Below are 57,671 nucleotides of genomic sequence, written 5' to 3'. Positions count from 1 at the left end.
TGCCCATATCGATGAGCTGGCGGTGGACGAGTCGGCCCGGCGTTGCGGGGTTGCCCGGTCATTGCTGGATGTGGCGCAGTTCTGGAGCCGTCAGCGCAATCTGCCGGGCATCATGCTCGAAACCCAGAACAACAACCTTGCGGCCTGCCGACTCTACGAGCGTTGCGGGTATGTCGTGAGCGGTTTTGACCATATGCGCTATCGCGCCATAGACCCGACGACCCGTGAAACAGCGATTTTCTGGTACCTGATCTTTCCTGAAACGTAGATGCCGTCTTGTCCTGTTCGGGCTTTTCGCGAATAAATTCGCTCCCACGGATATGTGTGCGGCAGGAGATCACCCGCCGCCTCGGCACCGCGCTGTCGCGCAGCAAACAGGAGCAGGTGTTTCCAGATTCATGGTTCGGCCCCGCCTTGGGGTCGAACCGGAGCGGAGGGTTTTCCCCTTTTGCCAAAACAAAAGGGGGCCGCCGTAAAGGCGGAACCAGTAGGACCAGCACATGCCGATAATGGATATGTACGCCGGATAACGTTTTTACCCTACATAAAATACGTTCTAATTCATGGTCTTGCGTCTTGTTTGATGAGAGCGGATTCATTCGCTAGGCGTCATTGAATACGATGGATTTTCAGGGAATCCGGGTCATCTTCACGCCTGACTGGATCACCTCAAAATCATCTCCACCCAAATGGTTGACCCTGTCGCCGATAGCCAGGCGATACGTTTTGACAGGCTCCTTGCCGTCAGCCTCATCTGGCTGTGATTCCTGGAATTCATGCACCGGGTAGATACGGCCTGCCGCATCTCTTGCATGAAACTGTCCGACGAGAACTGAAGCCATCTGCTTTGTAACCTCTGAAAAACCACTGATTTTGCATGCCATTCACATGGCCGGTGCAGGTGTTCTGCATCCGTCATGTAGCGTTGTAGACCTTCGTTTGGAGAGTGAGTTTGCCGTTCACGAAAAAATAGTCATGGGCCATTTTTTCAATATCACCGGGATGGCACAGGCGTTTTTTTGAATTGCCATATGTACAGCAGTCGCTGATCAGCCTCTCTATAAGCTCGTTTTCCTTTATTCCCGTTGCAAACCCTTTGAAGCGGGGAAACGCGAACAAGGAGAATGGCTTATGCCTCCATCAACAGCTCCGTATTTCTATAGCGATTCACTCAAAAGCCGATTTACCCAGAGCCTGACTGAGGCCGTCAGTGACAGTCGGATCACTAGTGGCGAATGCCAGTGGCTCAAGCGTCTGGTCGAGATATCCAACAACATTCTGGAGACTTCACCTTACCCTCGGGTCGACAGGTTGATCATGGAAGACGGTGCGCCGATTCATGCGGAGCTGGCATCTGCGTTATTGATCAGTGATCCGACCCGCACCGATGCACCAGTATTTCTGAGCACCCTGCTTTTTGGGGTCGAGCGTTTCGAGAGCCGACGGGCACTGCTCAACCTGCTGAACGAACGTTATGCCCACAGTGCGAGCCAACCGCTTCGTCTGGATGCCGAACTGATCGAAGGCCCCGTGTTCGAGTGCCAGATGGAACTGATTCTTCAGCAGCAGATGGAGCATCTGAATACCTTGTCCGATTGTCTGCATCAGTTGCCTTCCTTGCAGACGGTACTGGCGCAGGCACTCCAGGAGAACCTGAGCGAGCAACTGCCCGAATCGTCCATCAACGTGTTTCGCGACATGTCACAGACCCTCAGTGACTCTGTTCCAGCTACTCAGGGTTCTGCGGCTCCCACTGTCCTTTATGCGCAGTATCTATCCAGCACCGTACTGGATGAGTACGACGCCCAGTCCGGTTCTTCAAAGCCGGTGCAGCGTTTTCTCGGAGCCGATGGTCAGGTGCTTTCTGCCGATCAGGCACTTCCCTACGTTCAGTCCATTACCCGAAGCGTGCAAGAGCTCCCCGCCAGCTATGAAAGGTCCCTTGTCGATTATTGGGGGCAGGAGCTTGAGGGCGGGCTGACGATGACGGCCTTTGCGGGGTATGCATTGGCCGAGTCATTTCGTCAGAAACTTTTGTCGTCCAGGGAGGCGGGGGTTCTGACCTCGTTCGAGTTCCGTCGTTTACGGGCTCTCCTGCCATCGCCCAGCGCTACTCCCGGCAGTGATTGGGTTCATGTGTACAGGATTGCGGCCAGTGTTGAAGGGCAGGGGCCGGTCAAGATTCTGGGCGTGCTGCTGATCCAGTTCACGACCGGCTCGTTAACGGGTTTTTACATGTTTTCGATGATGGAGGGCTTTCGCCGTTTTGCTGATGAACAGGCGGTAGCCACGCATTTCGGAACCGAGGCAGGGCGTCTCGAACTGTTACGTTACTCCTCTTTGAACGACCATGGGTTGCTGAGTGCTTCTGGTCGTGTACAGATACAACTGAGCCTGATCGAGCACTCATTGTTCAGCGAGCACGCCAGATCTGTCATCGCCCTGCAGAAGCGAAATCTGGACTATGTACTGGGGTTGCCTTCTGTTTCCCATCGTCTGGCGACTGTTCAGATCGACGATGCGCTGGATATTCGGGGGCTGCTGGATAGTCGTCTGTACGGTCTTCATGACTCCGGACGATGGCGCTCCGGTGTTTTTCTCCCTGAGCATTCGTTGAATCTGGAGCAGATTCCGAAAAGCCTGTTCACGGAAAAGAAACTTGAAAGTGACTTTCTGGCTTCCTGGGGCGAGCAATTGCATGAGATGGATGATCTTGTCCGGCTTTTGGGGCAGTTGTACGCCGGGGTTGCCAGTTGCATGCGCCACGCTTTGAACCGGTATCTGGCAGTCATCGGTCATCAGGTTCTCGATGCGCGCAGGCTTTGGGGGCATATTCCAGGCAAAGGTGCCAGAAGCCTTGTTTCTCTGGCGTTTGAAGAGGTCGTCAGAGAAGGCTCGGGTATCTGGTCTGAAAGCTGGAAACTGAGCGATTCATCGGACCCGGCTCTGGCCAGTTCCATGAATCTGTTACCGCCCCGATTGACAGGGAAAATCGTTTCTCTGGTGCAGCGCGATTTTGCCCGCAGGTATGAGTTACAGCTCAAGAGTCTTTACCACAAACCGGTGCGGCTGCTCGATACCCGGATTTATCCAGACAGGCTGTCGGAGCTTGTTCGTGAGCAAACGCTACGCCTTGAACTGGAGATCGAGCGACGTCGCGGCACGATCGACGCGGATGCGCTGGACATGCTCCAGCAGGTTCTGGACAGGCCTTTGCGTAGTTTGAGAGCCGTTTTTGGCAGCCAGCGTGTCGAGGCTTTTGCGCTGGCCCTCAAGCTTGATGGCATAGCGCACCACATTCCCCTGACCAATACCTTCGTGTTGTTTGATTCGACGCGCGATGCTCAATACCTCATGTGGTCCTTGCACATGGGGTTCAAGGTGCTTGAGCCCGGTCAGGATATCGATAGCCTGGTCAGTTCCTGGCTCGTTCGTCTTGATCATCGCAGCTATGTGCTGGACCTCTTGAATGAGTCGGACAAGCCCGTGGTACGGCAGTATTGCGAGGCGAATGAACTGCCGACTGTCAGTCTGGAACTGACACGTATCGAGGAGCATTTCATTCGGTTTCTGGAGGATGCCGAAAACGGGCGTAAGCGGCAGGGGATCCTGCATCAGTATGAGCGGGCACGCACGTGGAAACTCAAGCCCGAGCTGTTTTGCAATGCACTGGATCTGGCTGAGCATGATGACAGCAAGCGTCGTATAGTCGGGCGTCTTGGCATCAGGTTGCAAATGATGCAAGGCGATGCACTGCTTTCCAGGTGGATCAAGGAGGCCTCCATCGATGACCAGATAATGCTATTGGGGATATGGCAGCGCTTTTATGCAACCCACGATCTTAAAAAGGATTTTCTGTTCGCGATTCCTGATATTCACGAGTATGCACAGCGCAAGTTGTCCGAAAGGCTGGAGGCAGATTTTCCCGATCATGACCTCACTCCTGAACAACTGAGCGTTACCCTGACGCATTACATTCCTGCACCGGTAGCACCGGGAGAGATTCCACCGTCATTACCTGTCGCCACCACACGGGTCAGTGAAAGCCTGACCAACTTCGCCATTGACCGGTTCTTTTCAGCCCAGGATGGCGTCATGTCCATCTCGTTGAAGGAGGGCGTTCAGCCGGTTTCCTCGCTGACGGTGGGGTACATTCGCCAGATGGTTCGCTCGCTGGATATCGCAGCAAACTACCGATTGATGGTGGCGCAGAAGCTCGATGAAAAGTCCGCGGATTATGCCGTTCGGGAAAACAACTACATCGATCAGGTGCCGTCCTATGAATTGCTGAAGGCTTTTCAGCTCAAGCTCATGGGGCTTATGACTCTGGAAGGCTATGACGCCATCGAAAGTGTCATGACCATGCCTGACGGTATTGCGCGGGTGCCCTTCAAGGAGCGCGATATCACCATCAGTCCCTTGCAACTGTTACGTGCCGATGCCGGTTGGGCACCCGATGACGTCATGGGTATCTATGTGATTGCACCCAGTACCCCCCAGAAAGGTCCATGGGTGCTGTATTCGGTACTCGGCCGTGAATTCTCGATCAAGGAGTATGCCGACAGGAATGCGCTGCTGGCCGATATCCGGACTTCCAGCAATTTGCAGGATTTCATCCTGAGCCGCCTTGATCCGGCAGCTAGGCATGTTTATGCCCATGGCGGTTTTCAGGAGCCGCATCTTCCGTTCAGTGTCGAGTCTTCCATGGATGTCCCCTGGAAACGTCCGGCGCCGGTGGATATCAGAACGACACCTTACAAGGGGAATGCCCTGCAATTACTGTTCAAGGGGACTCTGGAAACCTTCAAGCAGCTTATTCAGGATGACAGCGTTACCAATACAGAAAATGATCAGGCCGCTTCCAACTATCTATGGGGTCTGCTGGGTGAGCAGATATTGTCGTTCATGCCGGGCAGGCTGGGCGCGCTTGTGGGTGTCTGGCAAAGCCGGACTCTGTTTCAGGCTTCTGCTCGCGCTGTTGCAGACAAGCACTGGGGCGAGGCCGCTTCGGAATTCACGGCGGCGCTGAGCATGGCGATATCTTCCCGGAAAAAGTCCCGGGAGGAGTTTGCCGAACAGCTTGAAGAGCCTGAAGAAGTGCTGGCACCTGACGATACGTCTTCCCGATTTCGCTGGGGCAACAATGTTCTCTCGTCGCAGGTGCAAGGGCGTTTGCGCCAGCTTGAAGTCCGGGGGGTGGCCTTGAACGAATTGCATAAGGACAACCTGTTCAATACCTACCGCGATGAGCATACCCACAAAGAGTATGTCGCGATTCAAGGAAAGGTCTATCAGGTCGAGTTGAGTGAAAAAAACTGGCGCATTGTCGGCAAGGACCAGTCGGGACCCAGGATCAAGCTCAATATAAGACAGCAATGGGAGCTGGACCTTGCAGGGCTCAAGGGCGGCGGCCCGGTCGTGAGCCGCTTTCAAAATACAATGGTCAATCTGGATGTCGACAGATATATGGTGATCGAGGCCAGGGGGACGACTGAAATTCGTCAGGTATTCCGCGACCGGACGGAGTTGATAGCCGAGGCGCACAATCAGGCACGGAAATATCTGGAGAACGCCTTGGATAATCTCAAGGAGCCCTCTGCGGAAAACCTCGATCCTCGATGCATACATATCCTCTCGGAGTTTTTCAGTTATTCAGATCCCGATGCGCGCCTGATCGGTTCTGTCAGGGATTCTCTCACCACGTTATACGGTGCCTTGATGGACCCTTCGCTTTCGCCTCATGACTCTGAGCGTTATGTCGTCGGGATCAACAGGCCTGCCCACCATGACTCCACGGCATTTGTATTCGTTTACGATCCGATGAGGCGGATTTTCCTTACCGACAAGTTCTTTCGCCTGCCTTACTATCGCCTCAAGGTTTCAGCGGTTCGTACAGGCGAGTTCAATATGGGGTCGCATCATCGTGGCACTATCCTGCTTCATGAACTTTCCCATCTGTGCCTGAATACGGAAGATATTGCTTATGTCGACTCGAATGCACCGTTCTTTGATCTTATGGAGGACACGGCTGAGTTCAGGAAACGTCTCAAGGACGAGGTGGTGGCTGCGCAGTATGGCACGTTGTCCTATCACACTGACCGCAGCAAACTGTTTGCACAACTGACTGACGGGGCATTCAAGGATCTGAAACATCGCGAGGGGGGCGCAAAGGCTGCGGTTTTACGTATCACCGGCAAGAACAACCTGTCGCAAGCGAGAGATGTCTTTTATGCCGATGCTCACGTGCGCAGTGAGGTCATGTTGAATAATGCCGATTCACTGGCCTTGTTGGTGTCCTTGCTCGGGCGGGTGAGTTTCTCGCATGTATCTTGAACGCCCGGTCGCTATGCGGTCATCTGTGTGCTGCTACGGCGCATGTCTCTTCAGTAGCCAGGTAATGTGGCATTACGGTAGCCAGCACTTGCCCTGATCGTGACTTGGGCTATACCTGATGGTTCCTTGAATCAGATGACGGATATCTCCATGAGCCAGGTTCACTCCATCGCTGTATTGGTCGGCAGTCTGAGAAAAGACTCCATCAACCGTAAGATCGCGCTCGCATTGGCTGATCTGGCCCCTGACACACTGAAGCTGAACATCGTCGAGATCGGTGACCTGCCGCTGTACAACGAAGACATTGATGGCACTTCGGCCCCGCAGGCCTACACGAGATTTCGCGAACAGCTTGCAGCCGCAGACGGCCTGTTGTTCGTTACCCCGGAATACAACCGTTCAGTGCCAGGCGCCCTGAAGAATGCCATTGACGTGGGCTCGCGGCCCTATGGCAAAAGTGCTTTCAGTGGCAAGCCGGGCGCGGTGATCAGTGCTTCACCCGGCGCGATCGGTGGTTTTGGTGCCAATCACCATTTGCGCCAGTCACTGGTATTTCTGGACGTTCCTTGCCTGCAACAGCCCGAAGCCTATCTGGGCAATGCAGGTACCTTTTTCGACGAAGCCGGTGCGTTGTCGGAGAAGACCCGGCCGTTCCTGCAAACCTTCATCAATGCCTACGCCACCTGGGTAGAGAAAAACAGCAAAGTCACCGCCGACTGACATTGCCCGAGGCTTCATTTCAATATCCGGCAATCAATTGCTTTATGTAACGCAGCCATTTCGATGCCCTCCATAAGCTGTTTCTTTTCCTTGCCTGCGCCGGTCATCCGGCGTGTGGCGAGGTTCCATGAAAAGGAAATGGCACATGTCATCACCCCCGTATTTTTTCAGCGAGTCGCTCAAAGTGCGATTCGAGCAGAGTATCAAGGCGGCAATCGACACATCCCGTATCAGGATCGACGAGGGCAGATGGCTACAGCGACTGGTGGGCGAAACCGGCAAGTCGGACGTGCCTCCTCCCCGTGTCGACAGGCTGGTCATGGATGATGGCTCCACGCCCAACGCTGAGCTGGCCGGCGCATTATTGATAAGCGATACGCAGGACAGCAAAGCTCCGGTGTTCCTGAGTACCTTGTTGTTCGGTATCGAGCGTTTCAAGAGCAGGGCTGCGTTGCTCGTCAGCCTCAAGAAAAGGTTCGACGAGATCCGGGAAATGTCGCTGGAGGTCGATGCGCGCTTGATCGATGGCCCGCTGTTCGAGGTTCAGATGCAGTCTGTTGTCCAGCAACAGGTGCAGCATCTTGACCGGTTGTCCGAACGACTGCACGGCATGCCGTCCCTGCAGACTGCGCTCGGTAAAGCCTTGCAGCAAAGGCTTGCACAGCTTCTGCCCGGCAATGATATCGATGTCTTCCACCATCCCGTGCAAATCGTCGAGGAACGCTCATCCGAAAGCGTCATGACGACCAGTCTGGTGGCATGCACCCAGACACTGGTCGAGGTCGCGACCCATAAATATGCGGGTGAAGAGCCTGGAAAAGGGCTTGTCCTGAGATTTCTGGATGCTCAAGGCCGGATTCTGACCCCGGTCCAGGCGCAGCCATACGTCCAGGCGCTCGATGAGTTGAGGTCTATCGTCACCGATACGTACGAGCAGTTGCTGGATGAGTACTGGAGTCAGGTTACGAATGATGGCCGCACGCTACGAGATGTTGTCGCCCATGCCCTGGCCGAGTCCTTGCGCCAGACCTTGTTGACCGGTACAGAACAAGGGGCGCTGACGGGACACGAATGCCGTCATCTGAGTTCACTGCTGCCGTATCCCGGTGCGCCTGAGGATTTGAAATCGGTCACGGTCAGCAGGCTGGCTGTCAGTATCGGTGATCAGGAGCCGGTCAAGCTGGTCGGTGTATTCCTGATCGAGTTTCGGGTCGAGCAGTTACCGGTGCTGTATCTGTTTTCATCGTTGTACGGGTTCAGGCATTACGTTGACAGGAAGCAGATCAGCGAGCATTTCTCCAGTGTTCAGGGGCGAGCCGAACTGCTGAGTTTTTCCTCGCTGGACGATCACCCCCTGATCGACATGCAAGGCCCGCTCAAGCTGCGTGTGGATGCACTGACTGTTCCATGGTTCCCCGAATTCATCAGGTCGATCATCGGCTTGCAGAAGCGCAATGTTCGTTATGTGCTGGGCCTGCCGGCAATCGTTTATCAAAAGGCATCGGTCCGGGTCGACGATGCGCTCGATGTGCGTGGCCTGCTGGACGCCCGGCTGTTGCGCCTGCGCGATTCTGGACGCTGGCAGGCCGGGCAGATTGAATTCGAGCCGCTCTGGGATCACTTGCCTTCGGTCCCGACGGTCGATCAAGGGGATCACGATTACCCCGTACTGCAAGCCTGGGCTGACAGAATGATCAGCCTCGATGCGCGAATGGAGCGTCTGGCCACGCTGCATTCGGGAGTGGAGACGTGCATGCGTCATGCACTTGATCGCTATCTGGCACTGATCGGCGGTGAACCTCTGGATGCGCGTGAACTCTGGGTCGTGAGGGCCAGCTCCGGCGAGCCCGCGATTCGACTGGTTTCGCTGGCTCTTCAACGGTTCAGTCAACCAGGCCTTGTACCGCTCCTGGACGGGACGGTGGTGAAAGGGCAGGCCGCTGCGCTTCAGAATCAACCCGAGATCCGTTTGCCGCTGACGTTATTCGAGTCGATGCTCAAATGGATACTGCCCGATTTTGCAGAGCGTTATGACCGCCAGCAGCGAGACTTCTATTCTCTGCCGACTCGTCGACTCGATACGCAAATACACCCTGGCGTATGGGCGACTCATTCCCGTGAAGACGCTCTACGTCTGGAACTCTCTCTGGAACGGCATCTGGAAGTATTCGATACGAAGGTCCTGGATATGCTCCAGCAAGTGCTGGACAGACCGCTGCCGCACCTGCGCGAGGTACTGGGCGATGAGCGGGTCGAGGTCTGCATGCTGTCATTGCATTACGAGCCGGATCTGCCACCGATTCCACTGGCGAATGCTTTCGTGCTCTACAACCCCCGGCAACCCGGCTCCAATGTTCTGTGGACAATGTTGAACGGTCTGACGAAATTCGATTCTCGCCAGGCACTGGCAGACAATTTGCTGGCCTGCCTGAGACGTGTGGACAGGATCGATAATGTGCTTGAACTCTTGTCCGGGGCGGACAGGCATGCATTGCTCAAGTACCTTGAGCGACCTGGCGAATTGGGTATCCGTGTCATGTTCCAGGTGATTGAGGGGCATCTGGTTCACGCGCTACAGGAGGCTGAAAACCAGCGACAGCGGATGACCGTGAATTTTATCTACAACCGGGCGCAGACCTGGGGCCTGACCCCCGATCTGTTTGGCAAAGCGCTCGCGGTTACCGAGCGCGACGATGGAACCCGTCAGGCAGTGAATGATCTGGGCGCGGCTCTTCAGGTGTTGATCTATAAAGCCATTGCGCCGACCTGGGTGACCGAATCTTCGTTTGATGACCTGATTACGCTTACCAATCTGGTGCAGCGTTTTTATATCTCCAGCAGTACGCACGAAGATTTCCTGTTTGATATTCCCGATATTCGTGACCATGCAAAGGAAAAGCTGAGCGAGAGGCTTTCGGTCGATTTTCCGGGCGCGAATCTGGACTCCGATCAACTGATCGTGACCCTGACGCACTATGTACCCGCGATTGTTGCGACCGGCCAGACACCCCAAGGCATACCCGCAGCAACCCAGAAAATAAGCGAAACGCTCACCGATTTTTCCATCAACCGCTTTTCATCCATACAGGATGGCGTCATTTCCATTGCGCACAAGGACGGCAGCCCTTTGAGCGCGTCGTTGACCCCCGAATACATTCGAGACTTGTTGCAGTCGCTGGATGTCGCTACCGACTATCGGCAACTGGTCGATTCGGCGCTCGATAACCGTAGCCCTTCCCATCTTGTGCGCAAGAGTAACTTTGCCGAGCAGATTCCGGTTACAGAGGTCTTGAAGGCATTTGTACTCAAACTCAGGAACAAGCTGTCGGCTGAGGCATATGACTTTATCGAGTCTGTATTCAATATGCCTGACGGTATTGCCCGCTTGCCGGTCCGTGGGTGGGACGTGGTGCTGAGTCCCTTGCTGATCCTGCCCGCTCCCAAAGGCTGGGAGCCGACTCCGGTTCTTGGCGTTTACGTGATTACTCCTAAAGCTTCGCAGCAGCCGGGGCCCTGGGTGATCTATGCGCCGCTGTGCGAGCAGTGGACATTCAGAGAGTATGCCGACCAGGCAGCTCTGGTGACCGACCTGTGTACTTCCGGCAGTCTCCAGACGTATGTCCTTGACCGCATTGACCCGACCATGCGCCACATCTATGACCATGGTGGCTTTCACGAGCCACATCTGCCTTTCAGCATTGAAGACTCGATGGGCCTTCCCTTTGAGCGCCCGCTGCCGGTGACTTTCATGCTGGAGCCCTGCGAGGGGAATGCGCTGGAGTATCTGTTACCGGGGGTTCTTGAGGCTTTCAAGTTCGATATACGTCAGCAAAGCGTTACCAATGACGAGAACCGGCGCACCTCGTCAAAGTACTTGTTCGGCCTTGCGGTTGAACAAGTACTGGCATTCGTGCCGGGGCGTCTCGGTGCGTTGGTCGGTGTATGGCAGAGCCGCGATCTGTTTCACTCTTCGGCTGTTTCCATTGGCGAGCAGAGGTGGGGCAAGGCCGTATCGGAACTTGCAGCAGGTTTGAGCGTGCTGATTTCATCCCGGCAAGAACCACATAAAGGTCTTTTATCCGAAGAGGAGGTGACAGTCGGGTCTGCAGAGTCCACGTCCTTCCCTGAGTTTTCCTGGAGCACCAATGCGCTTACCGAGGAATTACGCAGCCGCCTGAGTGCGTTCGAGGTACATGACGTCGCTCTGAACGCGCTCCGCAAGGATGAAGTGCTCAACGTTTCCAGGGATGAGAATACGGGCAGGCAGTACGCCGCCGTCAATGGCAAGGTCTATCAGGTCCAGTCCAGCAAGGACGGTTGGTTTATCGTCATGCAGGACAAGGTCGGGCCTGCCATCAAGCTTGATACGAACCAGCACTGGGCACTGCAATTGCAAGGTGGCCTCAAGGGCGGCGGTGGCGTTGTTACCCGCATGAAAAACAACCTGGTGGAAATGGAAGTCAGTGAGAGTCTGGTCGTCGATGCCCGCGGCATACACGAGATTCGTCAGATCTACCGTGACAGGGCGCAATGTATCGAGCAGGGGCATACTCAGGCTCGTCGTTACCTGGAAAACTGCCTTGATAATCTTAACCAGGACACACTCGATCCTCGTGTCGAACATATTGTCGCCAGCTTCTTTGATGCAAGGCATCCGGACACGCGCCTGTACGATGCCGTCAAGAAAGTCGTGACATCCATCTACGAAGAGCTGATTTCCCCGTCGTTGTCGCCCATCAATTCGCAGCGTTATATCGTCGGATTCAATAAAAGAGGGAATGAGACATCCAGTGCCTTTGTCTTTTCCAAAGACCCTTTGAAAAGGATTTTTCTGACCGAGCAGTTTTTTCGTTTGCCTCGCTATCGCTTCAAGGTCAAGGTCATCAGGTCGGGCAGTTTCAACTATGGCGATCATTACCGTGCGACGATTCTGATTCATGAATTGTCCCATCTGGTTGCAGGCACCGAAGATATTGCCTACGTGGATTCCTATGCCCCTTTTATCGACTTGCTGGAAGATGCTCCGGGCTATCGATTACGCATCAAGAACGAACAGATCATCCAGCAACAGAAATCCCTGTCCTACCAGACGGATCGCAGCCAGTTGTTCAAGCAGGTTGAAAATGATGAGTGGAAGGATCTGAGGCGAGGGGATGCAAAGAGCACGATCCTGCGTATAACCGGCAAGCGAACCCTGGAGGAGGCCAGGGAAGTGTTCTATACCGATATCCAGAAACGCACCGATGTCATGTTGAGTAATGCCGACTCGGTGACCTTGCTGATCTCTTTGCTTGGGCGACAGCGGTTCACCTGAGCGCCAGGCCTACACCAGGTAATGGCGCAGCTCCCTGGCAATCAACAGGCGCTGAATCTCACTTGAACCTTCATAGATCTGGGTAATGCGGGCATCCCGGTAATAGCGCTCCACGGGATAGTCCTCCAGATAGCCATAGCCACCATGAACCTGTATCGCCTTGGAGCAGACCCACTCGGCCATTTCCGAGGCGAACAGCTTGGCCTGCGAGGCTTCTGACAGACAGGCCAGGCCTGCGCTACGCAAACGTGCCGCATGCAGAACCAGCAGTCGTGCGGCATTGATGTGCATATGCATGTCGGCGAGCAGGTTGGAAACACTCTGGTGCTCGATGATCGGCTTGTCGAACTGCACACGTTCCCGTGCATAGCCCAGTGCAGCCTCGAAAGCTGCGCGGGCGATGCCCAGTGCCTGGGCGGCAATCCCGATGCGACCGCCTTCCAGATTCGAGAGGGCAATTGCCAGCCCCTTGCCGCGTTCGCCCAGCAGGTTGGCAGCTGGAATGCGGCATTCATTGAGGGTCACGGCGCAGGTGTCGGAAGCGCGAATCCCCATCTTGTGTTCGCTGCGATCCACCACGAAACCGGGGTTGTCAGTGGGCACCAGAAAGGCTGACAGGCCTTTCTTGCCCAGTTCGGGATCGGTCACGGCAAACACGATGGCCAGTTGCGCACGCTTGCCGTTGCTGACGAACTGCTTGGCACCGTTGATGACCCAGTGATCACCCAGCAACTCGGCACGGGTGCGCAGGTTATGCGCTTCGGAGCCTGCATGGGGTTCGGTCAGGCAGAAACAGCCGATGGCCTTGCCGCTGGCCAGTTTCGCCAGCCAGGTCTGCTTCTGTTCTTCATTGCCGTAATTGAGGATCGGGCCGCAGCCCACCGAACTGTGGACGCTCATCAGCGTGCCGGTGGCGGCATCGGCGGCGGAGATTTCTTCGACCGCAAGGGCATAAGCCACGTAATCGATATAAGTCCCGCCCCATTGTTCAGGCACGATCATACCCAGCAAACCCAGCTCTCCAAGCTTGTAGACCAGTGCATCGTCTATCCAGCCGGCCTTTTCCCAAGCCTGTGCGTGGGGGGCGATTTCATTGCGGGCGAAATCCCGCGCCATGTCGCGGATCATCACCTGCTCTTCAGTGAGTTCGATATCGTGCATGACTCACACCTCCAGGCTGCTGAAGAAACGCTGCACATGCCCGGCGTTCAACGCTTTTACGCTGGGAGGGTTCCACTGCGGCAGGCGGTCCTTGTCGATGATCAGGGCGCGTACGCCTTCGATCAGGTCGCCATGCTCGAACCACAGACGATCCAGATGCAGCTCCATGTCAAAGCAGGCCTGCAAGGACATGTGCCGACCGCGCCGGATCATTTCCAGCGTCACCGCCATGGCCAGGGGCGAATGTCTGTGCATCAGGTCGGCGGTGTTCAAGGCCCATTGATGGGTGTCGGCAATTGTCACTTGCTGCAACTGTTCGATGATGCCCGGCAAGTCTGACAAACCGAAGAAGTGGTCGATGGCCGGTCGCAGGGCTTCCAGCGGGGGAGAAGGCAGGCGCTGGGTACCCAGTCTGGCCATGGCGCCCTGCAGATCCTTGAGGGGCGTGGATTTCCATTTCAGGTGATCGAGCATGTGATCCAGTCGAGGCAGCATATTGCTGTTCATGGACCAGTCGGCAAGGCCGCAATACAAGGCATCGGCTGCCTCGATCTGCACGCCGGTGATGCCCAGGTAAGTCCCCAGTTCGCCGGGTATACGGGGCAGGAAATAACTGCCGCCTACATCCGGGAAATAACCGATGGCCACTTCCGGCATGCCCAACCGGCTGCGCTCGGTCACCACTCGCAGATCAGCACCCTGCACGAGTCCCATGCCACCGCCCAGCACCAGGCCATCCATCAGGGCCAGCACCGGTTTGCGGTAGCCGTGGATCGTCAGATCCAGTGCATACTCTTCGATGAAGAATGTCTGGTGCTGGCTCTGGCCGCTCTTGTAGGTTTCATACAGGGAGCGGATATCACCGCCGGCACAGAACGCCTTGTCGCCTGCACCGCGCAATACCACGGCATACACCTTGGGATCTTCGGCCCAGGCATCGAGCTGGCGCTGCAGGGTACGGATCATGTCCAGATCGATGGCGTTCAGGCTGGCGGGGCGATTCAGGGTGAGATGGCCGATATGATTGCGGACCTCAACCAGAATCGGCTTCTGGCCGGGTTTGCGAACCGAGAGAGCGGGTGACACCTGTGAACTCATTCTGAACTCCTTGTTCGTTTGCTCTTCTTCTACTTATTATTTTTAGCGTGAACAGATCCTAACAGCGCCAATGAGCAAAACAAAATTGCGCTTAAGCATAGTCTGAAGCAGCAATTTGCCAGCTGTTGTTTGGACCTTTCGCGAATAAATTCGCTCCTACAGTGCTTGAACGGGCGCGAATTCATTCGCGAAAACCCAGAAAGGAATCCATGAACGACAAATATGCTCCCCGCCAGTGGCAACCCCACGAGCGGCCCACCATGCCGGGCTCGCCTTCCACGCCCCTGCACTCCACGCGCAGGCGCTGGGCCTTTGCGTTGGTGGGCGTCATCGTTGCCCTGACCGGCGGCCTGGGCAATGCGCTGGTGGTGGCCAATCTGCCTTACCTGCAAGGCGCACTGGGCGCGACTTCGGCGGACATCGCCTGGTTGCCGGCGGCCTACGTCATGACCAACGTGTCGATGAACCTACTGCTGGTGAAGTTTCGCCAGCAGTATGGCTTGCGTGCTTTCACCGAATTGTTTCTGGTGCTCTATTCCTTGGTGACACTGGCCCACTTGTTCGTCAATGACATCGATTCGGCGATTGCCGTGCGTGCAGCCCACGGCATGGTGGGCGCTGCGCTCAGCACCCTCGGGCTGTATTACATGATTCAGGCCTTCCCCCAGAAGTGGCGGCTCAAGGCACTGGTGCTCGGGCTCGGTACAGCGCAACTGGCGACGCCGCTGGCGCGACTGGTGTCCGAAGACCTGTTACAGATTGCCGAATGGAGAGGCCTGTACCTGTTCGAGCTGGGCATGGCGCTGTTGTCGCTGGGTTGCGTGCTGATGCTCAAGCTGCCGCCCGGTGATCGCTTCAAGGCATTTGAAAAGCTCGACTTCCTGACCTTCAGCCTGCTGGCCAGCGGTTTTGCCCTGTTGTGCGCGGTGCTGTCGCTGGGACGTATCGAGTGGTGGCTGGAGGCGCCCTGGATAGGCATTGCCTCTGCTGCTTCCATCGCCTTGATCTGTGCGGGACTGGCCATCGAGCATAACCGCAGCAACCCTTTGCTGATTACCCGCTGGCTGGGCAGTGGCGCGATTCTGCGCCTGGGGTTGGCGGTGATCCTGTTTCGCATTGTGCTGTCGGAACAGTCAACGGGGGCCGTAGGTTTTCTGCAGACCCTGAACATGGGCAGCGAGCAGTTGCATACCCTTTATCTGGTCATGCTGCTGGGCAGTATTGCCGGTCTGGCGGTCAGCGCCCTGACCATCAACCCTGCACACCTGATCAAGCCGCTGCTGATTTCCCTGGCCATGATGGCGGTGGGAGCCTGGATGGACAGCGGCTCGACCAGCCTGACCCGGCAATCGAACATGTACCTCAGCCAGTTTCTGCTGGCGTTCGGCGGGACGTTTTTCCTGGGGCCGACCCTGGTGCTGGGCATCAGTGGCGTCATCGCCAACCCGCGCAACATGGTGAGTTTTTCCGTCCTGTTCGGGATCACCCAGAACATTGGCGGGCTGATCGGGGCTGCTGTGCTGGGCACTTTCCAGATCGTGCGCGAGAAATTCCATTCCAGCCATCTGGTCGAACACCTGACCCTGATCGATCCTATGGTGCAATCGCGTTTGCAAAGCGCTGCTGCCGGTTACGCCTCGAGCATTGCCGACCCCGCGTTGCGCACGACCCAGGGGATTCGCTCGCTGTCGACCCTGGCAACACGCGAAGCCAATGTCCTGGCCTATAACGATGTCTTCATGTTGATTGCCGTGATCGCCGTACTGACGATGATCTGGATTTCAGCCCGCATGATCTGGCTGAAGATGACCACACGCCCGCTTTCAGCCGTTAATCCACCTTCCGTCCCCAGCAGTGGCGCTACCTCTTCATGAACGAACCGAACCCGCCTGACAAAGCGTCATCCCGAACTGAAAACAACGATGAGTCCATTCAGGCCCCCGACACGCTACCGCCACCACCGGTGACCACGCCGCCCACCAGCGAGCCACGCTCAAGGCGCAAACGCATCATCTCGTCGGCGATCTTTGCCGGTATTGCCCTGGCGGGTGTGCTGATCGTGCTGTATGCGTGGGAACTGCCACCGTTCACCAGCCCGATCCAGAGCACCGAAAATGCCCAGGTGCGTGGCCAGACAACCATCATCGGCCCGCAGTTGAGCGGCTATGTGCATGAAGTGCCGGTGCAGGATTTTCAGTTCGTGAAGGCGGGCGACCTGCTGGTGCGTCTGGATGACCGCATCTATCGGCGTAATCTGGAACAGGCCATGGCGCAACTGGCGGTGCAGAAAGCCGCACTGGCCAATAACCTGCAACAACGGCGCAGTGCCGAAGCGACCATTGGCCAGCGTCAGGCGGCCTTGCAGAGCAGCATCGCCCAAGGCAGCAAGAGCGCGGCGGACCTGCGCCGCAATCAGGCTTTGGTGACTGACGGCTCTGTATCCCGTAGCGAGCTGGACGTGACCCGCGCCGCCGATGCCCAGGCCATTGCCGCAGTGGCTGAGGCCAAGGCCGCGTTGCAGATCGCCCGTGAAGACCTGCAGACCGTGATCATCAATCGCGACTCGCTGCAGGCCTCGGTGGAAAACGCTCAGGCTGCCATCGAACTGGCACGCATCGACCTGGACAATACCCGCATCCTGGCGCCCCGCGACGGGCAACTGGGGCAGATAGGCGTGCGCCTGGGGGCTTACGTGAACTCGGGTGCCCAATTGATGGCGCTGGTGCCGAACCGGTTGTGGATCATCGCCAACATGAAGGAAACCCAGATGGCCAATGTACGCCTCGGCCAGTCGGTGAGCTTTACCGTCGATGCCCTGGACAACGCTCGGCTCACGGGGCGTGTTCAGCGTATTTCGCCTGCCGCCGGCTCGGAGTTCAGCCTGCTGCCCGCCGATAACGCCACAGGCAACTTCGTGAAAATTTCCCAGCGGATACCGGTACGTATCATTGTCGATCCCGACCAGCCAGCGGCCGAACGCCTGAGGCCGGGGATGTCAGTGGTGGTCAGAATCGATACCCAATCGCAAGGTGAGGTGCCGCCTGATCCTCAGTAATCCCCGCGCTTGCGAAACGCCCAGCGACCGGCAATCAGGGTAAAGGTCGCAACCAGTGCCACCAGTATCCAGAAGCCTTCGGGGTCCGAGGCCAGCGGGATACCGCCGACGTTCATGCCGAAGAAACCGGCGACGATGTTGATGGGCAAGGCCAGCACCGTGACCACGGTCAGGGTGAAGAGGGTGCGGCTGCTTTGCTCGTTGAGGTTGGCGGCGATTTCCTCTTGCAACAGCTTGATGCGCTCGCCCAGCGCCATCAGGTCGCTGATGACCAGTGCCGACTCTTCCGTGGATTGACGCAACGCCTGCATGTCCTCTTCGCGCAGCCAGTGCGGCGGGCGGTGCAGCAGGCGCATCAGCGAACCGGGCTCCAGCGCCAGCAGCCGTTGCAGGCGCACCAGCACTCGGCGCATGGCTCCGAGTTCCGAGCGGTTGTTGCTCAGGCGCTGGGACAGCAACTGGTCTTCGATCCTGTCGACGCTGATACTGGTCTTGCGCAGGAACTGGGTCAGCACCTCGCCCTGATCGCTCAGCAGATGGGCCAGCAACTCCAGTGGTGAGTGAAATTGCTCGCCACGCTTGACGGCCGAGCGCAGCTTGTCGACCGAGCGCAAGGGTTGCAGGCGCGCCGTGATCATCATGTGACTGCGGGTGCAGACCCAAAGGGTCGAGATATCGGTCGACAGCATATTGAAGTCGAACACCACATCGTTGACCACGGCTAGCAGGGCCGAGTCGATGTGTTCGATCCGTGTCGAGCGCGAGCCTTCGTTAAGCGCTTCAAAAAACTCTTCCGGCAGTTCCAGATGAGTCTTCATCCAGCGCTCGCAGGCCGCGTGGGACAGGTTCAGGTGCAGCCAGATGAAATCGTCGTTGTCCGGGGTGTTGTGCAGGTAATCCATGACTGCGGCAGAGTCGATTTCCCGACCCCGCTCACCCGGACAGAAGCGAAATCCATACAGCAGGCCGAAAAGGTCTGAATCCTGATGCCGCGCAATGCTGTGGTTCATGGCTTTCCACGTGCAAGCCTGCCCGGAGCGGGGAGGTCAAGCGCGCATCATGACAAGCCGTCATTACATATTTGTGACGAATATTGCGGGTTGTTTCCAGGCCCGACGCCTAGACCATTGCCAGTGGCCGCTTGCGGGTCGGAACTGGCCAGGCACGGTCCAGATCGGCCAGATCCTGGGCCGTCAGGACGATTTTTTCGGCCTCTGCATTGAGGCGTATGTGCTCCGGATTGGTCGCCTTGGGAATAGCGATCATGTTCGGCTGGCGCAGCACCCAGGCCAGGCTGATCTGTGCCGGTGTGGCGCTGTGACGATTGGCGACTTCGTTCAGGGCCGGGTGGTAGAGCAGGTCGCCTGCCTGGCCGATCGGGCAGTACGCCATGATCGGCAAGTGCCGGTCATTGGCCCAGGGCAAAAGGTCGAACTCAATACCACGTTGCTCGGGGTTGTAGAGCACCTGATTGGTGGTGCAGCGTGGGTTGTCCAGCTCCATCATGTCCGACACATCGAAATTGGAGACGCCCCAACTGCCGATCTTGCCAGCCTCGCGCAGCCGCTCGAAAGCCTCGACGGTTTCCCCCAGCGGGTATTCACCTGGCCAATGCAGCAGGTAGAGGTCGATGTAATCGGTATTCATTCGCCTGAGGCTGGCTTCGCAAGCCTTGGGAATGCCTTGGCGGCTGGCATTGAACGGGTAGACCTTGCTGACCACGAACACCTTGTCTCGCTGCCCGGCAATGGCTTGCCTGACCACTTCTTCGGCGCCGCCGTCGGCATACATCTCGGCGGTGTCGATCAAGGTCATGCCCTGCTCGATGCCCATGCACAGCGCAGCGATTTCAGCCGAGCGCTGATGGCTGACTTCACCCATGTGCCAAGTGCCCTGACCCAGCACCGGGACGCTTTGACCTGCCAGTTCCAGCGTGCGCATACGACCCCCTGCAATAAATGGACAGGCCTCAGGCAACAAAGGCTGCACGAGGTTCCGTGCAGCCTGTCGAACATCGCGATGTTAAACGCGGAATTGTTTCAGCAAGCCATTCAACTGTTCGCTCAATCCTCGCAGATGCTGGCTGGCAGCGGTGGACTGCTCGGCGGCAAGGGCCGTACCCTGAGAGAGCTGCGCGGCCTGGGTGACGTTCTGGTTGATGTCATCGACCACATGGGATTGCTGCAGGGTGGCGCTGGCGATCGAAGCGTTGAGGCTGTTGAGGTTGCGCAAGGCCTGGCTGATGGACGTCAGGCTCTGGCCTGCCTGATTGGCCTGCTCGATGGTCAGTTGCGAGGAGCGGCTGCTGTCGCCGATCACCTTGACCGCTGCGTCGGAGTGACGTTGCAGGCGCTCGATCATGCCCTGAATCTCGGCCGTGGACTTCTGGGTCCTTTGTGCCAGCAGTCGAACTTCGTCGGCGACCACGGCAAAGCCACGGCCCTGTTCCCCGGCCCGTGCGGCTTCAATGGCAGCGTTGAGTGCCAGCAGGTTGGTCTGCTCGGCAATCGAGCTGATGACCTCCAGTACGCCACCAATCTGCGTGCTTTCGCTGGCCAGGGTCTGCATCACTTCCACGGCCTGACCGATGGTGCCGGACAGGTGATCGATCTGGCGCAGGCTGTTATCGATGTTGATCTGACCCTGTTGCGCCTGCGACTCGGCATCGCGCATTTCACTGGCTGCATGCTCGGCGTTCTTGGCCACGTCCTGTACGCCATAAGTCACCTCATTGACGGCGGTGGCCACCAGATCCATTTGCTGGGATTGCTGCTGGCTGCGCGCCTGAGCCTGCTCGGCGCTGTTGCCCAGATCGGTGGAGGCCTGACCCAAGTCTACTGCCGAGGACTGCAATTCCATGACCACGCTGCGCAGCTTGGCGGTAAACGCATTGAAGTGCTTGCCCAGTTGAGTGATTTCATCGTCGCCCTGGGTTTCCAGAGTGCGGGTCAGGTCGCTTTCCCCGCTGGCGATATTGGCCATGGCGCTGACAGTCAGGCGCAAGGGCAGGACGATGCTGCGCAGAATCAGGGTCACCAGCAGGGCCAGTATCAGCACAATGCCGATACTGAACATGATGGCCTGCCACATCTGTTGCTTGAACTCGGCAGCCACATCATCGACATATACGCCAGAGCCGATGATCCAGCCCCAGGGCTGGAACAGCTGTACATAAGACGTTTTCTTCACCGGCTCGCTGGCGCCCGGTTTTGGCCAGCGGTAGTGGATCAGCCCGGCACCCTTGCTCTTGGCCACGGCGACCATTTCATTGAACAGTGCAAAACCGTCCGGGTCCTTCACGCCCGAGAGATCCTGGCCATCGAGCTTGGGGTTGGCAGGGTGCATGACCATTACCGGGCGCAGATCGTTGATCCAGAAGTAGTCGTTCTGGCCGTAACGCAGGGCTTTGATGGTATTGAGAGCCTGCTGTTGCGCGGCTTCGCGGGTGAGGGTGCCAGCGGCTTCCAGGCCCTGGTAGTAATTCAGAATACCGCTGGCTGTCTGGACCACATGGGTGGTTTTCTCGGCCTTGGCCAGATAAAGGTCATCATGAATCTGCTTGAGCATGACGGCCGCGAGCACAAAGAGCATCAGCACAGAAACAATGAGAATCAGCCATAGACGGCGGCTGATAGATAAGCTGCGCATATTCATGATGTTCACCCTAATTCGTTGTTTTTTCTTTTTTTATGAGTCATCAGGCAGGTCCTTGCACTGACTCTCAACGCTATCTTCATGATGTCGGCTTAACATGACTAAATCTGAGACAACAGTCACGCTTTTTTAGACGTCGGCTGCATATAGCCAAAGGCTTACACGAACAGGCGCGATTGGCTCTATGCCAGTCATCATGGCAAAGGTAGGATCCAATTCAACAACTGCAGCGAAGGATCGATGCAGCGATAAGGGAAGATCGGCCATTGCCAGGAGGCTACTGACAGGATGTCGGGATGGTGTTGTGTGCAAAACGACCCGCTTCGGCGGGTTTCTTGCTTTCTGGAGAACGGTATTTATTCAAACAGGTAGCAAGTTCATTCGCGAAAAAGCCGCAAACATCAATCCGGCTCACACCCCTTGAGCACCAGCCTCAGAATGGTCTGGGTCGCCGCTTCATAGTCCGCATCCTCAAGCTTGTCCTTGCCGGTGACCGTCGAGATCTGCCAGTCAAAGTCGGCATAGGTCTGGGTCGCGGCCCAGATGGTGAACATCAGGTGATGAGGGTCCAGGGGCGCAATCTGGCCGCTGTCGATCCATGCCTGGATGCACTCGATATTGTGTCGGGCCTGGCCATTTAGCTGTTCGATCTGTTCGGGCGTCAGATGGGGGGCGCCGTGCATGATCTCGCTGGCGAACACTTTCGAGGCGAAGGGCAGGTCACGGGAAATCTGGATTTTCGAGCGGATGTAACGGCTGAGCACTTCCTTGGGAACGCCTTGGGGATTGAACGGCGTCGAGGCGCGCAGAATCGGCTCGATGATGCTTTCCAGCACCTCGCGATAGAGGTTTTCCTTGGACTTGAAGTAGTAATAGACGTTGGGCTTGGGCAGCCCGGCCTTGGCGGCGATGTCGCCGGTCTTGGTCGCGGCAAAACCCTTGTCGGCGAATTCTTCACTGGCGGCGCGCAGGATCAGTTCTTTGTTGCGCTCGCGAATACTGCTCATGACCCAGATTCCTGCACGGCGGGTGCGCATGGTAGCACCGTGCTCGCGCAAGGCTCAATGATGAGCCTTGCGCAGTCAAGAGGACGGCGTAGGAGCGATCAACCATCCTTGAACAGGAAGCTGTAGGCATTGAGTGCCGGTACGCCGCCCAAATGGGCGTAAAGCACTTTCGAGCCCTCGGGGAATTCGCCGTTGCGGACCATGTCGATCATGCCGTGCATGGATTTGCCTTCGTAGACCGGGTCTGTCAGCACGCCTTCCAGACGGGCGCAGGTGCGGATTGCATCCAGAGTGCCTTCGTTGGGCAGGCCGTATTCCGGGTAGGCGTAACGGGTATCGAGCACCACGTCATCGGCGGTGATCTCACGCCCCAGTTCCACCAGCTTGGCGGTGTTCTGTGCAATACGCAGCACTTGCTCGCGAGTCTGCTCCGGTTTGGCCGAGGCATCGATACCGATCACCCGTTGCGCACGGCCATCGGCTGCGAAACCGACCACCATCCCGGCATGAGTACTGCCGGTCACCGAACAAACAACGATGTAATCGAACTTGAAGCCCAGTTCTTCTTCCTGCTGGCGCACTTCATCGGCAAAGCGCACGAAGCCCAGGCCGCCGTAAGGGTGTTCCGAACAGCCTGCCGGAATCGGGAACGGCTTGCCGCCACTCTCGACCACATCGGCCATGGCTTTTTCCCAGCTCGGGCGGATACCGATATCGAAGCCTGCCGAATCCAGACGCACGTCAGCGCCCATGATCCGGGACATCTCGATATTGCCCACACGGTCGTATACCGCATCGGAGTAGTTCACCCAGTTTTCCTGGACCAGCACGCACTTCATGCCCAGGTGAGCGGCGACGGCGGCTACCTGACGGGTCTGGTTCGACTGGATACCGCCGATGGACACCAGGGTGTCATAACCGCCTTCGATGGCTTCCGGGATGAGGTATTCAAGCTTGCGCGTCTTGTTCCCGCCAAATGCCAGGCCGCTGTTGCAGTCTTCACGCTTGGCATACAGCTCGACCTTGCCGCCCAGATGCTCGCTGAGACGCTTGAGCGGAGTGATGGGTGAAGGGCCGAAGGTCAGGGGATAGCGCTTGAATTTGGTCAGGTTCATATCGAGTCTCCGTGGGAAGAAATATCCAGCGCGTTATCAACGTGCTTGCGATGGGACCTATCATAGAAAATCGATCAATAATCGTGGTTGCAAATAATTGTCTATTTAGGAAATGAAAGTTAGTCTCTGGAAATTGAAAATTAATTTTATTTCTTGAAAAGCACTATGAAAGCAATAAATGAACGAAGCAAAAAGCCGGACGCCGGTATTGCGCCGCTGCTCGACAGGATCGACCGGGCCATCCTCAAGATCCTGCAGCGCGATGCGTCCATTTCCAACGTGGCGCTGGCCGAAAAGGTCAAATTGAGCGCGCCGGCCTGCCTGAGGCGTGTCGAACGGCTCAAGGAAGCGGGCGTCATAAAAGGCGTGGTTGCGCTGCTCAACAGCGAAGCGTTGGACGCTGGGATGGTGGTCTTGATCGGCGTGGTGCTGGATCGCTCGACCCCTGAGTCATTTGCCCAGTTCGAGGCGGCAGCGCAGAAGGTGTCCGGCTGCATGGAGTTTCATGTGGTGACCGGGGAGTTCGACTATTTCATGTTGCTGCGCACCAAAGACAGCCAGAGCTTCAACCGGCTGCACGCCGAGCAACTGCTTTATCTGCCGGGCGTCAGGCAGATCCGCTCCTTCATGGGCTTGCGTCAGGTGCTTTCAACCACCCAGATCCCCATGTAGGCACGGTCAGGAGGGCGACATGAAATGATCCTGCAGGTAGTTCTTCACCAGATGCCGGGTCGCCGCCAGTATTTCTTCTACCTGTGAGTCCATCGAGGCCTTGGACGGGGTCTGTTCTTCCAGCTTCTCCAGCTCGAAAAAGTGCAGCTTGTGCCCGCACACCGAACCCAGCCAGGACAGATGCGCCCGATGGCTGGCTTCCACATCCAGCAGATGGCAGGTCTTGGGGATTGAACTCAGCAAGCCATTGGCTTCGCAGCTCGAAGGTTTTTGCGCACTGAAGGCCCGGTTTTCAGCATCGAGCCATTCCTCTTCCAGTTGGGTCGATTGCTTGATGACCAGATAAGCCACCTGTTCCCAGTCACTGATTTCGGTATTGAGTGTGTCGATGATGTATTGAGGCAGGTTTGCATTGGAAACGATGATGACGCCCGTCTCTTGAGAGGTTGGCTTCAGCCATTGTGCTCGTTGCGAATCGATATGCATGACAGCCCCTTATTGTAGGTACAGCGATCAAAAGCCCGGTTTCGCGATGCAACACTTGCGCCACACGCTCTGGTCAGGTCATTGATTGCTTGAGCGACTGCATAAAACGTTAGCGCATTGTGCCGGTCAGACACTGATATCGACGTACACACGCCATGTCTTGCGGTTATTGCTGTGATTCAATAGGCGCCGTTTTTGTTTCCCATTTTGTTCAAGGATATTGATTGTGGCTGCTGGAAGCTTGCTGACCCTGCTCGATGACATCGCAACCCTGCTCGACGATGTGGCACTGGCCACTAAAAAGACGGCAGGTGTGCTGGGTGATGACCTGGCCCTCAATGCGCAACAGGTCACGGGTGTCTCTGCCGATCGTGAGTTGCCGGTGGTGTGGGCGGTGGCCAAGGGGTCTTTGCTCAACAAGGCGATTCTGGTGCCGGCGGCCTTGTTGATCAGCGCCTTTGCGCCCTGGGCGATTCTGCCTCTGTTGATGATCGGTGGTGCCTACCTGTGTTTTGAGGGGGCCGAGAAGATTGCCCATAAATGGCTGCACGCCGACGCCGGGCAGGAACACGAAGAGCGCAAACAGGCTGCGGGCAATGCTTCCACGGACATGGTTGCGTTCGAGAAGGAGCGTATCAAAGGTGCGATTCGTACCGACTTCATCCTGTCGGCGGAAATCATTGTCCTGGCCCTGGGCGTGGTTTCAAGCAGGCCGTTCCTGGATCAGGTGGGCGTACTGGTGATCGTGGCCGTGCTGATTACCGTCGGCGTCTATGGGCTGGTGGCGGGTATCGTCAAGCTTGATGACCTGGGCCTGCATCTGAAAAAGAGCGCCAGTTCTGCCTCGCAAAGCATGGGCAACGGGTTGCTCTGGCTGGCTCCGGTCTTGATGAAAGCGCTGTCGATCCTCGGCACCGCCGCCATGTTCATGGTCGGCGGTGGCATTCTGGTGCATGGCCTGCCGTTCGCCCATCATTGGGTTGAGGGCATTACCGAAAGCGCGGCTAGCGCTGTCGGCGGTTTCTCCATCGTGGTACCGACTTTGCTGGATGCCGTTGCCGGCATCATTGCCGGTGCAGCACTGGTGGTAGTGGTAACTCTGGTGGGCAAAGTGTGGAAGTCGGCTCGGGGCTGAGCAGGTTCTTGCCCGGCTCAAGTGATGCTTGAAGTGCTGGTCGCCCATAGAAAAACAGGGCGGTCAGCAGCATCGTGAGCCAGACCAGAATGCCCGACCACAAGGTGTGGGACATGAAATGCCAGCCTTGCAGGACCCGCGTCGTGCCATAAACCATGCCTAGCAGCAGAACCCAGCCCAGCAACTTGCGGGCATGTCGCCAGCGGTAGCGGCGGGCGACGAAGTACAGCGCCAACAGAGTAAAACCGCTCGAGGCGTGACCACCGGGCCAGCAACGACCTTTGCCGGCTTCATGCAGCAGGTTGAAGTTCTCGAACCATTCCTTCTTTTCCTGAATACCGCCATACAGGGTTGTTTCAACCGGGCAGTAAACACTGGTGTGGCTCTTGAAGTAGTGAACCATGGCCGTAGTGATGGCGAAGGCAACCACCACGAAGATGAAGTCACGGCGGTGGCGTGCAAGAAACTTGAGCCCTGAGGCAATACGAAACCTCTCCAGCACTGCAATCAGGCGCTGATGTTTATCAGGTTTGAACAGTGGCCATACAAATGAAAGCACGGCACCGATGATTGCCAGTTCACCTGTCCAGTCCGGAATGATCCGCGGCCAGCGATGGGTCAGGTTTTCAAAAAAACGATCATGCTGGAACGGGAATACCTGGGTGACTGGGTCGTAAAGCAGGTTGCTGAGGGTGACATCCAGTCCGGTCAGGTCGAAGACGACAAAGACCAGAGCCGCCAGCAATAAAGGGATGCCGACATTCATCAAGTAGAAGCGATTTTTTAGAGTCTTCACGCGGCCAGGTTTCCTGATGGCTTATGGATGTTGCGGCATGACGAACTTCCAGTCCTGGGCATCGAGAAAGCCCAGAACCTTGGTGCTGTGATCTTCGGGATCAACGGTTACGAACAGGGCGCTGCCATAGTCGGGCACGGTGCGTGCCGAGACTTTCAACGACTTCTCCAACTGGTTGAAACACTCGCTGTGAGTGACCAGCACCATGTTTCGCTGATCGACTTTGTGTTGCTGCATGTCTTCCAGCATCGTGTGGCGACAGTTGCCCAGCCAGTCTTGAGGAATGCTCGCGTCTTTGAACGCAAAGACTGCGGTCTGGGCCGTGCGCAGCAGAGGGCTGTTGAAAATGTCCGTGTGGCTCAGATCAAGTGCCCTGAACGAATTGCCCAGTTCCTGTGCGACGAGTTGGCCTTTGCGGGTAATGCCGTCCGGTGGGCCAAGGCAGGGATTGGTCGAGTGATCGCAACGCTCGGCATGACGCACCAGAATGACCAGATCACCTTTGGCCCAGTGAGCCAGGATGCCCGCCTTGCGCAGGTTGTGGCCTTGTGCGAGGTCGAGCGGGCCAGAGGGCGTCCACAGATAGCTACCCAGCCAGACAGCCGCCAGCATCAGTGGCAGTAGCCACAGCGCTTTGGGGTAATGGGTAAGGTTTCGGTAGCCAGCGTGACTGGCAATGGCCAACTGGTTGTAGAGCGATTGAGTATTCAAGGCAGGTCGCCGTCACAAGGGAGGACTGGACCGCAGAGTAGGGTGCAGCAGGTCAATGACCGGTCAACGATATGTGAAAAAACAATTGTGGAAGAGGGGGCTCAGCGCTGGCGAGGCGGCACCGCAGTGCGACCTCGCCGATGGCTGCTTGTGATCAGAAGAACACTTTGACCAGCAGGCTGGCGGTGTTCTGGTCGGTATCGAAGGATGAAGTGTCCTTGATGCCGTACTTGTTGCTCCAGTAGTCGTATTCGATACCGACGTAGAGCTGTTTCTCCGGGAAGTTCAACGCCTTGCCCAGGTCGTATTTGATCTGTGGGTTGATGTGCAGGTTGGCGTGGTAGGTGCCACGGGCGTTCTTGTCGTTATCCACGACCCAGTCGATGAAGCCGTCGATGACCACATCGGACTTGCCCGCTGGAATGGTGTAGGACCATACCGGCGTGATCTGCCATACGCCGTCACCCGGGCGATTGCCTTCGGTCTGGCGCTGGTAGAAGTTCAACTGGAAGTAATCGAAGCCCGGGATGTTCAGGTCAAAGCCCGGACCGATCAGGTAAGACTCGTTATCGCCTTCGCCGAACTCATAGGTAGCCGCCAGCAGCACGTCCGAAATCGGGCCCAGTTCAAACTTCTGGCCGAAGATCTTGCCCATCGACAGGCGTGGCGAGAACTCACCGTAGTAAGTGTTCGGGCCGCTGTTCGCGTCTTTCTTGCCGTTGTAGAAAATCTTGTCGACGAAGAAGAAGTTGTCGCCGTATTTCCAGCCATCCGCATGTTCGAAGGTAAAGGTCTGTTGTATTTCCGGGTTGACCGTGAAGTCCCGACCGTTGAGGTAGGTCAGGCTGTTGGTCTGCCATTGCAACAGATCGCCGGCCGTGGCCGAGCCTGCGGCCAGCAGACTACCGGCCAGTAACAGGCTGGAAAAAGTACGGTTCATGCGGGTGCTCCCTTGAGATCGATAGTGGTTTTCGAGGTCGGCGTTCTGTGTGTGACGCCGTTTCTCTGGTTGTAATAAATTGTCTGCGTGGTCAGCTTCGTGATTTAGCAAAAGCTGAGCCAACCCCGTGAAAAAGCCACGCGGATACCTGAAACACTCGGCAATGGCCGGTTTCCGATGATTTTTACGGGATGCAGGACCTGACTGAACGGACAATTTCAGTTCAGGCCTGGCAATGGGCGGCTTTTAAAGCGGCGGCGGAGAATACTGGGTGGCGAGTGCCAGCTCAAGTGCTCCAGAGCGGAGCATGAGCGGCGAAAGTGGGGCGTTTTTCGCGGATGAATTCGCTCCGCTCATCTCTGTGGAGCGGATTCATCCGCGAAGAACGTTCAACGAACACTGGCCCCTTGATCGATCCAGGCGCCCACCAGGTCCCGTTCCTCCTGGGTCATCTGGGTGATGTTGCCTAAAGGCATGATCGGGGTGGTGATGGCCTGGGCCTTGATGCGCGGGGCCAGTTGCTGGATCTGTTCTGGCGTATCGAACATCACGCCCGCAGGCGCGGCGCTGAACAGGTTGCTGGTGGGGTTGGCCGAATGGCAAACGGTGCAACGTTGCTGGATGACCTCATGGACTCTGGCGAACCCTATTCCGGCAACCTTGGGGGGTTCTGCCGGCGCGGGCACGGCAACCGGTTCGGGGCGTTTTTCGTCGGCTCTGTAACCGCCCACGGCTGTGCCGGGAAGCGGCTGATACTCGATTTTTGCCGCCGCATCATGAGCCTTTTGCGGTTGCGCAGGGCCGGTGACGTAGGCCAGACAAATCATGCCCAGCGCCGCGAACGGCAAGGTCCAGAAGAATCTGTGGCTGTCATGTCGGGTATTGAAGTAATGGCGTACCAGCACCGCCAGCAAGGCAATCACCGCCAGGATCAGCCAGTTGTACTGGCTGCCATACGTGCTGGGAAAGTGGTTGCTGATCATGATGAACAGCACCGGCAGGGTGAAGTAGTTGTTGTGCCGTGAACGCAGCAGGCCTTTGGCGGGCAGAGCCGGGTCCGGCGTACGGTTCTCGGCGATGGCCGCCACCAGGGCGCGCTGCGCCGGCATGATGATACGGAACACGTTGCCGACCATGATGGTGCCCATGATGGCGCCCACATGCAGATACGCTCCACGCCCGCTGAACACCTGGCTCAAGGCGAAGGCCGCCGCGACCAGCAGCACGAACAGGATCACACCCAGCAGCGCAGGGCGTTTGCCCAGTGCCGAGTCGCACAGAAAGCTGTACACGAACCAGCCGACAAACAAGGAGCCAAGGCCGATATGCACGCCAGCGGCAGGCGAAAGGCTACTGCCCGGAGCCAGCAGATAAAGTGTCGGGTTGGCGTAGAACACCACACACAGCAGAGCGACCCCGGACAGCCAGGTCGAATAGGCTTCCCATTTGAACCAGTGCAGGTTCTCGGGCATGGTCGGCGGCGCGAGCTTGTACTTTTCCAGGTGATAGATGCCACCACCGTGGATGGCCCACAAGTCACCCGACAAACCGTCACGCGGGTTTGAGCGATTGAGGTTGTTTTCCAGCCAGACAAAGTAGAAAGAGGCGCCGATCCACGCCACGCCCACAATCATGTGAATCCAGCGCACGCCCAGATTCAGCCATTCCATCAGATGTGCCAGCACGGTATTTCCTTTTGCCTGGGGGCCAGGCCTTCCTATTGGTTTGGATCGAGCACCATCAACTGGCTCTCTTCAAAAAAATGCTCATCGCAGTTATTGCCGGTTCCACTGCGATCAACCACCAGGAAGTCATCCCGCTTTTCGATCGTCAGCACCGGATGGTGCCAGACGCCGCGATGGTAATTTACACCCTGCCTGCCGTTGGACACGAAGGCGCGGGTCAGCTCTGGATCAGGTACATCGCCAAGTGGCGCGACCACGATCAGAAAAGGGTTGCCGAGCAGCGGTATGAAAGCCTGGCTGCCCAGCGGGTGACGCTCCAGCATGGCAATGGTCAACGGCATCTCCAGTGCCTCGGCGCGAAAGATGCTGATGATTGCCTTGTCGTCAGGCGAGGCGGTTTCGACCTCGGCCAGACGATGAAAGCGCTGGGTCGAGCCGTTGTTGATCATGAAGTGAGCGCTGCCATCGGTTTCGATCACATCACCGAACGGGGCAAAGGCTTCTTTGGTCAACGGCTCGATAATCAGTTTGCGCATTACAGTCTCTCTGGGCCTGTAGGAGCGACTTCAGTCGCGAAGGGCCATCGCCGATTCGCGAATGAATTCGCTCCTGCGGGAGGGTGTGTTTATTTGGTTATTTTGCCCAATACTCGCAAGCGACTCACGCCGCCATCGGGAAATACATTCAGACGGATATGGGTGATCGGGCCGATAGCCTTGATCTGCTCGGCGAAGTCATGTTCGGCGTGCATGCTCAGTTTCTGGCTGGGCAGCAGTTCGCGCCAGAACAGGCTTTGGGTTTCGATCTGGCTGTCGGTGCCGCCTTTGACGAAGGCGCCCTGGATCGAGCAACTGTCCGGGTAGTTGCCTTTGAAGTGCAGTGTATCGACGATGACTCTTTCCACTTCGCCCGGATGCCCCAGCGCGACGATGACCCAGTCATTGCCCGGCGTGCGGCGGCGGGCGGTTTCCCAGCCGTCGCCCATGTTCACACCGCGACCAGGGTTCAGAATGTTGCTCATGCTGCCGTAGTGCTCGTCGGAGCAGGCAATGGCGCGACCGCCATTAAGCGCTGCGACCAGATCGATCTGCTCGCTATCGCTGACTTCGGACCAGTCACGGAAGGGGATGCCGTGCACACGCAGACGTGCCACGCCGCCATCGGGGTAGATATTGAAACGCAGGTGACTGAACGCCTGATCGTTGCTGATTTCATGGTAGTGATGGCTATTGCCTTGCAGCTCTACCGACGGCAGCACTTCAACCCATTGAGTGTTTTCATCAGGGTCGCCCGATGCCAGGAAGCAGGCTTCCAGCGAGGCGGAAGGCGGGAAGTTGCCGGTAAAGAACGAGGTGTCGATATCCACACCCTTGATGGTGCCTGCCACGCCCAGGCGGATCACCGCGCTGTCGTAACCTTCAAAGCGTTTGCGCCGCGATTCCCAGCCGTCCATCCATTTGCCGTTGTCATCGAACACGCCTTCTTTCCAGACCGCAGGGGTCGGCTGGAACAGGCGGTTGGCATCGGCGAACCAGTCATCGGTGACGGACAGGACTTTGGTCCCCAGGCGTGCGTCGGCCAGATTGACGAACTTCTCGAACGGTGCGGCGTAAACTTTCATTCTTTTTGTCTGCCTTTCTCGATGGGCTTGGAAGGAATGGGCTTGGTAGTGTCTACAGGGTCAGCAAGCGAAACAGGGCAATCTTGTTGATCTCGGCCAGCGCGCAGGCGAACTCGGCTTCTGCCGAGTGATGGATACGCTGCTCGAAGGCCGCCAGGATCTTGTGTCGGTCGCTTCCCTTGACCGCCATGATGAACGGGAAGCCGAACCTGGCCTTGTAGGCGTGATTCAACTCTGTGAAGCGCTGGAACTCCTCGGCTGTGCATTGATGAATGCCGGCACCGGCCTGTTCGCGGGTGCTGGCTTCGGTCAGTTCACCCTGGATGGCGGCTTTGCCTGCCAGATCCGGGTGAGCGTTGATCAGCGCCAGTTGCCGCTCATGATCGGCGTTGAGCAGGATTTCGCTCATGCGCGCATGCAGGTTTTCGACCTGATCCAGTTCAGGGTTCATGCCCAGGTCATAGGCCTTTTCAGCGACCCAGGGCGAGTGTTCGTAGATATCGGCAAAGGCCGCAATGAACGCTTCACGGCTCAGGGACGAAGGCGTCAGTGTCTGGAAGTGGCTCATTGCGCGGCCTTGAAAGGATGTTGAGTGTGCCAGTGGCGAGCGATATCGACACGGCGGGTAAACCAGACCTGTTCGTGGCGTTTGGCGTATTCAATGAAGCGCTTGAGTGCTGCGAGGCGGGCAGGACGCCCGATCAGGCGGCAATGCAGGCCGATGGAGAGCATTTTCGGTGCGTCTGCACCTTCCTCGTAAAGCACATCGAAGGCATCCTTGAGGTACTGGAAAAACTGCTCGCCATTGTTGAAACCCTGCACCTGAGTGAAGCGCATGTCATTGGTGTCCAGCGTGTAGGGAATCACCAGATGCGGCTTGTCTGTCGGGTTGTTCGGTTCCCAATAGGGCAGGTCGTCGTCGTAGGTGTCGCAGTCGTAGAGAAAGCCGCCTTCTTCCATCACCAAGCGCCGAGTGTTAGGGCCGGTGCGACCGGTGTACCAGCCCAACGGGCGCTCGCCGGTGATTTCTGTGAGGATGCGAATGGCCTGGAGCATATGCTCGCGCTCCTGAGCCTCATCCATATTCTGGTAGTCGATCCAGCGATAGCCGTGGCTGCAGATTTCATGGCCGTCCGCGACCATGGCGCGGATCACATCCGGGTGGCGCTGGGCAGCCATGGCCACGGCAAAGATGGTCAGCGGGATATCGAATTGCCTGAACAGCTTGAGGATGCGCCACACACCGGCACGGCTGCCGTATTCGTACAGCGACTCCATACTCATGTTGCGTTGGCCTTGCAGCGGTTGCGCCGCGACCATCTCGGACAGGAAGGCTTCGGACTCCTTGTCGCCATGCAGAATGTTACGCTCGCCGCCTTCCTCGTAATTGAGCACGAAAGACAGGGCGATGCGTGCATTGCCCGGCCAATGCGGATGGGGTGGATTGCTGCCGTAACCGATCAGGTCCCGTGGATAGTCAGCGCTCACTGCAGGCTTCCTTATGTGCGTGAAGTCAGGTGCGGTACAAGCCGGACAGCAGAAAACCGCGCTGCACGGATTGTATACAAAATAATAGCTAAACTGTAATCCTGCTTGTGGCGCAGGTTGATAGCAGTTTTCATGCAATAAACTTGCCTGAGTGGTCAGCTTAAAGGTAAAAACCTCAATGCTTTCCTTTGCTTCAGTGTTTTCGGTATTAAAGCTGCGCTCGCGCATTTTGCGAGCTGCGGCGACCGGTTTTATTGTGTACAAGTTTTTTGAAAAGTGTCTTAATCGATCACTGCTCAAGCCCGGCAGGCACCCTGATGGTGCATCATGCCTGTAATCCAGACACTCAACGAGGTGCAGAATCAATGGGACGCTTGACCACGCATGTGCTGGACGCCGCGCACGGTTGCCCCGGCAATGGCATCCATATCGAACTGTACCGGGTCGAAGGCGAGCGCCTGGAGCGCGTGACCACGGCGGTGACCAACAGCGACGGCCGTTGCGATGCGCCGCTGCTGCAGGGGGACGAATACCGCTCGGGTGTCTACCAGTTGCAGTTTCAAGCCGGCGACTACTACCGTGCACGGGGCGTGACATTGCCTGAGCCGGCCTTTCTCGATGTGGTGGTGCTGCGCTTCGGGATTGATGCAGGTCAGGAGCATTATCACGTGCCGCTGCTGGTTTCGCCTTACAGCTACTCGACCTATCGTGGCAGTTGATTGCACAGTGCGAGGCGCGCCCTTGTGCTGGCGCACTGTGTACAATGCGTCCGTCCTACGCCGTAAACCACTTGCACACGAGTGCCCATGAACGAACAGTCCCTGCCCTTGAAGAAACAGCCACGCGCGGCCAAATCAGCCCGTAATGCAACCCAGGACGATATTGTCTATGCGCATATCTTCGAGGCGATCCTTGAGCAGCGTCTGGCGCCGGGCACCAAGCTGAGCGAAGAGGCACTGGGCGAAATCTTTGGCGTGAGTCGCACCATCATTCGTCGCGCCCTGTCGCGGCTGGCCCATGAAGGTGTCGTGCTGCTGCGACCCAATCGCGGTGCAGTGGTTGCCAGCCCGAGTGTTGAGGAAGCGCGTCAAGTGTTCTTTGCTCGCCGCATGGTGGAAAAGGCCATTACCGAACTGGCGGTCGAACACGCGACCGCCGAGCAACTGGCCGAGTTACGGCAGATGGTCAGCGACGAGCGCGACAGCTTTGCCAGAGGGGACCGTGGCGCCGGGATTCGCCTGTCTGGCGAGTTCCATCTGCAACTGGCAGTGGCCGCCAGGAACGCCCCGCTGATCAGCTTTCAGCGCAGCCTGGTGTCGCAGACCTCATTGATCATCGCCCAATACGAAAACGGCAACCGCACCCATTGCTCCTACGATGAACACACCCAGTTGATCGACGCCATCGAAGCCCGGGATGCCGCGTTGGCCGTGGAACTGATGATGCATCACATGGACCACATCGACAGCAAGCTCAACCTCGACGAAGACGGCGCGTCCGATGACCTGCATGCGGTGTTTTCGCACCTGATGGTCAAGAAGAAGGTGGGCAAGGCTCAATGATGTTTCGTGACTGAAGTCGCTCCTGCGCGGTTTGTAGGGGCGAATTTATTCGCGAATGAATCAGTCCTCAACCATCGCGCTCATGCACCAATTGCCCGGCTGACCACGTCTGTCGCACCGTGCGGTCATCCCCCAGCGTCATCAGCACGAACAGAATCTCTGCAATGTCCTTGGCCTGTTTCAGCCGATAGGCCAGCAGCGGCGTAGCGTTGTAATCCAGCACCACAAAATCCGCTTCGTTGCCGGGTTTCAGGCTGCCGATCCGGTCATCCAGCCGCAACGCCCGTGCGCCACCCAATGTGGCCAGATACAGTGATTTGAACGGGCTGAGCCTCGCGCCCTGCATTTGCATGACCTTGTAGGCTTCGTTCAGGGTTTGCAGGATCGAGAAGCTGGTACCGCCGCCTACATCGGTGCCCAGCCCGACATTGATACCGTGCTTTTCAGCCTTCGGCAGATTGAATAGGCCGCTGCCCAGAAACAGGTTGGAGGTCGGGCAGAAGGCAATAGCCGATCCGGTTTCTGCCAGCCGCGCACACTGTTCGTCGCACAGGTGCACGCCATGGGCGAACACCGAGCGCTCGCCCAGCAGCTTGAAGTGGTCGTACACGTCCAGATAGTTTTGGCGCTCCGGAAACAGGGCCTTGACCCATTCGATTTCCTGCAGGTTTTCGCTGATATGCGTCTGCATATACAGGCCGGGATACTCGCTCAGCAGCTTGCCTGCCAGGGTCAGTTGCTCCGGCGTGCTGGTGGGCGCAAAGCGCGGGGTGACGGCGTAGCTCAGGCGGCCCTGGCCATGCCAGCGCTCGATCAGTGCCTTGCTGTCCGCATAGCTGGATTCGGCGGTGTCCACCAGATAGTCCGGGGCATTGCGGTCCATCATCACCTTGCCGGCGATCAGGCGCAGGTCCAGCTTTTGAGCTGCGCTGAACAGAGCGTCTACCGATTCCTTGTGCACACTGCCGAACACCAGCGCCGTGGTGGTGCCGTTGCGCAGCAGTTCCTTGAGGAAGATATCGGCCACTTCCGCGGCATGGGTCGGGTCGGCGAACTGGCTTTCGCAGGGGAAGGTGTATGTGTCGAGCCAGTCCAGCAACTGCTCGCCATACGAGCCGATCATGCCGGTCTGTGGCAAGTGAATGTGGGTGTCGATAAAGCCGGGGGTAATCAGCGCGTCCTGATATTCGATCAACTCGACATCGCTGCCCAGGCTATCCAGCAGGTCGGTGGCATGACCCAGCGCAGTGATCTTGCCGTTTTCTACCAGTAGCAGGCCGTCGGCGAAATATTCAAAGGACGCCTCGACCGCCACGTGGGCGGGGTCGGCAATGCTGTGCACGATACTGGCGCGGTAGGCTTTCTTGCGGCGGGAAACGGAAGTCATGGGCATCTCATTGCGACTGGCTGCGCCGCGAGGCGGGCAGCAGTTTGGCGACAGGTTCGGCATTGTTACTGTGTTGGCCAAAGCTGGCGTTGTAAGTGGCGATCACTTCGGCAGCGATGGAAATGGCGATCTCGACGGGCAGCTTGCCTTTGACCTGCGCCAGGCCCATGGGGCAGCGCATGCGTTGCAGCAAGGCGGGCTCAAAGCCGCGTTCTTTCAGGCGATGCTCGAACTTGACGCGCTTGGTCCGGGAGCCGATCAGCCCGAAATAGCCAAAGTCGCCGCGCTTGAGAATGGCGGCTGTCAGTTCCAGATCCAGTTGATGGTTGTGCGTCATGACAATGCAGTAACTGCCTTTGGGCAGTTGCGCGACCTCATCGACAGGCTCGTCATTGACGATTTTCAGCACGGCCTCGGGCAAGTGTTCCGGGAACTCCTGTTCGCGAGAGTCGATCCAGCGCACCCGGCAGGGCAGGCTGGCCAGCAGCGGCACCAGCGCCCGGCCCACATGACCTGCGCCGAACACTGCAATCTGCGCCTGTGGCTGGCCCATGGGCTCGAACAGCAGAACGTTCACGCCACCGCAACACTGGCCAAGGCTGGCACCGAGGTTGAAGCGCTCCAGGTGCGTCTGCTGAGTGCCGCTGGTCAGCATGTCACGGGCGATTTCCATGGCCTTGTATTCCAGGTGCCCGCCACCGATGGTGTCGTGGATCCCCTGCGCCGTGACCACCATCTTGGAACCCGCATTGCGTGGCGTCGAGCCCAGTTCTTCGATGATGGTGACCAGAATGCACGGCTCACCTTGGGCCTGTAGCCTGGCCAGGGCGCTGATCCAGTCGTTCATGTGTGCCTCGTGTCCATCGCTGTAGGGGCGAATTGATGTGTTCACAGTCATCTGTTCAGCCGCCGCATCTGCTCGCAGCCCCACAAAACCCGCTCCGGCGTCGCGGGCGCATCGATGTCGGGTTGATGCCGATAATCCCCCAGGCTTGCCACCGCATCCTTGATCGCACACCACGCCGCAATCCCCAGCATGAAGGGCGGTTCGCCCACGGCTTTGGAATGGAACACCGTGTCTTCAGGGTTCTTGCGGTTTTCCACCAGGGTGACCCGTAAATCCAGCGGCAAGTCCGCCACCGCCGGGATCTTGTAGGACGCCGGGCCGTTGGTCAGCAATTTGCCTTTGTCGTTCCACACCAGTTCTTCGGTGGTCAGCCAGCCCGCGCCCTGAATGTAGCCGCCTTCGACCTGACCGATATCGATGGCCGGGTTCAGGGACGCACCTACGTCATGCAGGATGTCGGTGCGCAGCATTTTGTACTCGCCGGTCAGGGTGTCGACGATCACCTCGGCGCAGGCCGCGCCAAAGGCGAAATAGTAAAAAGGCCGACCCCGCGCCTGAGTGCGGTCATAGAAAATCTTCGGTGTCTTGTAATAGCCGGTGCTGGACAGCGACACCTGGCCCATCCACGCCTGATGCGCCAGCTCGGCGAAGGACAGCACCTGCTCGCCGATACGCACATGCCCATTGCGAAACACCACGTCGGCCTCGGTCACCTGATACTTCTGCGCCGCAAATTCCACCAGCCGCTGCTTGAGGATTTCAGCCGCATTCTGCGCGGCCTTGCCATTGAGGTCCGTGCCGCTGGATGCCGCAGTCGGTGAGGTGTTCGGCACCTTGTCAGTGTTGGTCGCGGTGATCTGGATACGCTCGATATCCACCTGAAACACCTCGGCCACCACCTGAGCCACCTTGACGTTCAAGCCCTGGCCCATCTCCGTGCCACCATGGTTCAGGTGGATGCTGCCATCGGTGTAGATATGGATCAGCGCACCCGCCTGATTGAGGAAACTGGCGGTAAAGGAAATCCCGAATTTGACCGGTGTCAGCGCCAGGCCCTTTTTCAGGATCGGGCTGCTGGCGTTGAAGGCCTTGATGGCTTCGCGACGCTCGGCGTACTGGCTGCTTTGCTCCAGATCGGCGGTCATTTCTTGCAGCAGGTTGTGCTCGACGGTCTGGTAGTAATGGGTGACGTTGCGCTCGGTCTTGCCGTAGTAATTGGTCTTGCGCACCGCCAGCGGGTCCAGGTCCAGATGGCGGGCGATGCGGTCCATCACCTCTTCGATGGCGACCATGCCCTGTGGGCCGCCGAAGCCGCGATAGGCGGTGTTCGACGCAGTGTTGGTCTTGCAGCGATGGCCGTTGATGGTGGCATCGCCCAGGTAATACGAGTTATCGGCATGGAACATCGCCCGGTCGACAATCGAGGCCGACAGGTCTGGCGAATAACCGCAGTTGCCCGCCAGTTCCAGCTCGATGCCTTGCAGGCGTCCGTTGTCGTCAAAGCCCACGTCGTATTCGATATAGAAGGGGTGGCGCTTGCCGGTCATCAGCATGTCTTCGACCCGTGGCAGGCGCATCTTGGTTGGTTGCCCGGTGAGGTGGGCAATCACAGCGCACAGGCACGCCGGGCTGGCTGCCTGGGTTTCCTTGCCGCCAAAGCCGCCGCCCATGCGCCGCATATCGACCACGATTCTGTTCATCGAAACGCCCAGCACCTCGGCCACCAGCTTCTGGATTTCCGTAGGGTTCTGGGTCGAGCAATAGACGATCATCCCGCCATCTTCGGTGGGCATCACCGACGAAACCTGAGTCTCCAGATAAAAATGCTCTTGCCCGCCGATATGCAGATTGCCCTGCAAACGATGGGGTGCGTTTTGCAGGGCATTGGCCGAATCGCCACGCTTGTGGGTATGGCTGTCCACCACGAAATGCTTCTGGCGCAAGGCCTGAACCACATCCAGCACCGGCTCCAGGTCTTCATATTCAATGACCGCCGCCATCGCCGCCTTGCGTGCGGTTTCCAGATCCCGTGCGGCCACCGCCAATACCGGCTGGCCGACAAACTCGACCTTGTCGATGGCCAGCAGCGGGTCGCCGGGCAGCAACGGGCCGATGTCTTTCAGGCCGGGAATGTCTTCGTGGGTGATGACGATCCGCACCCCGTCAAAGGCCAGACACGGCGCGGTGTCGATGCTGATGATGCGCGCATGGGCGCGATCCGACAGGCGTGCATACACATGCAGTTGATTGGGGAACTCCAGGCGGTCATCGATATAGATCGCCTCGCCGCTGACATGCTTGTCGGCACTGTCATGCTTGACGCTGCGGCCTACGCCGGTGGTCAGGTCCTGCTGGAACAGCGCGACCAGCTCGGCCTGGGTTTTGGGCGGGAGATGATTAGACATAGCGGCTCACCCGCGTAGCAAGGGTGGGTGTCTGTAGCTCGATAAAGTATTTGCGCAGCAGGTTTTGCGCGCTGAGCAGACGGTATTCCTTGCTGGCGCGAAAATCCGACAGCGGCGTGAAATCTTCGGCCAGTGCGCTGCACGCCCGCTCGATGGATGCCGATGTCCAGGGCTGGCCGATCAAGGCCCGCTCGCAGGCCGCGGCACGTTTGGGAATGGCTGCCATGCCGCCGAACGCAATGCGCGCATCGATAATCCTGCCGTCTTCAAGATGCAGGCAAAAAGCCGCGCAGACCGCCGAGATATCGTCATCCAGTCGCTTGGACACCTTGTAGGCGCGGAACACATGGCCAGCCTTGGCGGTCGGCACAATGATCTTCTCGATGAACTCGCTTTCCTGACGCGCCGTCACCCGGTAATCGATGAAGTAATCTTCCAGCGCCAGGGTGCGCCGAGTCTCACCCTTGCGCAGTACGATCTGCGCGCCCAGTGCGATCAGCAGCGGCGGGGCGTCACCGATGGGCGAGGCATTGCCGATATTGCCACCCAGCGTGCCTTGGTTGCGGATCTGCAACGAAGCGAAGCGTTGCAGCAACTCGCCGAAGTCCGGGTATTCGGTCTTGAGGGCTGCATGGCAGTCGGTCAGCGAGGCGGCCGCGCCAATCTCCAGCCGGTCCTCGAAACGCTCGATGCGCTTCATCTCGGCAATATGGCCAACATGGATCATCACCGGCAGCGGCTTGTGGAACTGAGTGACTTCCAGCGCCAGATCGGTCCCGCCTGCCAGTAATCTGGCTTGTGGGTGTGCGCTGTAAAGGTCGGCCAGATCGGCCACGGTCAATGGCACCAGAGAGCGCTTTTCCCCGTCGTTCAATTCGCCGGTTGTCTTGGGCGCGATGTTACGCAGACGGGCGATGGTCTGGGCCTGACGCTGATCAAACTGGTCGGGTTGCGGTTGGCCGCAGGCCTGGGCGGCAGCGTCCAGAATCGGGCGATAACCGGTGCAGCGGCACAGATTGCCTGCCAGCGCTTCGTGGGCCTGATGGGCATCGGCGTGCGTGCTGTTCTTTTGCAGGGCGAACAGCGACATCACAAAGCCCGGTGTGCAGAAGCCGCATTGCGAGCCGTGGCAATCGACCATGGCCTTTTGCACGCTATGCAGTTGCCCCTGATGCTTGAGGTCTTCGACGCTGATCAATTGTTTGCCATGCAGCGAGGCCACGAAGGTCAGGCATGAGTTGAGGCTGCGATAACGCAATTGCTCAGTGCCATCGTTGTCGATTTCCAGCTCACCGAGCACAACGGTACAAGCACCGCAGTCACCACTGGCGCAGCCTTCCTTGGTGCCTGTCTTGTGCGCATACCCGCGCAGGTAATTGAGCACGGTGAGGTTCGGGTCCAGGGTGTGCTCGGTTTTGAGCTCCTGGTTCAAAAGGAACTGGATCACGGCACTGCACCCTCGATTTCTTGTAATCGGATATGTCGATGAATCTATCAGCTTTGCTTATTGGGTCAATTTTTTTCTGACTATCGAGTCAGGAAATGCTGTTTCCAGTCGATCGGTCAGGTATGGCATGAGCGGCAATAAGTCTGTCACATCAATGATTTGCTTAATTCGTGCCAGTTTCATGAGCATGGCTCTGCGCCATGCCTAAAGGTTGCGTTACACTCCCTCTCTTAACAATTAGAACTGCTGCTGAAAGGAAAGACATGACGTTCAAGGCATCGGACAGCCTCGCCGAGCAGATCGCTCAGCACATTGCCGAGCGGATCATCCGTGGCGAGCTGAAACCTGGAGAGCGGATCCAGGAGCAAAAGGTCACGCAGGCGTTGAGTGTCAGCCGTGGGACCGTTCGTGAAGCACTGTTGATTCTGGAACGCAGGCACCTGGTCGTGATCCTGCCGCGCCGTGGTGCGCAGGTGACTGTGCTGGATGCCCATAATGTGGTCGGCCTTTGCTCTCTGATGGCCGAGCTGTATATCCTGCTGGCCACGTCGGTTGCCGAACGCTGGCAGCGAGAGTCAGACCTGACGCCGTTCGTACAGATCCAGCAGCGCCTCAAAGCCAGTTGCGATCGCGGGGATGTCACGGTCTTCGTCGAGGAAAGCTTCAACGTCATGCGTGCGGCCTATGCATTTGCCGACAACCCGTATTTGCAGGAAACCGTCGAAAACCTGCAACCTTCCATGAGTCGCAGTTATTATCTGGCGCTTGAGCAGCGCAAGGCAGAGCTGGGGGATTACCTGCAGCTGTTGTCGCAACTGCTCGATGCTGTTGTAGCCCGCAATCTGCCCGAGATTCGCGTGGTCTTGACCAACTATTGCCAACGCAGCTGCAGGCTGGTGCTGGCCGCTTTATCCACAGGCTGACACCATGCGTCTGAAGTGCATCAAGCTGGCGGGGTTCAAATCCTTCGTCGACCCCACCACGGTGAACTTCCCCAGTAACATGGCGGCCGTTGTCGGCCCCAATGGTTGCGGCAAGTCCAATATCATCGACGCCGTGCGTTGGGTGATGGGCGAAAGCTCGGCCAAGAACCTGCGCGGCGAGTCGATGACCGACGTCATCTTCAACGGCTCCACCAGCCGCAAGCCCGTGAGCCAGGCGAGCATCGAACTGGTGTTCGACAACTCCGACGCCACGCTGGTGGGCGAATACGCCAGTTATGCGGAAATCTCCATTCGCCGCAAAGTCACCCGCGACAGCCAGAACACCTACTACCTCAACGGCACCAAATGCCGTCGACGCGACATCACCGATATCTTCCTGGGCACGGGCCTGGGGCCGCGCAGCTACTCGATCATCGAGCAGGGCATGATCTCCAAGCTGATCGAAGCCAAGCCCGAAGACCTGCGCAACTTCATCGAAGAAGCCGCTGGCATCTCCAAGTACAAGGAGCGCCGCCGGGAAACCGAAAACCGCATTCGTCGCACCCACGAAAACCTCGCACGCCTGACTGACCTGCGCGAAGAGCTTGAACGCCAGCTTGAGCGCTTGCATCGGCAGGCACAGGCCGCCGAGAAGTATCAGGAATACAAGGCCGAAGAGCGTCAGCTCAAGGCCCAACTGTCGGCCTTGCGCTGGCAGGCCCTGAACGAGCAGGTTGGTCAGCGCGAGGCGGTGATCGGCAATCAGGAAATCGGCTTTGAAGCCTTGGTGGCCGATCAGCGCAGTGCCGATGCCAGTATCGAGCGGCTGCGTGACGGGCACCATGATCTGTCAGAGCGCTTCAATGTGGTGCAGGGCCGCTTCTATTCCGTGGGCGGCGATATCGCCCGTGTCGAGCAAAGTATTCAACATGGCCAGCAGCGCCTGCGCCAGTTGCAGGACGATTTGCGCGAAGCCGAACGCGCCCGTCAGGAAACCGAATCGCACTTGGGCCACGACACCACTTTGCTGGCGACCCTGGGCGAAGAGCTGGAAATGCTCGAACCGGAACAGGAAATGACCAGCGCCGCCGCCGAAGAGTCGGCCATCGCGCTGGAAGACGCCGAAGCCACGATGCAGGGCTGGCAGGAAAAGTGGGACGTCTTCAACCAGCAATCAGCCGAGCCGCAACGTCAGGCTCAGGTGCAGCAGTCGCGCATTCAGCAACTGGAACAAAGCATCGAGCGGCTGGCCGAGCGTCAGCGCCGCCTCAACGAAGAGCGCCAATTGCTGGCCGCTGACCCCGAAGACGCAGCCATTCTTGAACTGAGCGAAGACCTGGCCACCCGTGAAATGACCATCGATGACCTGCACCTGAACGAAGGTCAGGTGGTCGAGCAACTGGAGCAGTTGCGCGATCAATTGCAGCAGGCCAATCAGGCGCAACAGCAGGCCCAGGGCGAATTGCAACGTTTGAACGGTCGCCTGGCTTCGCTTGAAGCCTTGCAGCAGGCAGCCCTCGACCCGGACACCGGCACTGCCGAGTGGCTGCGTGACCAGCAACTGGCTGAATGCCCGCGTCTGGCTGAAGGGCTGAGTGTCGAAGCCGGCTGGGAACTGGCGGTGGAAACCGTGCTGGGTGCCGACCTGCAAGCGGTGCTGGTGGATGATTTTGTCGGGCTGGATCTGGCCGGTTTTCAGCAGGGCGACCTGCGCCTGCTGAGCCCCGGTGCCGATACCAATCGCCTGCCGGGCAGCCTGCTGGACAAGGTCGAAAGCCCAGTCGACTTGTCGGCCTGGCTGGGGCAGGTCATGCCCGTGCAGACCCTCGACGAAGCCCTGGCGCGACGTGGGCAATTGAGTGCCGGGCAAAGCTTTATCAGCCGCGACGGTTACTGGATCGGGCGTCACTTCCTGCGCGTGCGTCGTGCCAGCGAAGCCCAGAGCGGCGTACTGGCTCGTGGTCAGGAACTGCAACGGCTCGGGCTGGAACGGGACGAACTCGAAGCGGCGCTGGCGGCCCGTGAAGAACAACTGCTGTCGCTGCGTGAGCAACAGTCGCAACAGGAAGAAACCCGCGAACAACTGCGCCGCCGCCTGCAAGACGAAACCCGTCAGCAGGGCGAACTCAAGGCTCAGCTGTCGGCAGCCAAGGCCAAGGTCGAGCAGTTGACCCTGCGCCGCACTCGTCTGGACGAAGAGCTGACCGAAGTGGGCGAACAGCGCGCCATGGAGCATGAACACCTGGGCGAGTCCCGCGTGCAACTGCAAGACGCCTTGGACGCCATGGCCCAGGACACCGAGCAGCGCGAGCTGCTGCAAGCCCAGCGCGACAGCCTGCGCGAGCGCCTGGACCGGGTGCGTCAGGAAGCCCGCCAGCACAAGGACCGCAGCCATCAACTGGCGGTGCGCCTGGGCTCGATCAAGGCCCAGCACGACTCCACGCGCCAGGCCCTTGAGCGCCTGAAGATGCAGTCCGAGCGCTTGTCCGAAAAAAGCGAGCAACTGGGCCTGAACCTGGAAGAAGGGCAGGCTCCGCTGGAAGAACTGCGCCTCAAGCTCGAAGAGTTGCTGGAAAAGCGCATGGTCGTCGACGACGAAATGCGCATCGCCAAAATCGCTCTGGAAGACGCCGACCGTGAACTGCGCGATGCCGAGAAGCGCCGCACCCAGGCCGAACAGCAGTCGCAACTGCTGCGTGGCCAACTGGAACAGCAGCGCCTGGAGTGGCAAGCCCTGACAGTGCGGCGCAAGGCCTTGCAGGATCAACTGCACGAAGATGGCTATGACCTTCACGGCGTTCTGGCCACCTTGAGCCCCGAAGCCAGCGAGGCGAGTGCTGAGCAGCAGCTTGAAAGCATCGCGGCGCGTATCCAGCGCCTGGGCGCCATCAACCTCGCGGCCATTGACGAATACCAGCAACAGTCCGAGCGCAAACGTTACCTCGATGCCCAGAACGCCGATCTGGTGGAAGCACTGGAGACGCTGGAAAACGTCATCCGCAAGATCGACAAGGAAACCCGCAATCGTTTCAAGGAGACCTTCGATCAGATAAACAGCGGAATTCAGGCGCTGTTTCCGAAAGTTTTCGGTGGCGGCTCCGCTTATTTGGAACTGACGGGCGAAGATTTACTCGATACAGGGGTGACAATCATGGCGCGTCCTCCCGGCAAGAAGAACAGCACGATTCATTTGCTGTCCGGTGGGGAAAAAGCCCTGACGGCATTGGCACTGGTTTTTGCGATTTTCAAACTCAACCCGGCGCCGTTCTGCATGCTTGATGAGGTCGATGCACCCCTGGATGACGCCAACGTAGGACGTTATGCCCGCTTGGTGAAAGAAATGTCACAAACGGTGCAGTTCATCTACATCACCCACAACAAGATCGCCATGGAAATGGCCGATCAACTGATGGGTGTGACCATGCACGAACCCGGCTGTTCGCGCCTTGTAGCGGTGGATGTGGAGGAGGCGATGGCCCTTGTGGATGCGTGATCTGTCATGGTATTTCGCCGGGAAATGGCCTTTTAATGGCCCAAATATGTGAAACGGTAGCGATAGATACCACCCTCAGCGCCATACAGGTGCAACAGACGGTGTAAAGTTACCTTTGGTCGTGCTAGTTTAGTGACCACTTTTTTATTTCGACGTGGGCAAAATGCCAGTTAGAACATAGACTTGGCACCACGTATTAAAGGGGTTTAGGCCCTTATTTTGAAAATTCTTCATTAGAGGCACTGGATTACATGGAAATCGGTCTGCGCGAGTGGCTGATCGTCATCGGCATAATTGTCATTGCCGGTATTCTCTTCGACGGCTGGCGCCGTATGCGCGGCGGCAAGGGGAAACTGAAATTCAGGCTCGACCGCAGCTTTTCCAATCTGCCGGACGACGATGAAACCACGTCCGCTGAATTGCTCGGTCCATCCCGTGTGCTGGATAACCACAAGGAGCCTCAGCTGGACGAGCAGGACCTGCCGTCGTTGAGCGCGACCCCGCGTGAGAGCAAGCGCAGCGAAAAGAAACGCAAGGACGAGCCGCAGCAGGGTGACCTGAACCTGGACATGGACGGTCCGAGCCTGTTCACCGACCGCAACGACGACTTCCCGGACGACAAGCCTGCCCAGCGCATCACCGAAGACAAAGACCTGCCGCCAGTCGAAGAAGTGCTGGTCATCAGCGTGATCTGCCGTGACGAAAGCGGTTTCAAAGGGCCTGCATTGCTGCAGAACATCCTGGAAAGCGGCCTGCGTTTCGGCGAAATGGACATCTTCCACCGTCATGAAAGCATGGCCGGCAATGGCGAAGTCCTGTTCTCCATGGCCAACGCCGTGAAGCCTGGCGTGTTCGACCTGGACGACATCGACCATTTCAGCACCCGTGCCGTCAGCTTCTTCCTGGGCTTACCGGGGCCGCGTCATCCCAAGCAGGCCTTCGACGTCATGGTGGCCGCAGCCCGCAAGCTGGCCCATGAACTCAACGGCGAACTGAAAGACGACCAGCGCAGCGTCATGACCGCTCAAACGATCGAGCATTATCGCCAGCGGATTGTCGAATTCGAGCGTCGTGCATTAACCCAGCGCCGTTGATAAAGGATGTGCGTAACAGGAGCGGGTTGGCCCGCTCCTGATGTCAGATTAAGCAGCCCAGGCTGCTTTTTTGCTTTTTGAGAGAACACTGTATGAAGGCCGTCGAAACCCGAATCCTGGAACTGCGCGCAGAACTGGACCAGCACAACTACCGCTATCACGTGCTGGACGAACCCAGCATCCCGGATGCCGAGTACGACCGCCTGTTTCACGAACTCAAGGCCCTTGAGGCCGAAAACCCGCATCTGGTCACCCCGGATTCCCCGACCCAGCGTGTCGGCAGCGCCGCGCTGTCAGCCTTCACTCAAGTGCGCCATGAAGTCCCCATGCTCAGCCTGGGCAACGCCTTTGAAGAAACCGACATGCGCGAGTTCGACCGGCGCGTGAGCGAAGGCCTCGACCTGCCGGCAGATGACCTGTTCGGTAGCGGCGCCAAGGTGCAATACAGCTGCGAGCCCAAGCTGGACGGTCTGGCGGTCAGCCTGTTGTACCGCGACGGCGCGCTGGTGCGCGGTGCCACCCGTGGCGATGGCACCACCGGCGAAGACATCAGCGTCAACGTACGCACCGTGCGCAATATCCCCCTCAAGCTGCAAGGCACAGGCTGGCCTGACGTGTTGGAAGTGCGGGGTGAAGTGTTCATGTCCAAGGCCGGTTTTGAGCGGCTCAATGCCAGCCAGATGGAAACCGGCGGCAAGACCTTCGCCAACCCGCGCAACGCCGCGGCGGGCAGCCTGCGCCAGCTTGACTCGAAAATCACCGCCAACCGCCCGCTGGAATTCTGCTGTTATGGGCTGGGCCAGGTTTCTACCGAAATTTCCGACACCCATGTAGGCATGCTGAACAAGCTCAAGGAATGGGGGATGCCGGTCAGCCGCGAGCTGAAGCTGGCGGACGGGATTGAAGAGTGCCTGGCGTATTACCGGGACATTGGCGAGCGACGCCTGTCGCTGACCTATGAAATCGACGGCGTGGTGTTCAAGGTCAACGACCTGGCTTCCCAGCGTGAACTGGGCTTCCGCGCCCGTGAGCCGCGTTGGGCCATCGCCCACAAATTCCCGGCCATGGAAGAGCTGACCGAACTGCTGGACGTCGAATTCCAGGTCGGCCGCACCGGTGCGGTCACGCCGGTGGCACGCCTCAAGCCGGTCAAGGTCGCAGGCGTCATGGTGTCCAACGCTACCTTGCACAACATGGACGAAGTCGCGCGCCTGGGCGTGATGATCGGCGATACCGTCATCATCCGCCGTGCCGGTGACGTCATCCCGCAAGTGGTGCAAGTGGTGGTTGAGCGTCGCCCGGAAAAAGCCCTCCCCGTGGAGGTGCCGAAAACCTGCCCGGTCTGTGGCTCCCACGTAGAACGCACGCAACTGATCAAACGCAGCAAGGGCAAGGAAACCGTCAGCGAAGGCGCGGTGTACCGCTGCGTCGGTCGTCTGGCCTGCGGCGCGCAGCTCAAGCAGGCGATCATCCACTACGTCTCGCGTCGGGCCATGGACATCGAAGGCCTGGGCGACAAGACCATCGAGCAACTGGTGGATGAAAAGCTCATCGGCTCGCCCGCAGACCTGTACAAGCTGCAATACGAACAGATCATCGACCTGGAAGGCTTTGCCGAAGTCTCCAGCAACAAACTGCTCAAGGCCATTGCCGACAGCGGCAAGCCGACCCTGGCGCGCTTCATCTACGCGCTGGGCATTCCCGATGTGGGCGAAGAAACCGCCAAGGTGCTGGCTCGCTCGCTGGCGTCCCTGGCTCGGGTTCGCAAGGCCTTGCCGGAAGTGCTCACCTACCTGCCGGACATCGGCCTGGAAGTCGCTCACGAAATTCACAGCTTCTTCGAGGACAGCCACAACCGTGAAGTCATCGATGCCTTGCTGGGCGAGAGCGGCCTGCAATTGCAGGATGAAGGCGAACTGGGTGCCGAATTTGCAGCCAGCACCACCCTGGGCAGCCTGATCGACAAACTGCATATCTTTTCGGTAGGGCCGGGCGGCGCGCAGAAACTGGCCGACAAGTTCGGCACGCTGGAAAACATCATCAGCGCCGACTGGCTGGACATGCGTCAGGCGCTGCCGGAGAAACAGGCCAAGGCCGTACGCGAGTTCTTTGATGACAGCGCCAACGCCGAGCGGGCGCGGGCCATCGAAGCGCAGCTCAAGGAATTCGGTATGCACTGGCGTAGCGAGAAGAAAACCGTCGAAGGCCTGCCGCTGGCCGGCCAGACCTGGGTCCTGACCGGCTCGCTGGAACGCATGAGCCGCGATGTCGCCAAGGAAAAACTCGAAAGCCTCGGTGCCAAGGTCTCCGGCTCCGTCTCCGCCAAAACCCACACCGTCGTCGCCGGCCCCGGTGCAGGCTCCAAACTCGCCAAGGCCAACGAACTGGGCCTGGAAGTGCTGGATGAAGACGCCTTTGTGGCATTCCTGAGCGGGCAGGGCATTGAAGTGGAATAAAGATCCCTGTGGGAGGGGGCTTGCCCGCGACAGCCATTCGATTGAATGTCCCAGGCCCCCAAAAATCATGGAACCCCTGCCACCCCCGATGATCTAGTCTGTTCACGGACCCCAGGGAAACCACCATGTACCGCTTTTTCGAACAACTCAGTTCAAGGATCGCTGCCCCCTTCATCAGCGAAACAAAGCGCAACAGCAAGGTCTGGCAGTGCCGCTGCGGCCAATCGGTGTTCTTTCCCAACTCCCAGTGCCTGGCCTGCTCGGCGGCATTGGGCTATCTGCCAGAGCAGGAACGTATCGCCACAATCGAAGTCGCCGCCGAGCCCGATACCTGGCGCCTGAGCGAAGACCCCGGCGCAGCCCTCTACCGACGTTGCGCCAACCTGCACACGCCCGCGGCCTGCAACTGGCTGTTTCCGGCCCATAACACGGGTGAGTTCTGCATCGCCTGTAGCCTGAACCGCACCATCCCGGACCTCTCCGTCCCGGAAAACCCCGAGCGCTGGCGCAAGGTCGAAACCGCCAAGCGGCGCTTGGTGGCGCAACTGATTTCCCTCGGGCTGGAAGTCATCCCCAAAACCAGCGACGAAGACACCGGGCTGGCCTTTGATTTTGTCGGCATCGACCTGGAAGGCAAACCACCGACCACCGGCCACGCCAACGGCCTGATCACCCTCAATATCGAAGAAGCCGACGACGCCCACCGCGAAGCCGTGCGCGTACAGATGCACGAGCCTTATCGCACCTTGCTGGGGCATTTCCGCCATGAAGTGGGGCACTATTACTGGGACCGGCTGATTGCCGACACCTACTGGCTGCACGGCTTTCGCAACCTGTTCGGCGACGAACGCGCCAGCTATGCCGACGCGCTGGAGAACCACTACCAGAACGGCGCCCCGGAAGGCTGGCAGCAACAGTACGTCAGCGCCTACGCGACCATGCACCCGTGGGAAGACTGGGCGGAAACCTGGGCGCACTACCTGCACATGATGGATGCCGTCGACACCGCGCTGGGCCTGGGCATGAGCGCCCGGGAAATGGAGCTGGACTACCAACCGTTCCCGCTGCAAGCCCTCTACGAGCCACAACACCCCGACGGCCCGGCCTTCCTCTCATTCATCAACGCCTGGATAGAACTGGCCAGCATGCTCAACGAACTGTCACGCAGCATGGGCCAACCCGACTTCTACCCCTTCGTCCTGCCCGCACCGGCCATCGCCAAACTGCACTTCATCCACCTCGTCATCCAAGGCTCCACCACTCCGTAGGAGCGAATTCATTCGCGAACAAGCACGTTCCCCATGACCCTGTAGGAGCGCGCTTGCCCGCGACGGCATCAGCCAGATTCCTGACCTGCTAATGCTTGACCGCAGCCCTGTCCAACCCAGGCCGAAACACCTGCTTTTCCACCAGATCCAGCGCATCACAGCCATCGCTCAACAGCACCAGCGCCGCATTGGCCATATACCGCACATCAGCGTCATCGGCACCGTCCAGACATTCCAGCAGGCGACGAGCCATACGAATGCGCCGGTCAGCACTGGCAAACAGAAAATCCAGTGGGGCCTGACTGTCGATGTGCATCACAGGGTTATCAGTGTTATTGCTTTTGAGCGGGACAAAGCGGGTCATGCTGCACCTCCGCAAGGCGTGAGGGCAGGGGGATTGGGTGTGATTTTGAACATTGATATGCACTCTATTGTTTTGGATTGAGGGCTACCAAAACTCACTTCCACATGAGTGGGTGGCAGCTGTGTGTGGGCGTGGAAGACCGGTAAGAGCACAAAACCCGGCGCACCCGAAGGTGCACCCAGCACACAGCCGCCATAGCGCAGCCATCGGGCACCTGATGGTTTCCGATTACTGGTACAGGCTTCTGTGCTCTATTTACAGCCGGGCTTCCACACCCGATCACTGATATGCAGCGACGGCGCGACTATAAGCCCCGAACCCGCTCCCTGCAACCCGCCCAGCCCTTGTGACACAAGTGCTTGAGCAATCTCGAATTTTTCCTGGATTACGGGTTGTAACTTCGCGCCAGACCGGTACAATGGCGCGGCTCGCCGACTGGCGAGTGTCGTTATGGTGACCCCATCGGTCCCCCCGCAACGATTACCCGTCAACCTGGTCAGGCCCGGAAGGGAGCAGCCATAGCGGGAACATTGTGTGCCGGGGTGTGGCTGGTGGGGTTGCCACCTTTCTTTTTGACTCCTTGTGGTTTTCAGCTTTCTCAGCTCACCATTATAAATAGCACACAGCGCAATTAATGTACTATTAATAATGCTTTATTTTTTAATTTATTGTTGTACTCATAATTTTTATTTTGCCGCAAGCCGCGAAAGCGGCTTGGGCCATGATTTAGTTTGTAAGAGCTAGAAACTCCACTACTGCTGTTGAGATAAGAACTAACATTCTTTCAATGGTTGTTGAGTTTGCTATTTCTTTAATTCCTTTGAATTCTTTTATACTCCATGCTAATAGGTCTACCAAGTCATGCCCTCGAATGTATGAACGAGGATCTCCAGTTAAAGTTTTTTCCCAGTTAATACTTTCAGTTTCAAATTTTTTTTGTTGTGAAAGTTTTTTGTTTTTTGATAATAATCTGTTTGCGTACGAGGTGTGGTTAAAGTTTAAGGTATTTCCTGAGATGGATATGTCTTTATGTGGCTCAATCCATTCCATATTCCATTGAAGTTTTTTATCCGCTAGCCTAAAAGAAAATAACTTCTTCAAGATAGAGTTTAAAGATTTCATGAATTCATCTAGATCATTTATTTTTGCTCTTCCTGAAATTACTAAAATTTCATTGAGTATCTTTTTTGTATAAAAATAAAGTTCCAAAGATGTATGTTCTGTCCAGTTCAAACGTGGAATATTTTCTACTGTGTTAAGCCAAAAGTCTAAATCTTTATCAACAATACATCTGTACGCATTGTCTCCTTTAATAGCTGAAAGCTCTTTAGCTAAAGCTATCACTCTTTGCTTGTTTCCTCCCGAAAGTCCATGTTTTTGCAGGGTGTTCGAGTTGATGTCGATTCCGTCAATTTCATAAACAACGTAGCCTGTATTGTTGTTGGCAGCGAGGCAGTTTGTAAGAACTTCCTTGTCGAAAATACCTTCAACATAAATGTCTTTTAATGTAGGCTCAAACTGATGGCGAACTAAAAGCTCTTCAATTTTTCTGCGAGGAATCATTGCGCTGTACTCGTCATTGTAACTACACGATCTCTGTGTTGCGCAAGCAACTCCATTGAGTGAGATGCGAAAACGAACTGAACGTTTGTTCCGTCTGTTATATCGAGTAAAGATTGGACTAGTTGACGCTGCCATTTCACATTTAAGGAAATTTCAGGTTCATCAATCATGAATACGCAGGGTTTATCACGTCCGGAAAGTACATAGCAGAACAATAGCATTAGCTGTTGCTCTCCAGAAGATAGATGACGAGCCTCTAATGGTACGTTTGCCGTATTGTATATCGAGAAACCTTGGCTGACTTTATATGTTATATATTTGTCTTTTAGGTAGTTTTTGTTGATTGTGGTTACAAATTTTTCGATGATTTGATATATCGCGTCTAGTGCTTGAAGTCTGCTACGCAAGCTTTCTATATAAGGTACAAGAAGTTCTGCGGCCAAGCGTTTTTTTTGCTTTGCTCTAGCGTTGAGTGATTTTTTTAGATCTGAAGTCGAAAGTGGTGTTGCTAATTCGTACCTTGCCAGCTCTTGAGTCCTGGTTTCTATTTCACTCAGTTGCTGGTAGAGTATTTCATAGTTTGGTTCATCTGTAGGATTCGCTATAGAAGAGGTTAGCTGTTTAATTACATTGATATAAACCGAATGTACGTTTTCAGATCCGCGGTTTGCACTATAGATCGCTTTTCTAGAGATCCACTTGCTTGCTGAGCTGAGTGCTTGAGTTAGTGCTATTTGTCTGGATCTAGATACTACGTCGTGTAATCTTCTTGGCTCGTCAAGACGCATAATTCGGCGTAGTTCTATCTCGTCTCCTGGGTCTGCTACAGCGTCGCTGTCTAGTCTTCTGTCTGCATTCAAGATGAATATGTTTGGTGCATAATGAGATAGGTTCGCAAGGTAATGTGCTTCCCCGATATGATCGGTGGTGATCTTGTATTTTTCAGATATTGATTTCTTTGTCTGACGGACTACTTCGTTTTTATCAATTTCTATATAATAGCCGGCGTCATTTCTAAGATTGCGTGGAATAAACTCCCATAGTGAAAGTATAGAGTCTTGTTTCTCTATTGTCAGGGTGAGTCTTTTTATATCACGCCCTAGAAGTGATTTTGTTTTAGGGAGTAGTTGAGTGGCTTTAAAAGTTACGCCATTTGCTAAGTTTACTTTTAATTCGTCAAAACTTGCTTCGTACAGTGCATGACGATGGCCTTTATCGCCACCAGGTGAAAGCAAATGAAATACCAGCCTAAGTATTGTGCTTTTTCCTACACCATTGTCACCATATAAGATTGTCGCACTAGAGAATACCGAGTCGGCGGGCAGGGAGTAGTTATATAATCCAAACAAGCCTTTGACTGATATCGATGCTATCAGGGGTGAGCTTTGTGGTCTTTTTTGAGGTTTCCCATGTTCAGTAAGAATGTCGCTCACATATTCCTCCATGCTTTGAAGCAATCCAGTTGGTATAATTACTAGGTTGTAGAGCTATTTTTACCAGCATATTTCAAAAAAAGCTAGAAAAATAGTGGCTAATTGCCTCCTTATGGGTTGGCGTATTGTTGGGTTTTCGCTATAAGCTGAGAAAATACTATATTGAATTGGGTTGAAATGGTTCGGTTTATTTTTGAATGAAGTTTTATCCTTGGTTTGAGTTGCAGTTTATGGTTGCAAAAAAAGCTTTGATTTTTCTTTGCTAATCCTTCTGTTTGTATGTCGATAACATGGCCTGTCGCGATTTAGATAGTAGGTTTGAGTTAATTGTCGTTTTCATAATTGTTGAAGGTGCGCATCAGGTCAATGCTTGAAGTAAGCTAGCCGTATAAAGGTTATGGGGCCTTGTTCAAAAGACGATAGCCTAATCTCGGCACATTGGGTGTTTAGAGTTTTGCACAACCAGTGAATAAAATCACAACTATATAAACGATGCGGCGAAGTCTTCCCGTTCGGAAGCACAATTCTTCTGCTTATTATTCAACGATCATCTTCAATCCTCCACAAACACTTTGATACTCTCAGCCACATGCGATCTCACCCTATGTGTGAATCCTTGGGCATCACTGACTCCTTGTTCGATGCTGCCGTCGGCGCGCTGGATGGCGTAGCTGCGGTTAGCCATGGGTTCGCCGGTGGTTTCGTTGACGAGTTTGAACTTGTCGCTGAAGGGTGCCGAAAAGAAGGTATCGTCGATGATGACGATAGGTGCAGGCAGAGGGATTCCAATTGCCGGGAATATTAAAGTATGAGGCCAGCGATCTGCAATAAATGGGTGCGCGGTAGGTAGGGGGCTTTCAGTGATTGAGTTATTTTCCCTCACTTTTTCCAGTATTAGCGCTGATGGGATAAAGAAGGTATTGGTGTAGTAACTATCGTATCCCCATGAAGCTGTGAGACGGACTTTGCAAGGGATTGATACTTGGTCCTCAATCAATGCTTTTATGTCGTCGTACTCTCTCAGACTGCTTTCGCTTCCGTTTGGTGTTGAATGAGAAAAATATACTTCTGAAATGAAGTCGCGGTTTAGCCTGCTTTGATTTTTTGCCTCTACTAAGCCACTGGCTTTTGTTTTAATGACATGATCTGTAGAAAAGTCTGTATCGCGATCCAGAGAGCACGTCAATACTGGGCGTTGTTGGTTGCTATTTTCGTAATTGTTGAAGGCGCGCATCAGATCAATGCTTGAGGTAAACTCAATCGTATAAAGGTTATTGGGGCCTCGCTCAAAAGACGATAATCTAAGCTCTGCGGGCGGGATGTTTGGCGTTTTCATGCACGCAGTACACAAGGCTGCTGCCAAGAGCGTGGAAATATAAAAAACTTTCATCAAGCGCTCATTTACTTATCTGCTCGATTATCACGGTAGACGGAATAAATAATGTTTTTGTAAAGTAGGCTTTGTATCCATAGGCAGTAATACGAACTTTGCAAGGGACCGATGCCTGTTTTGCAAGCAATGGTCTTATAGCTTCAAAGTCATTATGCTGACGCTGGGATCCATCCGGGTTGTAATAATAAAATACCAGCTTGGAAGTAAAGCTGTAATTGGGTTTGGTTTGATTTCTTGCTTCCACCCGTCCTTCGGCTCTTATGTTGATAGGGCGCTCTATCGAAAACTCTACGTCAGGGTCCAGGGAGCAGATAAGCGTGGGTGTTAATTGGTTGCTGTTTTCGTAGTCATTGAACGCATTTTGTAGATCTACGCTTGAGGTAAAGTTAAGTGTATAAGGGTAGTCCGGTGCTGGCCCAAATGATGATAGCGTCAGTTCCGCGGGAGGAATATTTGCTGTTTTTACACAGGCGGTGCATGAAATTGCTATCAAGCATATTAGGCTGCGATATATATTCATTGGCCAAAGATACCTTGGATAGATTCAAAAATCAGATCACATGCTGATTTGTTTCCTTGGACAGGTGTTGCAAACATTCTGCCTGCTGCGTAGTGGTTGATGTCGGCTGTTATGTTTATTGTTGGCCCTGTTTCGATAACCCAGTGCTCTCCAAAGTTTGCGACGCCATCGGAGTCATCGGGGCTACGGGCGTTAGCCCTGATATTGATCCAGGTTTCGGCAACAGGGGTTGGTTCAGAGAAGTAGATGTCAGAGCCTACCCACACCAAAAAGCCTTCACCTACCGGGTCCAGAGTGACCAGGAACTTGATGTTGTAACCGGCCTCGGACAGGATTTTTGAAAGATGTGCTCCATTCCACCCACCCAGACTGTGCCCGACGATATAAACGGGGCATGATTTGCTGGGTATGTTATCGATGAAATGAGTTTGGATATCGCTGTCACCTTTGGCGTGCTTATAGCTTTTTGTATAGCTGATGTATTTGGATGAAAGAGCTTTTATGGCTTGGATTCTTGGGTTGAGAACGGCTTGGGCGTCGTTGATGTTGTAAAAAGGCCCTTGGAAATAATAAGCCTCCTGATCTGCCGCCCCCCCAATAAAAAACACTACCGCCTTCTTCTCAGCCACCGGCACCGTTTTAATCACGGCATCATTAACTGCCGTCAACGTATGCGTCGTCGCCAGACGCGCTGTCTTCCCGTTCGGCAGCACAATTTCTTCTGCTTGTTGTTCTGCGGCCATCTTCAATCTTCCACAAACAGTTTGATGCTTTCAGCCAGATGCGAGCTGATCATGTGGGTAAAGCCCTGTGCATCGCTAACGCCTTCTTCGATGGTGCCGTCGGCGCGCTGGATGGCGTAGCCGTGGTTGGCCATGGGTTCGCCGGTGGTTTCGTTGATGAGTTTGAGCTTGTCGCTGAAATGCACGGGCATCGGCAGCAGGCCGCTGAAAGGGGCCGGGACGAAGGTGTCGCCGATGATGACCGTGCCGGAGCCGCCAATGATGATGTTGCCGTGGGCACCGGTGCTGTCGATTGTCGCGGCGTTGAGGCCGTTGATGAAGACCGTTGAGCTGACGCCGCCGGTGATGGGGCTGCCGCAGGCGGATTTGTCGGTCATGCGGGCGGCTGGCAGGCCGTCGAAGTTTACATCGGGGGAGCCGCTGGCGATCGGGTTGGTGCCGTGCCCAGGCAGTGGGCAACTGGTGGGGTCGCCAAGGCGGGCAGCAGGTTTGCCACTCATGCGAAATTCCATTTCAAAGTGTCGGATGGGTCTGATTGGCAAGCCGGATCGTTCACAGCTTGTCAGCGATGGCATTTTAAGTGCGTATCCGACGTTCAGCAATGGATGACGTCTGTCTTTCTGGAGCATGTGCGACGCCAGTAGCGGATCACTTCCCGCTTCGTTGGGGGCTCACCAGGCTCACGGAGATCATACAAGGCCTCCGCCGTTACCCATTACGCAAGCAGTTGAGTGTCAATAACTCAACTGCTGATTCAGTGCGGTGTATGGGCTGGTTAAGTCATAAATTTTTCGGTAGTGATTTTTCGGAAAGATAAGCCGCCCACCCCGCTCCTAGAAAGGTTGTAGCGGTCCAGAGCCCAGCCATTCCTGCCAAGGTTATTAAATTAGGTAACTCGTCATAATAATTAATGAGTCCTCCCATCGTCAGGGCAACAAAAAATATGCCAACCTTGAGTTCGGTTGCGACCGAACGCAACATCCGTCCTGATTCTCGTGCTTTAGGGAATTTCTCGGTTCTGTTCCATGGAAGGGAAATTTTCACGAGCGGTGCCAGGAAGCCGCACATGTTTGTCCATCTCAAGGCATTCTCGATAAGGATACTATTCAAGAAGTCTTTGACCCGTACGCCGCCCATCATCTGGAATGTAATCCATTTGTCACCATAAAGCAGTGCCACGCGGGCCGCACTGAATATGATGGATGAAACCAGTATACTGAAAGGGATGTCCGACTCGGCCCATGCGGGGAAAACCGTTATCGCCAATACGACGATAAGCATGTTCAAGGGTATGGCGAAGCGGTGTAGATGGGTGCGCATGATCAATATGAAAGTATTCCATTTCATTTGTCCTCGGGTCAGCGCGGATAAATAGCCTCGCCAATGATGCAGTAACTGTTGTGTCGGGCCTGCTGCCCAGCGAAAAATCTGTTTCTTAACGGCTTCAAATGTTTCAGGCAACAGTCCGCGTCCTGCCGTATCGCCCAACACATTTCCCTTATAGCCCGCCAGCCCCATTCTTATTGTGAGTTCAGAGTCCTCTGTCAAGCACCACTCACCCCATCCGCCTATTTCAGTAATAACGTCGCGACGGAACAGGCACATGGTGTTGCCGCTGACCGAAAACTGACCCAGTAGAGGCTGTTCTGCCGACTGAAAACTGACCCAGGTGTTCAACTGCTTCTGCTCACTTTTTGAGCAGGAGAACACAGGGTGATCAGCATGGAAATGTTGGGAAAAATCCGGCGGATGTACTTCCGCGACAAGCTCTCGCTGCATCAG

Annotated in this window: 44 protein-coding genes and 1 other RNA gene (1 of these 45 running past the window's edge); 16 read left to right on the top strand and 29 right to left on the bottom strand. The window is 56.6% G+C overall.

The window, feature by feature from the left end:
* Positions 1-268: the 3' portion of a GNAT family N-acetyltransferase gene (locus CKW23_RS19595; RefSeq protein ID WP_025259240.1), read on the top strand. 290 nt of this gene lie to the left of the window's left edge; only the last 268 of its 558 coding nucleotides appear in the window; the start codon falls outside the window, past its left edge; it ends in the stop codon at positions 266-268.
* A gap of 361 nt (positions 269-629) precedes the next feature.
* Here CKW23_RS19595 and CKW23_RS19590 read toward each other — a convergent pair whose 3' ends face one another.
* Positions 630-842 (bottom strand): hypothetical protein, encoded by a 213-nt coding sequence (locus CKW23_RS19590; RefSeq protein WP_025259241.1) that lies wholly within the window; start codon positions 840-842, stop codon positions 630-632.
* Positions 843-1,131: 289 nt separating this feature from the next.
* Between CKW23_RS19590 and CKW23_RS19580 the strand changes: the two genes are divergently transcribed.
* From CKW23_RS19580 to CKW23_RS19570, 3 genes are all read left to right on the top strand, one after another.
* Positions 1,132-6,333, top strand: a complete 5,202-nt coding sequence (locus CKW23_RS19580) for a dermonecrotic toxin domain-containing protein (RefSeq protein WP_095068166.1) — start codon at positions 1,132-1,134, stop codon at positions 6,331-6,333.
* Between the two features lie 150 nt (positions 6,334-6,483).
* A complete protein-coding gene (locus CKW23_RS19575; RefSeq protein WP_025259244.1) occupies positions 6,484-7,053 on the top strand; it encodes an NADPH-dependent FMN reductase in 570 nt (189 codons plus the stop codon).
* 145 nt (positions 7,054-7,198) lie between these two features.
* Positions 7,199-12,367 (top strand): dermonecrotic toxin domain-containing protein, encoded by a 5,169-nt coding sequence (locus CKW23_RS19570; protein ID WP_095068165.1) that lies wholly within the window; start codon positions 7,199-7,201, stop codon positions 12,365-12,367.
* A gap of 9 nt (positions 12,368-12,376) precedes the next feature.
* Here the strand turns inward: CKW23_RS19570 and CKW23_RS19565 are convergent, their stop codons facing one another.
* Positions 12,377-13,528, bottom strand: a complete 1,152-nt coding sequence (locus tag CKW23_RS19565) for an acyl-CoA dehydrogenase family protein (protein WP_095068164.1) — start codon at positions 13,526-13,528, stop codon at positions 12,377-12,379.
* Positions 13,529-13,531: 3 nt separating this feature from the next.
* Positions 13,532-14,626 (bottom strand): enoyl-CoA hydratase/isomerase family protein, encoded by a 1,095-nt coding sequence (locus CKW23_RS19560; RefSeq protein ID WP_025259247.1) that lies wholly within the window; start codon positions 14,624-14,626, stop codon positions 13,532-13,534.
* Positions 14,627-14,835: 209 nt separating this feature from the next.
* Here CKW23_RS19560 and CKW23_RS19555 point away from each other — a divergent pair, with 209 nt between their 5' ends.
* Positions 14,836-16,500: an MFS transporter gene (locus CKW23_RS19555; RefSeq protein WP_095068163.1), complete on the top strand. Its 1,665-nt coding sequence runs from the start codon at positions 14,836-14,838 to the stop codon at positions 16,498-16,500.
* Positions 16,497-17,681 carry an HlyD family secretion protein gene (locus CKW23_RS19550; RefSeq protein WP_095068162.1) on the top strand — a complete coding sequence of 395 codons (1,185 nt, stop codon included), beginning with the start codon at positions 16,497-16,499 and terminating at the stop codon, positions 17,679-17,681. The genes CKW23_RS19555 and CKW23_RS19550 overlap by 4 nt, the downstream gene beginning before the upstream one ends.
* Here the strand turns inward: CKW23_RS19550 and CKW23_RS19545 are convergent.
* The 5 genes from CKW23_RS19545 to CKW23_RS19525 all read right to left on the bottom strand — a co-directional run bounded on the left by CKW23_RS19545 (position 17,675) and on the right by CKW23_RS19525 (position 23,457).
* Entirely contained in the window at positions 17,675-18,691 is a 1,017-nt protein-coding gene (locus tag CKW23_RS19545) for a transporter (protein WP_025259250.1), read from the bottom strand. The genes CKW23_RS19550 and CKW23_RS19545 overlap by 7 nt on opposite strands.
* A 109-nt stretch (positions 18,692-18,800) precedes the next feature.
* Positions 18,801-19,622: an aldo/keto reductase gene (locus CKW23_RS19540; protein WP_025259251.1), complete on the bottom strand. Its 822-nt coding sequence runs from the start codon at positions 19,620-19,622 to the stop codon at positions 18,801-18,803.
* Positions 19,623-19,703: 81 nt separating this feature from the next.
* Positions 19,704-21,335 carry a methyl-accepting chemotaxis protein gene (locus CKW23_RS19535; RefSeq protein ID WP_025259252.1) on the bottom strand — a complete coding sequence of 544 codons (1,632 nt, stop codon included), beginning with the start codon at positions 21,333-21,335 and terminating at the stop codon, positions 19,704-19,706.
* 401 nt (positions 21,336-21,736) lie between these two features.
* Entirely contained in the window at positions 21,737-22,342 is a 606-nt protein-coding gene (locus CKW23_RS19530) for a TetR/AcrR family transcriptional regulator (RefSeq protein ID WP_025259253.1), read from the bottom strand.
* A 98-nt stretch (positions 22,343-22,440) separates the two neighbouring features.
* Positions 22,441-23,457 (bottom strand): 1-aminocyclopropane-1-carboxylate deaminase, encoded by a 1,017-nt coding sequence (locus CKW23_RS19525; protein ID WP_095068161.1) that lies wholly within the window; start codon positions 23,455-23,457, stop codon positions 22,441-22,443.
* A 165-nt stretch (positions 23,458-23,622) separates the two neighbouring features.
* Here CKW23_RS19525 and CKW23_RS19520 point away from each other — a divergent pair, with 165 nt between their 5' ends.
* Positions 23,623-24,129: an Lrp/AsnC family transcriptional regulator gene (locus CKW23_RS19520; RefSeq protein WP_025259255.1), complete on the top strand. Its 507-nt coding sequence runs from the start codon at positions 23,623-23,625 to the stop codon at positions 24,127-24,129.
* Positions 24,130-24,135: 6 nt separating this feature from the next.
* On the opposite strand, the gene CKW23_RS19515 is transcribed toward CKW23_RS19520, so the two are convergent.
* The gene (locus CKW23_RS19515) at positions 24,136-24,615 is read right to left on the bottom strand and encodes a transketolase (protein ID WP_095068160.1); all 480 of its coding nucleotides are present in this window, start codon (positions 24,613-24,615) and stop codon (positions 24,136-24,138) included.
* A gap of 226 nt (positions 24,616-24,841) precedes the next feature.
* Between CKW23_RS19515 and CKW23_RS19510 the strand changes: the two genes are divergently transcribed.
* Positions 24,842-25,750: a DUF808 domain-containing protein gene (locus tag CKW23_RS19510; protein WP_025259257.1), complete on the top strand. Its 909-nt coding sequence runs from the start codon at positions 24,842-24,844 to the stop codon at positions 25,748-25,750.
* On the opposite strand, the gene CKW23_RS19505 is transcribed toward CKW23_RS19510, so the two are convergent.
* The 8 genes from CKW23_RS19505 to puuE all read right to left on the bottom strand — a co-directional run bounded on the left by CKW23_RS19505 (position 25,680) and on the right by puuE (position 32,991).
* A complete protein-coding gene (locus CKW23_RS19505) occupies positions 25,680-26,546 on the bottom strand; it encodes a phosphatase PAP2 family protein (RefSeq protein WP_025259258.1) in 867 nt (288 codons plus the stop codon). The two genes, CKW23_RS19510 and CKW23_RS19505, sit on opposite strands and share 71 nt — an antisense overlap.
* Before the next feature lie 21 nt (positions 26,547-26,567).
* Positions 26,568-27,257: a histidine phosphatase family protein gene (locus CKW23_RS19500; RefSeq protein WP_025259259.1), complete on the bottom strand. Its 690-nt coding sequence runs from the start codon at positions 27,255-27,257 to the stop codon at positions 26,568-26,570.
* 154 nt (positions 27,258-27,411) lie between these two features.
* Positions 27,412-28,197, bottom strand: a complete 786-nt coding sequence (locus tag CKW23_RS19495; protein ID WP_025259260.1) for an outer membrane protein OmpK — start codon at positions 28,195-28,197, stop codon at positions 27,412-27,414.
* Between the two features lie 389 nt (positions 28,198-28,586).
* The gene (locus CKW23_RS19490; protein WP_025259261.1) at positions 28,587-29,882 is read right to left on the bottom strand and encodes a urate hydroxylase PuuD; all 1,296 of its coding nucleotides are present in this window, start codon (positions 29,880-29,882) and stop codon (positions 28,587-28,589) included.
* Between the two features lie 32 nt (positions 29,883-29,914).
* Positions 29,915-30,418, bottom strand: coding sequence for an ureidoglycolate lyase (locus CKW23_RS19485; RefSeq protein ID WP_025259262.1), 504 nt, complete (start codon positions 30,416-30,418; stop codon positions 29,915-29,917).
* A gap of 89 nt (positions 30,419-30,507) precedes the next feature.
* Positions 30,508-31,503 (bottom strand): allantoicase, encoded by a 996-nt coding sequence (gene alc, locus CKW23_RS19480; protein WP_025259263.1) that lies wholly within the window; start codon positions 31,501-31,503, stop codon positions 30,508-30,510.
* A gap of 52 nt (positions 31,504-31,555) precedes the next feature.
* On the bottom strand, positions 31,556-32,071 hold the full coding sequence (uraD, locus tag CKW23_RS19475; RefSeq protein WP_095068159.1) for a 2-oxo-4-hydroxy-4-carboxy-5-ureidoimidazoline decarboxylase: 516 nt from the start codon (positions 32,069-32,071) through the stop codon (positions 31,556-31,558).
* Positions 32,068-32,991, bottom strand: a complete 924-nt coding sequence (gene puuE / locus CKW23_RS19470) for an allantoinase PuuE (protein ID WP_025259265.1) — start codon at positions 32,989-32,991, stop codon at positions 32,068-32,070. Before puuE ends, uraD begins: the two co-directional genes overlap by 4 nt.
* Positions 32,992-33,356: 365 nt before the next feature.
* Between puuE and uraH the strand changes: the two genes are divergently transcribed.
* Positions 33,357-33,710: a hydroxyisourate hydrolase gene (gene uraH, locus CKW23_RS19465; RefSeq protein WP_025259266.1), complete on the top strand. Its 354-nt coding sequence runs from the start codon at positions 33,357-33,359 to the stop codon at positions 33,708-33,710.
* An 87-nt stretch (positions 33,711-33,797) separates the two neighbouring features.
* Positions 33,798-34,553 carry a GntR family transcriptional regulator gene (locus CKW23_RS19460; protein ID WP_025259267.1) on the top strand — a complete coding sequence of 252 codons (756 nt, stop codon included), beginning with the start codon at positions 33,798-33,800 and terminating at the stop codon, positions 34,551-34,553.
* A 67-nt stretch (positions 34,554-34,620) separates the two neighbouring features.
* Here CKW23_RS19460 and guaD read toward each other — a convergent pair whose 3' ends face one another.
* From guaD to xdhA, 4 genes are read right to left on the bottom strand one after another with little or no spacing between them, the layout of a single operon-like run.
* Positions 34,621-35,940, bottom strand: coding sequence for a guanine deaminase (gene guaD / locus CKW23_RS19455; protein WP_095068158.1), 1,320 nt, complete (start codon positions 35,938-35,940; stop codon positions 34,621-34,623).
* A 7-nt stretch (positions 35,941-35,947) separates the two neighbouring features.
* Positions 35,948-36,787: a xanthine dehydrogenase accessory protein XdhC gene (gene xdhC, locus CKW23_RS19450; protein WP_025259269.1), complete on the bottom strand. Its 840-nt coding sequence runs from the start codon at positions 36,785-36,787 to the stop codon at positions 35,948-35,950.
* 47 nt (positions 36,788-36,834) lie between these two features.
* Complete coding sequence (xdhB, locus tag CKW23_RS19445; protein WP_038399771.1) at positions 36,835-39,192, bottom strand: xanthine dehydrogenase molybdopterin binding subunit; 2,358 nt, start codon at positions 39,190-39,192, stop codon at positions 36,835-36,837.
* On the bottom strand, positions 39,185-40,639 hold the full coding sequence (gene xdhA / locus CKW23_RS19440; RefSeq protein ID WP_025259270.1) for a xanthine dehydrogenase small subunit: 1,455 nt from the start codon (positions 40,637-40,639) through the stop codon (positions 39,185-39,187). Before xdhA ends, xdhB begins: the two co-directional genes overlap by 8 nt.
* A 263-nt stretch (positions 40,640-40,902) precedes the next feature.
* On the opposite strand from xdhA, the gene CKW23_RS19435 reads away from it, so the two are divergent.
* The 5 genes from CKW23_RS19435 (at position 40,903) to CKW23_RS19415 (ending at position 49,873) form a co-directional block, all read left to right on the top strand.
* A complete protein-coding gene (locus CKW23_RS19435) occupies positions 40,903-41,562 on the top strand; it encodes a GntR family transcriptional regulator (protein WP_095068157.1) in 660 nt (219 codons plus the stop codon).
* 4 nt (positions 41,563-41,566) lie between these two features.
* Positions 41,567-45,055 carry a chromosome segregation protein SMC gene (gene smc / locus CKW23_RS19430; protein WP_095068156.1) on the top strand — a complete coding sequence of 1,163 codons (3,489 nt, stop codon included), beginning with the start codon at positions 41,567-41,569 and terminating at the stop codon, positions 45,053-45,055.
* A gap of 251 nt (positions 45,056-45,306) precedes the next feature.
* Entirely contained in the window at positions 45,307-46,149 is an 843-nt protein-coding gene (zipA, locus tag CKW23_RS19425) for a cell division protein ZipA (RefSeq protein WP_025259273.1), read from the top strand.
* Positions 46,150-46,241: 92 nt separating this feature from the next.
* Positions 46,242-48,605: an NAD-dependent DNA ligase LigA gene (gene ligA / locus CKW23_RS19420; RefSeq protein WP_095068155.1), complete on the top strand. Its 2,364-nt coding sequence runs from the start codon at positions 46,242-46,244 to the stop codon at positions 48,603-48,605.
* Positions 48,606-48,730: 125 nt separating this feature from the next.
* Positions 48,731-49,873 (top strand): putative zinc-binding metallopeptidase, encoded by a 1,143-nt coding sequence (locus CKW23_RS19415; protein ID WP_025259275.1) that lies wholly within the window; start codon positions 48,731-48,733, stop codon positions 49,871-49,873.
* 88 nt (positions 49,874-49,961) lie between these two features.
* Here the strand turns inward: CKW23_RS19415 and CKW23_RS19410 are convergent, their stop codons facing one another.
* Positions 49,962-50,237 carry a hypothetical protein gene (locus CKW23_RS19410; RefSeq protein ID WP_095068154.1) on the bottom strand — a complete coding sequence of 92 codons (276 nt, stop codon included), beginning with the start codon at positions 50,235-50,237 and terminating at the stop codon, positions 49,962-49,964.
* Positions 50,238-50,697: 460 nt separating this feature from the next.
* On the opposite strand from CKW23_RS19410, the gene ffs reads away from it, so the two are divergent.
* Positions 50,698-50,794: signal recognition particle sRNA small type (gene ffs / locus CKW23_RS19405), an RNA gene on the top strand.
* Between the two features lie 169 nt (positions 50,795-50,963).
* Here the strand turns inward: ffs and CKW23_RS19400 are convergent.
* From CKW23_RS19400 to CKW23_RS19370, 7 genes are all read right to left on the bottom strand, one after another.
* The gene (locus CKW23_RS19400; RefSeq protein ID WP_159918437.1) at positions 50,964-51,800 is read right to left on the bottom strand and encodes a DUF4435 domain-containing protein; all 837 of its coding nucleotides are present in this window, start codon (positions 51,798-51,800) and stop codon (positions 50,964-50,966) included.
* The gene (locus CKW23_RS19395) at positions 51,797-53,233 is read right to left on the bottom strand and encodes an AAA family ATPase (RefSeq protein ID WP_159918436.1); all 1,437 of its coding nucleotides are present in this window, start codon (positions 53,231-53,233) and stop codon (positions 51,797-51,799) included. The genes CKW23_RS19400 and CKW23_RS19395 overlap by 4 nt, the downstream gene beginning before the upstream one ends.
* A 553-nt stretch (positions 53,234-53,786) precedes the next feature.
* Positions 53,787-54,623 (bottom strand): hypothetical protein, encoded by an 837-nt coding sequence (locus tag CKW23_RS26715; RefSeq protein ID WP_177434662.1) that lies wholly within the window; start codon positions 54,621-54,623, stop codon positions 53,787-53,789.
* 7 nt (positions 54,624-54,630) lie between these two features.
* Positions 54,631-55,146 (bottom strand): hypothetical protein, encoded by a 516-nt coding sequence (locus CKW23_RS19385; RefSeq protein ID WP_095068151.1) that lies wholly within the window; start codon positions 55,144-55,146, stop codon positions 54,631-54,633.
* Positions 55,143-55,889, bottom strand: coding sequence for an alpha/beta hydrolase (locus CKW23_RS19380; RefSeq protein WP_095068150.1), 747 nt, complete (start codon positions 55,887-55,889; stop codon positions 55,143-55,145). The genes CKW23_RS19385 and CKW23_RS19380 overlap by 4 nt, the downstream gene beginning before the upstream one ends.
* 2 nt (positions 55,890-55,891) lie before the next feature.
* Positions 55,892-56,389: a PAAR domain-containing protein gene (locus tag CKW23_RS19375; RefSeq protein ID WP_095068149.1), complete on the bottom strand. Its 498-nt coding sequence runs from the start codon at positions 56,387-56,389 to the stop codon at positions 55,892-55,894.
* 280 nt (positions 56,390-56,669) lie between these two features.
* Positions 56,670-57,599 (bottom strand): glycosyltransferase family 2 protein, encoded by a 930-nt coding sequence (locus tag CKW23_RS19370; protein WP_371856583.1) that lies wholly within the window; start codon positions 57,597-57,599, stop codon positions 56,670-56,672.
* Positions 57,600-57,671 lie beyond the last annotated feature (72 nt).

This window comes from Pseudomonas sp. Irchel 3A18 (assembly GCF_900187465.1).
Taxonomy (GTDB): Bacteria; Pseudomonadota; Gammaproteobacteria; order Pseudomonadales; family Pseudomonadaceae; genus Aquipseudomonas; species Aquipseudomonas cichorii.
The sequence above is the reverse complement of the archived record's forward strand: the minus strand, read 5'-3'. Positions and strand labels throughout refer to the sequence as shown.

Bases quoted from the DNA above. Each gene is read 5' to 3' on its own strand.
- CKW23_RS19590 (WP_025259241.1), bottom strand. From the start codon at position 842: ATGGCTTCAGTTCTCGTCGGACAGTTTCATGCAAGAGATGCGGCAGGC.
- CKW23_RS19580 (WP_095068166.1), top strand. From the start codon at position 1,132: ATGCCTCCATCAACAGCTCCGTATTTCTATAGCGATTCACTCAAAAGC.
- CKW23_RS19575 (WP_025259244.1), top strand. From the start codon at position 6,484: ATGAGCCAGGTTCACTCCATCGCTGTATTGGTCGGCAGTCTGAGAAAA.
- CKW23_RS19570 (WP_095068165.1), top strand. From the start codon at position 7,199: ATGTCATCACCCCCGTATTTTTTCAGCGAGTCGCTCAAAGTGCGATTC.
- CKW23_RS19565 (WP_095068164.1), bottom strand. From the start codon at position 13,528: ATGCACGATATCGAACTCACTGAAGAGCAGGTGATGATCCGCGACATG.
- CKW23_RS19560 (WP_025259247.1), bottom strand. From the start codon at position 14,626: ATGAGTTCACAGGTGTCACCCGCTCTCTCGGTTCGCAAACCCGGCCAG.
- CKW23_RS19555 (WP_095068163.1), top strand. From the start codon at position 14,836: ATGAACGACAAATATGCTCCCCGCCAGTGGCAACCCCACGAGCGGCCC.
- CKW23_RS19550 (WP_095068162.1), top strand. From the start codon at position 16,497: ATGAACGAACCGAACCCGCCTGACAAAGCGTCATCCCGAACTGAAAAC.
- CKW23_RS19545 (WP_025259250.1), bottom strand. From the start codon at position 18,691: ATGAACCACAGCATTGCGCGGCATCAGGATTCAGACCTTTTCGGCCTG.
- CKW23_RS19540 (WP_025259251.1), bottom strand. From the start codon at position 19,622: ATGCGCACGCTGGAACTGGCAGGTCAAAGCGTCCCGGTGCTGGGTCAG.
- CKW23_RS19535 (WP_025259252.1), bottom strand. From the start codon at position 21,335: ATGAATATGCGCAGCTTATCTATCAGCCGCCGTCTATGGCTGATTCTC.
- CKW23_RS19530 (WP_025259253.1), bottom strand. From the start codon at position 22,342: ATGAGCAGTATTCGCGAGCGCAACAAAGAACTGATCCTGCGCGCCGCC.
- CKW23_RS19525 (WP_095068161.1), bottom strand. From the start codon at position 23,457: ATGAACCTGACCAAATTCAAGCGCTATCCCCTGACCTTCGGCCCTTCA.
- CKW23_RS19520 (WP_025259255.1), top strand. From the start codon at position 23,623: ATGAAAGCAATAAATGAACGAAGCAAAAAGCCGGACGCCGGTATTGCG.
- CKW23_RS19515 (WP_095068160.1), bottom strand. From the start codon at position 24,615: ATGCATATCGATTCGCAACGAGCACAATGGCTGAAGCCAACCTCTCAA.
- CKW23_RS19495 (WP_025259260.1), bottom strand. From the start codon at position 28,197: ATGAACCGTACTTTTTCCAGCCTGTTACTGGCCGGTAGTCTGCTGGCC.
- CKW23_RS19485 (WP_025259262.1), bottom strand. From the start codon at position 30,418: ATGCGCAAACTGATTATCGAGCCGTTGACCAAAGAAGCCTTTGCCCCG.
- alc (WP_025259263.1), bottom strand. From the start codon at position 31,503: ATGAAAGTTTACGCCGCACCGTTCGAGAAGTTCGTCAATCTGGCCGAC.
- uraD (WP_095068159.1), bottom strand. From the start codon at position 32,071: ATGAGCCACTTCCAGACACTGACGCCTTCGTCCCTGAGCCGTGAAGCG.
- uraH (WP_025259266.1), top strand. From the start codon at position 33,357: ATGGGACGCTTGACCACGCATGTGCTGGACGCCGCGCACGGTTGCCCC.
- CKW23_RS19460 (WP_025259267.1), top strand. From the start codon at position 33,798: ATGAACGAACAGTCCCTGCCCTTGAAGAAACAGCCACGCGCGGCCAAA.
- guaD (WP_095068158.1), bottom strand. From the start codon at position 35,940: ATGACTTCCGTTTCCCGCCGCAAGAAAGCCTACCGCGCCAGTATCGTG.
- xdhC (WP_025259269.1), bottom strand. From the start codon at position 36,787: ATGAACGACTGGATCAGCGCCCTGGCCAGGCTACAGGCCCAAGGTGAG.
- xdhB (WP_038399771.1), bottom strand. From the start codon at position 39,192: ATGTCTAATCATCTCCCGCCCAAAACCCAGGCCGAGCTGGTCGCGCTG.
- CKW23_RS19435 (WP_095068157.1), top strand. From the start codon at position 40,903: ATGACGTTCAAGGCATCGGACAGCCTCGCCGAGCAGATCGCTCAGCAC.
- smc (WP_095068156.1), top strand. From the start codon at position 41,567: ATGCGTCTGAAGTGCATCAAGCTGGCGGGGTTCAAATCCTTCGTCGAC.
- zipA (WP_025259273.1), top strand. From the start codon at position 45,307: ATGGAAATCGGTCTGCGCGAGTGGCTGATCGTCATCGGCATAATTGTC.
- ligA (WP_095068155.1), top strand. From the start codon at position 46,242: ATGAAGGCCGTCGAAACCCGAATCCTGGAACTGCGCGCAGAACTGGAC.
- CKW23_RS19415 (WP_025259275.1), top strand. From the start codon at position 48,731: ATGTACCGCTTTTTCGAACAACTCAGTTCAAGGATCGCTGCCCCCTTC.
- CKW23_RS19410 (WP_095068154.1), bottom strand. From the start codon at position 50,237: ATGACCCGCTTTGTCCCGCTCAAAAGCAATAACACTGATAACCCTGTG.
- CKW23_RS19400 (WP_159918437.1), bottom strand. From the start codon at position 51,800: ATGATTCCTCGCAGAAAAATTGAAGAGCTTTTAGTTCGCCATCAGTTT.
- CKW23_RS26715 (WP_177434662.1), bottom strand. From the start codon at position 54,623: ATGAAAGTTTTTTATATTTCCACGCTCTTGGCAGCAGCCTTGTGTACT.
- CKW23_RS19385 (WP_095068151.1), bottom strand. From the start codon at position 55,146: ATGAATATATATCGCAGCCTAATATGCTTGATAGCAATTTCATGCACC.
- CKW23_RS19380 (WP_095068150.1), bottom strand. From the start codon at position 55,889: ATGGCCGCAGAACAACAAGCAGAAGAAATTGTGCTGCCGAACGGGAAG.
- CKW23_RS19375 (WP_095068149.1), bottom strand. From the start codon at position 56,389: ATGAGTGGCAAACCTGCTGCCCGCCTTGGCGACCCCACCAGTTGCCCA.